The following is a 53,808-nucleotide window of genomic DNA, read 5'->3' as shown; positions in this document are numbered from 1 at the left end:
AATCGTCGAAGGAGGCGAACGCGAAGCCGGCGTTCTCGGCTGCCGCGACGCGGTCCGCCACCGTTCGCCCGGTCAGCAACCGGTCGGGTGTGTGCGCGGCTCGCCGCCAGGCTTCGGGATGCGCACCCTCGCCGTCGAGTTCGATGCCCAATACCAGGCTCATGCGACTTCCTCCTCGGTGCCGGCCGCGAGGTGGCGGCTCGGAATGGTCTCGCGCAGCGCGGGCGCCACCTCGGCCTGGAACAGTTCGAGGCTTTCGCGGTGCTGCTTGTCGCTGCCGACACGGTCGACGCTCAGGTGGATCGCCTCGTGGCCGAACTGCTCGTGATAGCGCTGCACCTTGTCGATCACCTGCTGCGCGCTGCCGATCAGTGCGGAGCTGCGTTCGACAAAGTCCTCGACGGTCTCGAACACCACCGGAAGTCCTGCCCTGCGGGCGAAGTCGAGGCGAGCGGCGTGAATCGGACGCCACACGTCGAGCGCATCCTGCGAGTTCGGCGTCACGTAGAACCCGGCGGTTCCGGCGCCGACGAGGGCGTCGGCGGGATCGTGACCGTAGTGTGCCCACCGTTCGCGGTAGTGCCGGACGAGTTCGGCATACGAGTCGATGGGATACGTGACGTTCGCCGAGAAGATCGGATCACCGTAGCGGGCCGCGAGATCCACCGATTCCTTGCTCGTCGCGCTGCCGTGCCAGATCCGGATCCGCCGCTGCAGCGGGCGCGGCAGGGCGACAGCATGCTCGAGAGACGGCCGGAATGCGCCTTCCCAGGTGACGTCCTCGCTCTCCCACAACTGCCGGAACAGTTCGTAGCCCTCGCGGTTGCGGTCCCACTGGTCGTCCGGGGTGACGTGGAACAGGTCCGCCTGCGCGGTGCCGTTGCCCTTCCCGATGATGAGCTGCAGCCGGCCGCCCGACAGGTTGTCCAGCGTCGAGTAGTCCTCGAACGCGCGGACCGGGTCGAGCAGGCTCAGCGTGGTCACCGCGGTCCACAACTGCAGCGTCCTGGTGCGCGCCGCGATGGCGCTGAGCACCACGGGCGGGGACGAGGACAGGAAGGGATGTTCGTGGCGCTCGCCCACCGCGAACCCGTCGTACCCGAGTTGCTCGGCGAGGACGGCGGACTCCACGACCTCCTGCAGCCTGGCCGCAGTGCCGATCTTCTCCCCGGTGACAGGATCCGGTTGGTGAGTGATCAGGCTCATCAGCAGAAACTTCATACGGATTCGTACTCCTTTGCGGCCCAGGCGGAAGGCAGAGCGGTAGGGGCATGCAGGATCTTCTCGAATCCGTGGATTCCGACGTCCTGCGGTGGGAGGGAGCGGTCGAACAGCGCCGTGTAGCCCGCGGCCAGGTACAGTGCCACCGCCTCGGGCTGCCTCGGCCCCGTGGTGAGGAAGATGCGGGAATAGCCGGCCCTCGTGATCGCGGCCTCGAGCTCCCGCAGCACGATTCGTCCGAGGCCGCGGCGGCGGTGCGCCGACGAGGTCCAGATCCGTTTGAGTTCGGCCGTCGTGTCGTCATAGTGGCGGAAGGCCCCGCCCGCCACGGACGTCCCGTCCTCGACCAGAACGAGCAACGCGCCACCCGGTGCGGCGAACTCCTCCGCCGGATACGTGCTGAGATCGTCGTAGATCTCGTCGCGGGTGCGCCCGTACCGCGTGCTGTATTCGATTGCCAGTTCTTCGAGCAGCGGTGCGGCCAGTGGGTCCGCCTGGTCGACGAACACGGTCTTCACGGATTCGGTCCTCTCGGTCACTGGTCCTCCTGTCAGCTGGTCTTCGGGAGTCCGGGCGGGTTGACGACCGACGTGTCCACGGCCTCGCTCGCGATGTTCCAGCGGTCGAGAACCTGTGCGTACGTGCCGTTCTCGATGACGTGGTTGATGGCCTCGTTGACGGCGGTCACCAGTCCGTTGTCCTTCTTGGTGAGCACGGCGATCTCACCCTGCAGGGCATCGCCCGCACCCGAGAAGGTTCCGGCGATCTCGGTCTCCCCCGCCTGCGCCACGTGGAACGACGAGGACGGGTTGGGCCCGAAGTAGGCGTCGATCCGGCCCGATGCGAGGGGCAGGTAGTAGTCGGTGGCGTTCTGGTAGTAGGTGATGTCGGCGGGTTCGAACCCCGCCGCGACGTTCTGCTCGTTCCACTTCACCAGCAGCGCTTCCTGATTGGTGCCGGAGGAGACCGCGATCTTCAGGCCCGCGACGTCCTTGGGCTCCTTGATCTGGATTCCGCTGTCCTTCTTCGTCTCGAACGCGACCGTGTCGAGGCGGTACGTCGAGAAGTCGTACTTCTCCTTCCGTTCCTCGGTCACCGTGACGTTGGAGATGAACGCGTCGGCCTCACCCGAATCGATGCGGACGAAGTTCTGCGCCCAGTCCGCGGCCTGGAGATCGACCTTCAACCCGAGGACGTCGCCGATCAGGTACGCGAAGTCGGTCTCCGAGCCGATGAGCGTCTGGTCGTCGTCGGCGTAGAAGCGCAGCGGCGGGGCGGAACCGGCGCTGCCCGTCACGAGGAGCGTGCCGCGGTCGCGGATCTGCTGGGGAACCTTCGCGGCGATCGACTCGACCTCGTCGGTGGTGATGCGATTCTGGTCGGCGGTGAGGTTGTATCCGGCAGCCGAGGTCGGCCCCGATCCCTCGTCCTCGACGTCGCCGCCCCCGCACGCGGCGGCGAGCAGCGCGACGGTGGTGAGGGCCGAGGCCAGAATCTTCGTACGGAACCGTGCGGTGGACATGTGTGCCTTTCGGGGATCCACACCGAGGTGTGGAGAATCAGAGAACTCGGGAGAGGAATGCTGTGGTCCGGTCGTGCTGCGGGTTGTCGATGACCTGCGAGGGCGGGCCCTGTTCCACGACGACGCCGGCGTCCATGAAGACCGCCGTGTCGGCGACCTCCCGCGCGAAGCCCACCTCGTGGGTGACGATCACGAGGGTCGCGCCGTCCCGTGCCAGTTGCTTGATCACGGCGAGGACCTCGCCGACCAGTTCGGGGTCGAGGGCCGACGTGGGCTCGTCGAACAGGATCACCGCCGGGCGCAGTGCGAGGGCCCGGGCGATCGCGACCCGCTGCTGCTGGCCACCGGACAGTTGTCGCGGGTACTGGTGGGCCTTGTCGCCCACGCCGACCCGTTCCAGGAGCGCGATCGCCTCGGCCTCGACCTCGGCGCGGTCGCGGCCCTGCGCCGACACCGGCGCCTCGATCACGTTCTCCAGCACCGTGAGGTGGGGGAACAGATTGAAGTTCTGGAACACGAATCCGATCCGGGAACGCTGCTTCAGGATCTCGCGTTCACGCAGTTCGTGCAGTTTGTTGCCCTTGCGCCGGTAACCGATGAGGTCGCCGTCGATGCGGATGGTGCCCCGGTCCACCTTCTCGAGGTGGTTGAGGGTGCGCAGCAGCGTGGACTTGCCGGAACCCGAAGGACCCAGGATCACCGTCACCTCGCCCTTGCGGACCAGCAGGTCCACGCCCTGCAGGACTTCGAGCGTGCCGAAGGACTTGTGGACGCCGCGGACTTCCACCGCGAACTCCGCCGGATGGGCTTCGGTTGTCACTTCGTGGCACCTCTCGGTACGGAGACACCGGCGTCACGGATCTCGGCGAACTTCCGGGTGAGCTTCTGCCACGGAGTCGGCGGCAGTGCCCGAGCCGATCCGCGGGCGTAGTGCCGCTCGACGTAGTACTGGCCGATCGACAACAGCGTGGTGAGGATGATGTACCAGATCGTCGCGACCATGAGCAGTGGCACGACGCGGCCGTTGCGGCCGAAGATCACCTGAACCTGGTAGAACAGTTCGGCGATCGCCATCGTCGACACGATCGAGGTGCCCTTGAACAGGCTGATCACCTCGTTCGCGGCGTTCGGCAGGATGCCGCGCATCGCCTGGGGCAGAACGATCTTGAAGAACTGGCGGCGGCGCGGGATGCCCAGCGACTGCGCCGCCTCGATCTGCCCGTGGTCCACCGAGATGATGCCGGAGCGGATGATCTCGGCGGAGTACGCGGCCTGGTGCAGGGCCAGACCGATGACGGCGGCGGTGAAGCCGCTGATGACGCCGTTTACCTCGAACGGAAGGAAGCCCGGACCGAACGGAATGCCCAGCGACAGAGTCTGATACAGGTACGTGATGTTGAACCAGAACAGGAGCTGCACGATCAGCGGAATCGACCGGAACGCCCAGATGTACACCCAGGCGATCACCTGCAGCACCGGGTTGTGCGACAAGCGGCTGACCGCGAGCACCACACCGAGTGCGAATCCCAGGATCGTCCCCCACAATGTCAACTTCACCGTCATCCACAGGGCCTGCAGCACGGAGCCGGCGGTGAAGTACTTGGCGAACGTCGCCCAGTCCCATCCCGGGTTGGTCGCGAGGCCGTGGACGAACTGGGCGAGCAGTACCAGCACTGCGGCGCTGACGACCCACCGCCACGGATGCCACCTCCGCGCCACTTCCAGCGCAGCGTCCCCGTCGCCGGAGGCTCCTGAATCGAGGGGCGCGACCGAACGCGCCCGGACGGGGGCGCTCACGCTCGCTCACCACTTAGGACAGACATCACTGAGGCGGCCTTTCACCTGGAATCGGGACTGGAGGAGGGCGCGTCTTCCGCGGGGTGCGGGCGCGCATCAGGCGCTCACCGGGCGAAATGCCCGGTGAGCGTGCTGTGAGACCTCGTCAACAGTGGCAGGAGGTGGTCCGGCACAGGTCGATGTGCCGTCTGCGCCACGCAGGGCGCGCGAGGTAGTTCATGTGCTGCCTTCCATCGATCCCGGCGGTAGCACCCGCACCCGAAGAATTCGGAAGGGTTGCTGCGACGTCAACGAGCCAGGTCTCTCGGTCGCTCTGGATGGTTGAAGCGAACACTAGCTGCATTCCCGAACCCCGTCAACATGAGGTATTTCCCTGCAACACAGGGGAAATGGCGCCGAGCGGATTCAAGAATCACGGCGCGCAGAAGTGCTGACAGGTGGCGATCCATGCGGTTGGATAGAGCGCGCAGCTCTGCATCTCCGCGGTCGTGCGACCCGGCTGCCGGGCCTTCCGAGGCCCTTGTAACGTCGCCTCGGTGACACCACTCGAAGTCATCGCGATCCTGGTAGCCGGTGTAGGCGCGGGCGCGATCAACGCCATCGTCGGCAGCGGCACGCTCATCACTTTCCCCACCCTGGTGGCTTTCGGGTTCCCTCCGGTGACCGCCACGATGTCGAACGCGATCGGCCTGGTCGCCGGTGGCGTATCCGGCACGTGGGGGTACCGGCGGGAACTGGCCGGACAGGGACCGCGGCTCCGGTGGCAGATCCCGGCGTCACTGTGCGGTGCGCTTCTCGGCTCGTGGCTACTGCTGCACCTGCCCGAAACTGTGTTCGAACTCGTCGTCCCGGTGCTGCTCATCCTCGCCCTGATCCTGGTGGTGCTGCAGCCGAAGATCCAGGCCTGGGCGAAGCAGCGCGGCAGCCACGAGGCGGGCCTGAGTCCGGCGCGCCTCACCCTGCTGACCGTCGGGACGTTCGCCGTTGGCGTGTACGGCGGATACTTCACCGCCGCGCAGGGCATTCTGCTGATGGGTGTGATGGGCGCGATCCTGCCGGAGAGCCTTCAACGGATGAACGGCGCGAAGAACCTGCTCTCGCTCATCGTCAACATCGTCGCCGCGACCGCCTACACGCTCGTGGCCTTCGACCGGATCAGCTGGGCGGCGGCCGGCCTCATCGCGGTGGGCTCGTTGTTCGGGGGCGTCCTCGGCGCCCGCTACGGCCGCCGTCTGTCGCCCACCGCGTTGCGGGGAACCATCGTCGTCGTCGGCCTCATCGGTCTGTTCCGGCTGCTCGCATAGTCGCGCATGCACCCTTCCGCTCCCTCATACTGAGTCGGTGAGCAACGATGTAGAGCACCCGGGCTGGACCTATCTCATGGACATGGACGGCGTTCTCGTCCACGAAGAACATCTGGTCCCCGGGGCCGACCTGTTCCTGGCGGAACTCCGGGAATCCGGTACCCCGTTCATCGTCCTGACCAACAATTCGATCAGGACTCCGCGCGACCTTCGCGCCCGCCTGCTCCGCACCGGCCTGGACATTCCCGAGGAATCGATCTGGACGTCCGCCCTCGCCACCGCGACGTTCCTGGCGAACCAGCGACCGGGCGGCAGCGCGTACGTCGTCGGCGAATCCGGGCTCACCACCGCACTGCACGACATCGGGTACGTCCTCACCGAGAACGATCCCGACTACGTGGTCCTCGGCGAGACCCGCACCTACTCCTTCGAGGCCATCACCACCGCAATTCGTTTGGTGGAGAGAGGATCTCGCTTCATCGCGACCAACCCCGACCCCACCGGCCCGTCCCGGGAAGGTTCCCTTCCGGCAACGGGATCCGTTGCGGCACTGATCAGTAGAGCCACCGGACGCGACCCGTACTACGTGGGCAAGCCGAACGCGCTGATGATGCGCTCGGCGCTGCGGGCCATCGGCGCGCACTCCGCGAACACACTGATGATCGGCGACCGCATGGACACCGACATCGTCTGCGGGCTCGAGGCCGGGCTGCAGACCATCCTCGTCCTCACCGGAATTTCGACGCGGGATTCGGTGGAACTGTTCCCCTACCGTCCCACGACGGTGCTCAAATCGGTCGCCGATCTCGTCGGCCGTACGTCTGATCCGTTCGGCGATGCGGCTCCGCCGCCCGTGAGTACTTCTTAACCGCGGGACGTTAACAAGTACTCACGGGTGGCGGCAGCCGGTGACGCCCCTGATGGTCGCTGCCTTGTAGGTCCCGAACGTAATCCGGTTCCCGTCCCCACCGGCGAACGTCATTTCGTGGCGTCCGGGTCGGTCGGCCAGCACGTCGAGCCGGTCCATTCCGGCGTCGGTGGCGATCGCACGGGCCACGGCCAGCACGGCCGGCCAGTCCGCGTCGCCGATCGGGGTGTCGGACAGCAATACCTGCGTGGTGACGGAAAGCCCCGCCGTATACGCATACGGTCCCGGGCATCCGCCGCCCTGGCTGCGTTCGCGATGCCACCGCCACCCGACATCGGGTGCAATCGCAGCGACGGCCTCGCTGATCCGCACCAGCGCATCGGTGACCTGCCGCTCGGTGACCGCGAGTGTCGGCCGGTCGCTCAGGCTCGCTGCCGCCGCCGCAATTTCTTCGTCGCTGAAGTTGTAAGGGTTGTCCGTCACGTCACCACATCCGCTCGTCAGGATCGCCGCGCCGATCACAGCGACCGCCTTCATTGCCCACCCGCCGCGGACTGTCACCGGATCGCGAGTTCCGGCATTCCCGCGACGATCACCGCCATGTTGTAGCCGGATGTCCGCAGCTCGCCGTTGCCGCTCGGCCTTGGATACTCGCTGTGCCCGTTGGCATCTTCCCGCTGCACACCGTCGGGGGTCGTCGCTTCGCGCACCGACAGTTGTTCGAGGTCCGTCCGCACCGGATCGGGGCCGAGCCTGCCGAACCCGTCGGCCACGGTGATGGGGTCGTCGTACGCGCGCATCACGAACCCGTGCCGGGGCGCCAACCCGAGATCCGATTCGTCGTTCGCGTCGAACCCCGGCGACCCGTAGAACACGGCGTCGTCGACCGGTTGTCGCGGACCCGCGTCCTGAAGGGCCAGACCCTGGGTGTACGAACCATACGAATGGCCGAGCGCCGTGATGTGCGGATCGGGCCTCTGCGAGGCGACGTCGAGGCCCTCGTAGAACGACGCAAGCTTCGGGGCACCCGCGGTCGCGCGGTCGGACTGCCAGGAATCGAGGAGCCATCCGCGCCCGAGGTCCTGGTCGATGAAGGGCACGTCGTAATTGCCCGGACCGGTGGTGGTCGGCGGCTGATACCCCAGCCACGCGATCGTCGACACCGTGTCGCTCGTACGGCCGGCCAGGTCCAATTGACGTTCGGTCTCGGCCTTCAGCGCCGCCGCCTCGTCGGTCATCCCGCGCAGCGAAGCGACGGCCGTGTCGATGCCCGGTGTGGTGACGGAGATGTGGTTGGCGGTGTCCGGATCGCCGAGCGCGAATGCGGCCATCGCCCGTTCGCCCGACTGCAGGTCCAGCAGCATCAGCCTGCCGTCCGGGTGATCGCGCACGAGCTTCTCGAGGTCGTCGACGTCCCGCAACTTCTGCTCGGCATACCACAGCTCGGCGTCGTCGTCGGTGAACGCTCCACCGAACATGTTGTGGCCCAGCCTTTCCCGGAGGCGCTCTTGTTCCGTCTCCCACCGCGACCGCTCGTCGGCGAACCGGCTCACGTTCGCCTCGTGCCGTACCGCGGACGGGATGCCGTCGCGATTGCCAACCAACTCGGGATGCTGCTCGATGACCTCGCGGCGCTGGGCTGCCGGCAGGGCGTCCCAGTACTTGCGGTTGTCGAGCGGGGAGCCGTCCGGCGGGGGCGCCGGGGCGGACAGTCCGGTGCCCGGGCGATCCGCCTCACCGGGTTCGGCCTCGCCATCCGCGGCCCGCGTCAGGACGGCGGCCGCGTCGGCGACGAGATCTTCCGCCTGCAGAATCAGCGCCCGGGCCGCGGCCCGGAGTTCGTCACGCCGCGCTGCCGCCGAGGAGTCGACAGGCGCATCGGCGATGTCCCCGTTGTCCGACAGGGCCATTCCGTGGACGGCAGCCGCTTCCCGGAGGCCGTCGAGCTCGGACTTCAGGTGCGTGACCGCGTCGACCAGCTCGCGGGCCAACTTCTCGACGACGGCGATCGCTGCGGCCTCGCCGCTCAGATCATCCGCGGCGATCCGGAACCGCCGCCGTGCGGCGTCCGCGGCGTCGTCCTGCCACGCCGGCAACCGGCCGATGTCGGCGAGCCTTTCCTGCACGAAGCCGATCGTGGCCAGTCGGGCGGACAGCGACCGTTGCACGGCCTGCAGCGCACTGGTGTCCCACCGGGCAATGTCCCTCAGATTCACGATCCCCCCCCAGGATGCATAATGCCCGTACCCTAACGGATCGATCGCGTCCGCGGGAGTCCGATCTCGTCTCGACCGACACGAAGGATCGAAAATGAGCGGTTCCATCCACGTCGACACAGCGTCCCTACGCGCGGCGGCCGGTCAGCTCGACGTCCTGTTCGACGAGGCGTCCTCACAGCTGAACACCACCGACGCGGCCCTCGCCGACTCGGGTGCGGCGTGGCCGGAGGCGGCCCGCGACGCGTTCGGCCGGTTCACGTCCTATCTGGACGATCGGCGGGAGTTGTTGCAGCGGACTGTGGCCGAGATGTCGACGAACCTCGCCGAGTGCGCGCGGCTGTACGACACCCAGGACGGGGCCACCGCCGAGCGCCTCGACGCAGTCGCGCCGGCCACGAGCCTCGACCTGTAGGCGCTTCGCGCCCGTGCGCCTTTGTGGTTGCGGGAACAACCAGAAAGGCGCACGAGCGGCGGAGCCGCCTATGCCAGCGCCTGCTCCAGGTCCGTCAGCAGGTCGGCGGTGTCTTCGAGACCCACGGACAGCCGGACGACGCCGTCGGTGATGCCCACGGCTGCACGACCTTCCGGGCCCATCGCCCGGTGGGTGGTGGTGGCCGGGTGGGTGATGAGCGACTTGGAGTCGCCGAGGTTGTTGGAGATGTTGACCAGCCGCAGGGCGTCGAGGAGTTCGAATGCCCGCTTCTTCGCTTCGCCCTCGGATGCGTTCAGCGCGAAGGTGACGACGGTGCCGCCGCCGCTCATCTGCTTCTTCGCGAGTTCGTATTGGGGGTGCGATTCGAGGTACGGGTACTTGACCCAGTCGACCGCGGAGTGGCCTTCGAGGAACTGTGCGATCTCAAGTGCCGAGCCGACGGAGTGGCGCACCCGGATCGGCATCGTCTCGAGCCCCTTGAGGAGCGTCCAGGCGTTGAACGGGCTCAGCGCCGGACCGGTGTGGCGCATGAGGTTCTGAACGGGACCCTCGATGTAGTCCTTCGGACCGAGGATCGCTCCGCCGAGCACGCGGCCCTGGCCGTCGATGTGCTTGGTGCCGGAGTAGACGACGATGTCGGCACCCAGTTCCAGGCTGCGCTGCAGCAGCGGTGTCGCGAACACGTTGTCCAGCACGACCTTTGCGCCGGCGGCGTGCGCGAGCTCCGCCACCCGGGGCACGTCGACGAGCGTCTGCATCGGGTTCGACGGCGTCTCGAAGAATACGGCGGTGGTCGGCTCGGACAAAGCCTTCTCCCACTGGTCGAGGTCTTCACCGTCGACGAACACCGTCTCCACACCCCAGCGGGGCAGGATCTCGTTGCACACCACGAAGCAGGAGCCGAACAGGCTGCGTGCCGCGACCAGCCGGTCGCCGGCCTTCAGCAACGCGCCGAGTGCGGTGAACACCGCGGACATGCCGCTGGCGGTGCCGAAGCACGCCTCCGCGCCCTCGATCAGGCGCAGCCGCTCCTCGAACATCTTCACGGTCGGGTTGCCGTACCGGGAGTAGACGAAGTGGTCGATATCGCCGGTGAACGACGCCTCGGCCGCGCCCGCGCTCTCGAACACGAAACCGGAATTCAGGAAGATCGCTTCGGACGTCTCCTCGAACCCGGAACGGAGGGTTCCTCCGCGCACGCTGATCGTGCCCTGACCGATGCCGTCCGGCAGCGCCTTCTGAAACGCACCGCCTTGAGGAATTGCACTCACCACTGCCTCCACGGCAGGCCCAGAGCCCGCCAGCCGACCGCCCCACGATGACCTTCGGCGTCCAGGCCGCCTTCGAAACCGTCGAGCACGTTGTACGACGGGCCGATGCCCGCCGCTGTCGCGGCCTCCGCCGCACCGATGGACCGCTGGCCGGAGCGACACAGGAAGATCACCGGGGCGTTCTCGCCACCCGCGATCCCGGCCTCCTTCAGCTGGTCCACGAAGTTGTCGTTACGAGTGCCCGTCGGGTAGCTGACCCATTCGATCAGCACGGTCTTACGCCCGAGCGAGGTGGTGTCGGGAACTCCGACGTACTTCCACTCGGCGTCCGTCCGCACATCCACGAGCACAGCGTCGGGATTCTCGCGGAGCAGCTCCCAGGCATGCTCCGGCGTTATGTCGCCTGCGTAACTCACCATGTCAGCTTTTCACAACCCTGTTCGGTATGCCCTTCCGGGCGACGGTCAGTTGCAGACGACCCATGTCTCGCCGTCCCGCGTCAATTGCCACGTATCCGTCGTCTCGCCCTTGCCGTCGTCGGCGCTGACCCGGACCTCCGCCCGGGCACGGTCTCCGTTGACCTCGGACGACTCGACGCCCTTCAGTGTGACCTCACCTTCCCGGTCCCGAATCACCGACCGGTCGTCGGACCACGACGAGCAGACCAGCGTTTTCTGCAGATCGGCGTCGTCGTGGTTGTGGGCCTGGATGAAGTCGGCGACCGAGCGGTTGATGCGGTCCGCTTCCGTGACGTTCTCGTCGGCGGGCGAGAGCCGGCTGGACACGACGATGGCCACCAGGATGACGACGATGACGGTGACGGCGGCGATGAACGGCACCGCCGTGGTGCGCCGGGGATCCACCGGATCTTCGGTGCCTCCCGCGTCGCGCTGGGGCGATTCGCTCGAACCGGACATGACTTCCCTTCGATCTCGGCGTGGCCACGAGTGTATCGAGCAGCCCCTACAAATCGTGTTTGTGACCCCCCAACACGAAGGCGACTACCCTCTACAGGCGTGAGTCCCGAGAATGGGCTTTGCCCTGTCTGCTGCACCTCGGCCACCCGTTTAGGCTGGGCTTAATTTAAGCTAAGGTTTCGTTGTCCGCCCATCAGAAGGTAGTTCGCTCCAGATGACTGATCAGACACGTCCGTTGCGCGTTGCGATCGTGGGTGCCGGCCCCGCCGGTATCTACGCAGCCGACGCTCTCATGAAATCCGATGCCGCGTCTGACGGCGGGATCAGCATCGACCTCTTCGAGCGGATGCCTGCCCCCTTCGGTCTGATCCGGTACGGCGTCGCACCCGACCACCCGCGCATCAAGGGCATCATCACCGCCCTGCACAAGGTGCTCGACAAGCCGTCGGTGCGCCTGCTGGGCAACATCGACTACGGCAGCGACATCACCCTCGAAGACCTGCACAACTTCTACGACGCGGTGATCTTCTCCACCGGCGCCAACGCCGACCGCGCCCTCAAGATCCCAGGCATCGAACTCGACGGCAGCTACGGCGCCGCCGACTTCGTCTCCTGGTACGACGGCCACCCCGACGTCCCGCGCACCTGGCCGCTCGAGGCCGAGAAGGTCGCCGTCCTCGGTGTCGGCAACGTCGCCCTCGACATCGCCCGGGTCCTCGCCAAGACCGGTGACGAGCTGCTGCCGACCGAGATCCCCGCCAACGTCTACGAGGGACTCAAGGGCAACAAGGCCGTCGAGGTCCACGTGTTCGGTCGCCGCGGACCGGCGCAGGCCAAGTTCACCCCCCTCGAGCTGCGTGAACTCGACCACTCGCCGACGATCGAGGTCATCGTCGATCCCGAGGACATCGACTACGACGAGGGCTCCGAGCAGGCGCGCCGCAACTCCAAGCAGGTCGACATGGTCGCCAACACCCTGCAGGACTGGGCCATCCGCGACGTGGGCAACCGCCCGCACAAGCTGTTCCTGCACTTCTTCGAATCGCCCACCGAGGTGCTCGGCGAGGACGGCAAGGTCGTCGGTCTGCGCACCGAGCGCACCCAGCTCGACGGCACCGGCAACGTCAAGGGCACCGGCAAGTTCAACGACTGGGACGTGCAGGCCGTGTACCGGGCCGTGGGCTACCTGTCGCAGAACATCGCGAAGCTCCCGTTCGACGAGCAGGCAGGCACCGTCCCGAACGAGGCCGGACGCGTCATCGCCGACGACTCCGCCGAGGGCAACGACCGGTTCATGCCCGCCACCTACGTCACCGGCTGGATCAAGCGCGGCCCGGTCGGTCTGATCGGCCACACCAAGGGTGACGCGAACGAGACCGTCGCGAACCTGCTCGAGGACCGGACCGGCTTCGCCGAGCCCGCCAACCCGGGCGAGGACGCGATCATCGACTTCCTCGAGGGCAAGCAGGTCCCGTACACCACCTGGCAGGGCTGGTACCGCCTCGACGCGCACGAGCGCAGCCTGGGCGAGCCCGAGGGCCGCGAGCGGATCAAGGTCGTCGAGCGCGAAGACATGCTCAAGGCCAGCGAGCCCGACAAGGCCTGATCTTCCGAAACTGGTGCGAAGGGAACCTCCTGCGGGAGGTTCCCTTCCGTCGTCTCAGACCAGGTGTGACGACAGCGCCCGCAACGCCGTGAGCAGTTCCTCGGCCGACATCGCGTGGTCGGGATCCACCAGGTACTGCTCCGCGACGCCGAGCAGCAGCGCCTGGTAGAGAGCGCCCAGCGTGTGTGCCCGGCCCGGTTCGATGCCCGCGTCACCGAAGAGTTCGACCAGCCCCTCGCGGGCATCGGCGGTCGACGCCACCAGGTTCTTTCTCAATTCCGGCAGGGAGTCCAGGTGCCCGAGCAGTTCGAACTGCAGCATCCACAACCGACGATGGGCGGTGAACGACTCGATGACACCGGTCCAGATGGCCTCGAACCGTTCCGTCGGATTCATACCGGGTTCGATCTTCTTCGCGGCGGCCGTCGCGAGGTCGTCGCCCCAGCGCTCCATTTCCCGATACAGGGCGGCGTGGAGCAGCGCCTCCTTGGTGCCGAAGTGATAGCCGATCGCCGCGAGGCTCACCCCGGAGGCCGAGGCGATGTCCCGGGCCGTCGTCCGCGAGTATCCCTTTTCGTACAGGCTGCGCGTGGCGCCGTCGATCAGGTCTTCGCGATTTCCCATGACCTCACCCTAAGGAGTCTGAGACGTATGTGTAGGACGCTTGTACCAGCACTCGCGGACGGCTCCGCCACGCAGCGTGTCCCCCGCACAAGGCAGGATATAAGTCGTGTTTGACGCCCATGTTCACATCATCGACCCCCGGTTCCCGGTGGTCGAGAACCACGGCTACCTCCCGGAGCCGTTCACCATCGCCGATTACCGGGCACGCACGGAGGGCTTCGGTGTGGACGGTGGCGCCGTCGTCACGGCCTCGTATCAGGGCACCGATCAGAACTACCTCAAGGCGGCGCTCGAGGAGCTCGGCCCCAGCTGGGTGGGCGTCACCCAGATGGAGCCCGACGCCACCGACGAGAGCATCCTCGAACTCGACCGTGCCGGTGTCCGGGCCGTCCGATTCAACCTCCGGCGCAGCGCGACCGACGTGAAGCTCCTCACCAAGCAGGCGCTCCGGGCGTACGAGCTGGCCGGCTGGCACGCCGAGTTCTATGTGGACGCCACGCTGCTGCTGTCACTCGAGCCGGTGTTCGCCAAGCTGCCCGCCGTGTGCATCGACCACCTGGGGATGTCGACACGGGGCCTGCCGTACCTGCTGGATCTGGTCGATCGAGGAGTTCGGGTGAAGGCCACCGGGTTCGGGCGGACGACCATCGAGAACGTCGGCGACGTGCTGCGCAAGATCCACGCCGTCAACCCGGAGGCGCTGATGTTCGGCACCGACCTTCCGGGCAGCCGTTCCCGAAGAGTGTTCCAGGACAGCGACATCGACATCGTCGCGGAGGCGGTGGGTGACGACTTCGACGCCGTCATGGGCGGCAACGCCCGCGCCTGGTATCGCTGCGACACTCCCGCAGGACCCTGCTAGCACGCAGGACCGTCAGCAGCCTTCCATCTGTACGCCGTTCATCGACACCATCTCGGCCACCGGCGGCGTCTGCGGCTGCGCCACCAGCCACATGTTGTAGTTGTTCATCTGATCGCAGTCCAGCTGTTCGCGTCGTTCAGCCCGCCGCTCGCGCTGCCGATCGTCCATCTGGTCTTCATTCCGGTCGACGGCGATGTTACCGGTGGTCGACCCGTTGGCCTGCCGTTCGAGCCCCCGGACACCGTCGCTGGTCATGATCCAGCCAAGGGTGTAGTCGGCACCGTCACGGTTGGTGGTTGCCCGGAACATGCCCTCGTCGGCGGCGGCCGGGTGGGCCACGAACGCCTTGTCGGGCATGCCCGGCGCGCTGACCTGCCCCGTCACGGTGCCGTCACTCATCGACGCGGTGAGTGTCGCTCCGTCCGGCGAAGACAACGTCGCCTTGTCGCCGTCCATCGTCCCGGTCATCCACGTCCACATCTGGTCTCCGTCGCACAGGAAGGCGATCATGTCGTTCCCGGACCTGGCCAGCGCGATGTACGCGTCGGAACCGTCGACCGAACCGACGTAGGTCGGCTCCATCTGTGGGGTCATCACGAAGGGTGACGGAATCTTCTCCATCATGTTCGACGCGGGCGCCGCTTCGCCGCTGCTCGTGGCGGCGGCGCTGGTCGTGCTCGGCGCGGCCGAGTCGGACGAGTCGTCGCCGCAGCCGCTCAGCGAGAGGGCCACGGCAGCGAGGGGCGCCAGGATCCAGGTCGTCTTCTTGTTCACGGCGAATTCCTCCGCTAGCCGGGAAGATCAACATCCGCATTTCATCATCGCAGGTGGAGGACGCTTCTGGATACCCCTCGGCGACGATTTCGAACGCCCTACGTCGCGACCACCGCAGCCAGCCACACACCCGAGGCGATCAGGGCGCCGAGCAGTTCGATCAGCATCGACAGTCCGACGGCCTTGCAGGCGTGCCACGTCGACGCCCACGCCCGGTTGTGCGCACGCAACCGGTAGAGCTCGGCCACATACGTTCCCGCGATGAAACCGAGGAACAACCCCACCACGGGAACGACGAAGAATCCCACGATCCCGGCCAGTCCGCCGACGATCAGCGACATGTTGGGAACCCCGGCCGTGCGCATCCGCCTGCCGGGCCAGGTGTATTTGACGACGCCGCTGATCACGAGGAACAGCGTTGCGACCGCGAACACCGTCCACGCCGTCGCTCCGCCGGTCATGATGGCCCACACCAGGATTGCCGCGAAGATGAGGATCGTGCCGGGCAGGATCGGGATGACGATTCCGACGAGCCCGATGACGACGGCCAGGCCGACGAGGAGTTCCGCGACCGGACTCACGCGACGGGCTCGACGCGGGACGCCGCCTCACGCGCGCGGCTCCGCGCGGTCTCGACGTCCGGTCCCGTGGACACGGCGACACCCATCCGCCTGCGCACGAAGCTCTCGGGCTTGCCGAACAGCCGCATGTCCGTCTCGGGGACCGCCATCGCGTCGGCGACGCCCTCGAAGCCGATACCGGTGGCGTCGACACCGCCGTAGATCACCGCGGACGCACCGGGGGTCGTGAGGGTGGTGTCGACGGGCAGGCCGAGGATGGCGCGGGCATGCAGTTCGAATTCCGAGAGTCGTTGTGTCCGAAGGGTGACCAGCCCCGTGTCGTGCGGGCGCGGGCTGACCTCCGAGAAGTAGACGTCGTCGCCCCACACGAACAGTTCCACACCGAAGATCCCGCGGCCGCCGAGCGCCGTGGTCACCCTCTCGGCCACCTCCCGCGACCGGGCGAGTGCCGTGTCGCTCATCGGTTGCGGCTGCCACGACTCCACGTAATCGCCCGAGTCCTGCAGGTGCCCGATGGGCTCGCAGAAGAAGGTGCCCACCTCGCCGTCGGCACCGATCGCCCGGACAGTGAGCTGGGTGATCTCGTAGTCGAAGTCGACGAACCCTTCCACGATGACACGGCCGTGATTGATGCGGCCGCCCGCGAGCGCGTAGTCCCAGGCCGTCTCGACGTCGCCGGCGTCGCGCACCGTGGACTGTCCCTTGCCGGACGACGACATCACCGGCTTGATCACGCAGGGAAAGCCGATGCGTTCGGTGGCCGCCCGGACCTCCTCGAGCGATTCGGCGAACTCGTACGGCGACGTCGGCAGCCCCAGTTCCTCCGCCGCGAGGCGCCGGATCCCCTCGCGGTTCATGGTCAGCTGCGTCGCCCGCGCGGTGGGGATGACCACCGCGGTGCCGCGCTCCTCGACCGTGGCCAGCGCATCGGTGGCGATCGCCTCGATCTCGGGGACCACGAAGTGGGGTCGTTCCTCCTCGACGAGACGCAGCAGCGCCTCCGGGTCGCTCATGTCGATCGTGTGCGTGCGGTGCGCCACCTGGTGGCCCGGCGCGTTGTCGTAGCGGTCGACGGCGATCACCTCGACCCCCAGCCGTTGGAGGGCGATGATCACTTCCTTGCCCAGCTCACCCGACCCGAGCAGCATCACGCGTGTCGCGCCTGCCGTCAGAGGTGTACCGAACCGTACGGGTGCCTGTTCACGCATGGTCACAACTATATGCGGGCACGGTTTCGCGCCGGCGGCTACTTCAGCAGCCGCGACATCCGACGGTCGGCGAGCACCTTGCCTCCGGTCTGACACGTCGCGCAGTACTGAAAAGACTTCTCCGCGAACGACACTTCCCGGACGGTGTCGCCGCAGACGGGACAGGGGAGGCCGGTCCGGGCGTGCACTCGCATCCCGGATCGCTTCTCCCCCTTCAGCCGCGCCGCATCCTGGCCGAGAGACCTCTGGACGGCGTCGCTGAGCACGGACCGCATCGCGTCGTACAGCACGTGCACCTGGTCTTCCGGCAGGGTGCGCGACGTGGCGAACGGGGAAACCTTTGCGGTGTGCAGGATTTCGTCGGAATAGGCGTTGCCGACGCCGGCGAGCAGCGACTGGTCGACGAGCGCATTCTTGATGCGCGCCGACGTGGTGGACAGCAGCGCGGCGAACTCGGGTTCCGTGACGGCGAGGGCGTCGGGCCCGAGCCGGGCAACCCCCTCCACCTCCTGAGGGTCGTGCACCACCCACACCGCGAGCCGCTTCTTGGTGCCCGCCTCGGTGAGGTCGAACGCCGGCGTCGCGCCCTCGGGGGTGAAGAAGTGCACCCGCAACGCCAGCGGGCCCTTCCCCGGTTTCGGCGGCGCCGCCGACGGGTTGTCGGTCCAGCGCAACCAGCCCCCACGCGAGAGGTGGGTGACGAGCCACAACCCGGAGCAGTCGAGTGCGAGGTGCTTGCCGAACCGGGCCGCACCCGTCACGTCGCGACCCTGCAGGTCGGTGATCGGGGGGTCGAACGTCTTCAGCACGCTCAGGGCCGCCACGTCCACTCGGCCGACGACCGCTCCCACGGCGTGTTTCCGCAGGAACTCGGCTAACGCCTCCACCTCGGGCAGCTCGGGCATGGTCCCAGGCTAACGGTACGTGAGCGCCGAAGTGTGCTCCTCCACGCTTTCTCACTCACCTGCGGAGGAGATAGGTGTCCATGATCCAGCCCTTGCGTTCGCGCAATTCGGCGCGCACCCGCTGGATCTCGTCCTCGACGTCGCGCAGACGACCGGAGATCAGCACCTCGTCGGGTGTGCCGAGGTAGGCGCCCCACCAGATCTGGACGTCGTCGCCGACGATCTGGGTGAACGTGCAATGGGCGTCGAGCATGACCACCGCGTTGTCGACGCCGTCCGGCAGACCCTCGGCCAGTCGCCTGCCGGTGGTGATGTGCACCGGTTCGCCGATCCGATTGAGCACGATCCGGTGCTGCGCGGCCAGCGACTGCACGCTGGTGACGCCCGGGATCACCGAGTAGTCGAACGACACGTTGCCCCGGGCAAGCACCCGCTCGACGATCCGCAGCGTGCTGTCGTAGAGGGACGGGTCACCCCACACGAGGATCGCCCCGACCCCCGGCTCGGACGCGAACTCGGCCTCGAACAGTGCCGCCCGGCGCTCGTGCCAGTCGTCCACCACGCCCTCGTAGTCGGACGGCGTGCGGTCGCGGGGCGGATCGACGATGTCCACGACGCGGTACGGGCAGGCGACGTGCTCCTCGAGGATCGTGGTGCGGAGATCGACGAGGTCCTGCTTCTCGTCGCCCTTGCCGATGACGAAGAACACATCTGCCTTGTTCATCGCCTTGATCGCCTGGACCGTCACCTGGTCGGGGTCGCCGGCGCCGATGCCGATCACGAAGAGTTCACGCATGGCGGCAGGCTATCGCTCGTGCGCCTTTCTGGTTGCTCCAGCTACCAGAAAGGCGCACGGGCGGCGGAGCCGCCTAAACTGGACGCCGTGACTGTGCCGACCCCGTACGAAGACCTGCTCCGACTCGTCATGGACACGGGCACCCCGAAGGCAGACCGCACCGGGACGGGCACGAAGAGCGTCTTCGGTCACCAGATGCGCTGGAACCTCGCGGACGGGTTTCCGCTGATCACCACGAAGAAGGTGCACCTCAAGTCGATCGTCTACGAACTGCTGTGGTTCCTGCGCGGCGATTCCAACGTGAAGTGGCTCCAGGACAACGGCGTCACCATCTGGGACGAGTGGGCGGACGCGGACGGCGAACTGGGCCCGGTGTACGGCGTGCAGTGGCGCAGCTGGCCGACCCCGTCGGGCGAGCACATCGACCAGATCACCCAGACCATCGAGACGCTGAAGTCGAATCCGGACTCGCGTCGCATCATCGTGTCGGCGTGGAACGTCGGTGACATCCCGCAGATGGCGCTGGCACCGTGCCACGCGTTCTTCCAGTTCTACGTCGCGGACGGCAAGCTGTCGTGCCAGCTGTACCAGCGCAGCGCCGACCTGTTCCTGGGCGTGCCGTTCAACATCGCGAGCTACGCGCTCCTCACGCATATGGTGGCGCAGCAGGCCGGGCTCGAACCGGGCGACTTCATCTGGACGGGCGGCGACTGCCACATCTATGACAATCACGTCGACCAGGTCACCGAGCAGTTGAGCCGGGAGCCGTTGCCGTACCCCACGCTGAAACTGAACAAGCGGGAGTCGATCTTCGACTACACCTTCGAGGACGTGGAGATCGTCGACTACCGGCACCATCCCGCCATCAAGGCGCCGGTGGCCGTCTAGTGGTGGCGCGGCAGGTCAAACTGGTCTGGGCCCAGGGCGTGGGCGGCGTCATCGGCCTCGACAACACGATCCCGTGGCACGTCCCCGAGGACATGGCGTACTTCAAGAAGGTGACGCAGGGCCACCCGGTGATCATGGGCCGCAGGACGTGGGACTCGCTGCCCCCGAGGTTCCGGCCCCTGCCCGGGCGGCGCAACATCGTGATCAGCCGTCAGCCCGACTGGACTGCGGAGGGCGCCGACTCCGCCGACGGGCTCGACTCCGCGCTCGCGCTCACCGACGAGGACGTCTGTGTCATCGGCGGCGCCCAGATCTACACGGCGGCAATGCCGTTCGCCACACACCTGCTGGTCTCCGAGATCGACGTCACGATCGACGGCGACGCCTGGGCACCCCCGATCGACGACTCCTGGCACGCGCAGGACACCAGTGAGTGGCTCACGTCGGCGAAGAACGGCACCCGGTATCGGTGGATCACCTACACGCGGGCATTACCTGCGAGGTAATTGAGAGCATTCGGCTTCGGCGCGAGTCTGAGTGACGTACCCGTTCACTCGTCTCACGTGAGGACCGCCGACATGATCGCCGCACTCGAAACCCGCACCGCTCTCTCCCCACTGCGCCTCGCGCTCCGCATCGACGCCGCTGTCACCGGCGCCAACGGCGTCGCCTACCTCGCCGCCGCCACCGTGCTCGACGACGTCTTCGGCCCGACAGCCGGCTTCCTTCGTGCCATCGGAGTCTTCCTGCTCGTCTTCACCGCCGGGGTGTGGGCGGTGAGCGTGCCGGACCGTCCCGCACCGGCCGCGGTGGACGGCGTCGTCCTCGCGAACGTCGTCTGGGTGGGCGCGAGCGTGGCCCTGGTTCTGACGGAGTGGCAGCACCTCACCACCGTCGGGGTCGTCTGGGTGCTGCTGCAGGCCGTGGTGGTCGGCGCGTTCGCCGCAGCCCAGGGTTGGGCCCTCACCCGGCGCTGATCGCGACCCCCTTTGCCGCCGCACCGTTACCCCATTCGACGGGTGACGGTGCGCGCAGTGGTTCATACTCACCTCATGGACAAGAAGTCACTGACCGCCCTTGCCCGTCAGCAACTGAAGTTGGCAGGCGGGACGTCCAGCGGCCGCAGTTCGCAGACCGTGTACGGCGGGCATCGGCGCAGCCTCCGACAGACCGTCATCGCCTTGGCCGCGGGTCAGAAGATGGCCGAACACGAGAGCCCCGGCGAGGCCACCCTGTTCATTCTCAGCGGCAAACTGAACCTCGTGTCCGGCGAGGACTGCTGGAAGGGTTCCACCGGCGATCTGCTGGTCCTCCCGACCCATCGGCACAGCGTCGAGGCGATCGAGGACGTCGCGTTCCTGCTCACCGTCGCTATGTGACGGTGGTGCTCGATCGTGTCGAAGCTTCCGTTCGGAGCCTGAACCCGGGCTATTTCGCGATCGTCATCCGCGGTTCATCTGGGTGGTCGCCGCCCAGTCGGTGGCCGTCGCCGCAGCGACCCTCGAACCCGTCTACGACAGCGCTCGCCGGTTGCTGGCCGTCGTCGAGATGGAGGATGCGCCGATGATGAATGCCACGCGCGGACTCATCGGCGGACTCGCGGTGGTCTTCTGGGCGTTCGCGACGTGGGTATCGTCGGTGGTGCCGAACTGTGGTGTGCATTCACCGTGTGGTGCGTGGCGTTCGTCGCCATGGTGGTGAATCTCTGGCGGTCGGTGGTGCATGTCGGACCGGCAACAGTGGAGACGCAGGAGAACGCATGACCGAATCCCAGCCCGTGATCGAGGTGTCCGTCGCTGCCGCGCCCTCGGTGGTGTGGTCGGCCCTGCGCGACCCGGAGCTGATCCGGCGCTGGCACGGCTGGGACTACGCCGGCCTGGCCGACGAGATCAGGGAAATCTACTTCGACGACGTGACCGAGGACGCCGCCGCCTTCACCCTCGCCCTGAACGGCGCCGATCGTTTCAGCCTTCACGAGCACGAGGGCACTACGCTGGTGCGGATCACCCGTCCGCCCCGCAGCGGCGACCCCGCAGCGGACGACTGGTACGACGACGTCACCGAGGGCTGGACCACGTTCCTGCAGTTCCTCAAGTTCGGCATCGAGCGGCACGCACTCGACGAGCGTCGCACTCTGTTCCTCGAAGGTCCGGTCGCGGACGGTGATTCGGCGCGGCACCTGCTCGGCCTCGACAAGCTCGAGGGCATGACGGTCGGCGATCATTTCACCGTCGTCGCCGAGACGGGCGATCTGTTGCACGGGGTGGTGTGTTTCGTCGGCGAGCACCAGACCGCGGTGAGCGTCGACGACCTCGGCCCGGGACTGTTGCAGTTCGGCGAGCAGCCCGTCAACGCGGCACGCCCGAACGGCGGTGCGCAGATCCTGCTGGCGGCCTACGACCTCGACGACGAGGAGTGGGCCGAACTCGAAGAGCGCTGGACACAGTGGTGGCAGGCCCGCCCGGGAGCCGAACCTGCCACCTGAGTTCTCGAACGGTCAGGCGAGCACGGTGCCCAGCGTGGGCCACCAGATCGTGCTCTTGACGACGTCCGGTCCCACCTGGTGGTTCAGCGAGCCGTACACGGCCGCCACGACCAGACCGCTGCCGAGCCCGGCGACCGGCGGCGTGGAGACGACCGTGGGAACCGCGACGTTGTTCTGATCGAGCTTCACGATGCCGCTGGCACCGGTGGCGAAGCTGTAGTAGACGACGTCCAGTTCGGCGCCGGTCTGGTCGGTCGCGATGACGCCCGGTCCGCCGAAGAATCCGAAGCGGAACTGATTGCTCATGTTGGTCGCCACGCCCGCTCCGTACAGTTGTCCGAGGACCGGACCGCCCTGCCCGGTGTCGGAGTACGCGGGGACCTGGAAGATCTGGCCCGGGAGGGCGATGTTCGTTGCCGCGGTGTCGGTCGGCGACGCTGCGAGTCGCTCGATGGCGGCCTCGGCCTCGGGGTTTCCGGCGGCGACGGTGCGCAGCTTCGCGATCGCGGTCGCGGGATCGACGACGGGAGCGGAATCTGCTGGCTGCGCCGACACGACACCGGTGAACATCATCGTCGCTGCCACTGCAGCGGTCAGACCTGCCGCGACCCGTCGTCCGAAGTGCCGTCGATTCATTCTTCTTCTCCCTCGTCACATCAAATGGGTAAGCATTAGTTTGAATGAGTAAACACTCGAGCCCTTATCGACGCCGCGGTTCACGGCGTTACGCCGCCCCCGGACCTATGCTGCAGACATGGGATCGAACGGTGGGCACGAATCGAGGATCAGCGAGTTTCGGGAGGGGCTCGCCGACGTGGTCCCCACCCGCCGAAGTCTGCAACGCCTGTTCGAGGCGGTCCTCGTGGTCGGGTCGGGGCTGGAGCTGGATTCCACCCTGCAGCGCATCGTCGCTTCGGCCACGTCCCTCCTCGGCGCCCGATACGGCGCACTCGGTGTCCACGCACCCGACGGGGGCCTGTCGGAGTTCGTCTACGAGGGCATCACGCCCGAAGAGCGTGCGCACATGGGCCATCTGCCCGAAGGCCTAGGGCTGCTGGGACTGCTGATCCACGACCCCCGCCCGGTCCGCCTCGCCAACCTGGCCGATCACCCGGGGTCGATCGGCTTCCCGCCCAATCATCCGCCGATGAAGAGCTTTCTGGGCATGCCGATCATGATGCGGGGCAAAGTTTTCGGAAGCATCTATCTCACCGAGAAACTCAGCGGACCCGAGTTCACCGACGAGGACGAGGTGATCCTGCGCGCGCTCGCGACGTCTGCAGGCGTGGCGGTGGAGAATTCCCGGTTGTTCGAGGAATCGCGGACGCGGGAGCGGTGGTTGACGGCCGTCGCGACGATCACGTCCCGGCTGATGGTCGGCGGATCACTCGACGAAACGCTCCACACGCTCGCCGCCGAGGTACGCGAACTGTCCAGCGGCGACGAGGTCTTCATCGTCGTCACGCTCGGCGAGGGCGCCGTGGTCGGGGCGGACAGCACGCTGCGGCCGCTGCGCAACACTTTCCGAGTCGCCACCCAGGCCGAGCCGTTCGCCGAAGTGCTGCGCTCCCGCACTCCCGCACTGCTGACGGGTCTCGACGGTCTCGCACCGTTCTCCGCCGAAGCAGGCCGGGCCGCGGTGCTGCCGTTGTCGACGGCGTCGGGGGTCGGCGGGGTCCTGGTGGTCACGGCGCGTGGCAACACTGCGTGGGATCCGGACGAGGTCGCCCGACTCGAATCGGTGGCCGACTTGGCTGCCGTCGCGGTGGAATTCTCCGATCAGCAGAGCAAGCAGCGTCTTCTGTCGGTGCTCGCCGACCGCGACCGGATCGCGCGCGACCTGCACGACAACGTCATTCAGCGATTGTTCGCCACCGGCATGAGCCTGCAGAGCACCCACGCGGTCGGGGACATTCCGGACGGCGTGCGCTCCATCGTGGCCACCGCGGTCGAACAACTCGATCGTACGGTGCGCGAGATCCGCACCACCATCTTCGATCTGCAGGCCACCGGCATCGCGTCCGCGACCAGTCTGCGCCGTCGCCTCCTCGACGTGATCGGCGACCTCACCTCCCAGTCACCGATCGCGCCGAACGTCCAGTTCTCCGGCGCCATCGACACTCTCGTGCCCACCCGCATCCACCAGCACGCGGAGGCGGTGCTGCGGGAAGCCCTGAGCAATGCGCTGCGGCACGCGCGGGCTACCACCATCGACATCTCGGTGGCCGCCGGGGACGACCTCACCGTGACGGTCGCGGACGACGGCATCGGGATCGCCGACGGCGCCCGGCGCAGCGGTCTGGACAACCTCGATCGGCGCGCCGAGCACTGTGGCGGCACCTGCAGCGTCGACGCCGCCGGCGGCGGCGGTGGAACCGTCGTCACCTGGCGGGTTCCGTTGACGTGAAGAAAAATTCAGCGCTGGTTGCGTAGTTCAGTGGCCAGCACGGCCGCTTGCGTGCGTCGCTGCATCCCGAGTTTGGACAACAGCCGCGACACGTAGTTCTTGATCGTCTTCTCGGCGAGGAAGAGCCGCTCGGCGATCTCCCGGTTGGTGAGCCCCTCGCCGATCAACTCGAACACGGCGCGTTCCTGCTCGGACAGTTCCGCCAGCGGGTCTTCCCGGCGCGCGGACCTGATCCGGTTCATCAGCGCCGACGTCGCCCTGCTGTCGAGCAGCGAACCGCCCTCCCCCACCGTCCTCACGGCCGCGACCAGGTCGGTGCCGAGGATTTGTTTGAGGACGAATCCGGACGCGCCGGCCATGATGGCGTCGAACAGCGCCTCGTCGTCGGAGTACGACGTGAGCATCAGGCACCGCAGTTCGGGCAGGGCCGCGCGCAGGTCCCGGCACAGTTCGACGCCGTTGCCGTCGGGCAACCGGACGTCGAGCACGGCGACGTCCGCGCCGCTGCCCGGTATCCGCGCCAGCGCCTCGCCGACAGACGAGGCCTCCCCAACCACCTCGAGGTCGGGAACGCTGCCGAGTAGATCGACCAGGCCTCGTCGCACGATCTCGTGGTCGTCGACCAGGAACACCCGCGTGGTCATGTCTGCACCTCCACCGTCTACTCCTCGCACCGTACCGCGCCGGCGAACTCTGCCCACCCCTCCGGGACCTCTCCCTCACGCATTCGGGACCTTCGACCCAAGCGCACCCGCCGCGGTGCGCGGAAAGCTGTGGTTGCGGGTGAACACCCGGACACCACAAGTGGAGGTCGCGATGAACAGCTGGTCGCTCAGTGACATCGAGGTGGTCTCCCGCGCCATCGTCTCGGCTCCGTCGGTCCACGACACGCAGCCGTGGGATCTGCAGCTCGACGGCATGTGCGCGGAGATCAGCGAGCGTCGCGGTTTCACGGACACGCCGCGCGCCGACCGCGTGATCTCGTGCGGTGCAGGTGTCGCGAACGTGGAGCTCGCGTTGCGGGCGCTCGGCAAGAAGATCGAGACCGACCTGTTGCCCGATCCGCGTCGACCCGACCTCGTCGCGACCGTTCGGGCCGTGGGCACCGCGCCCCCGTCGAGCACCGATCTGAGACTCTTCTCCGCCATGGCCCGCCGCCGGAGTCATCGAGAAGCGTTCGCCGACATACCGGTTCCCGCGGCAATGATCGCCGACATCGCCTCCGCGGCGGAGACGGAGGGCGTCCGTGCTCGGCTGCTCACCGCGGACGAGGCGCCTGCGCTCGCCGACGTGCTCCTCTATTCCGCCGACCGGGTCCGGCAGGATCCCGGCCACCAGTGCGACCTCTTCCCGTGGACGTCGCACTGGCTCCCGCAGGGCGGTCACGAGTCGCTCGACGCGATCCGTACCGTCGTCACCCGTGGCGTCCCCGATTCGGCACGACTCGCCGCGGCCATCGAGAGCGAGACCGTCCTCGTGTTCGTATCGGACACGGAGGAGTCGATCGACCTGGTCCGCACCGGAATCGCGGTCGAACGTGCGTGGCTGACCGCCGTCGACGCCCGGCTGGGCGCCTCCATCCTCTCCCACCCGCTTCGCGTCGACGATTCGGCGCGTCGGCTCGCATATCGACTCGACGTGCCGGGCCATCCACAGCTGATCCTGCGAATCGGTTACTGATAGAACAGAAACGGAGTGCTGTGAGCCGCGTACTCACGGACCGCGAACTGCTGCACTATCTGGTCCTGACGCGAGGGGTCGACCCGGTAGCGCTCGAGCACGCTCGGATGGACCGGCGCCGCATGCACAACTTCGGCCGCAACGCGGTCCTGATCGCGAAGGGCGGCATCTACGACCTGCGGCAGCACCTCGACGACGTCGTCCTGCCCGTACTCCGGAAGTGGAACATGTTCGAAGGTAACGATTTCGGACCGGACGGTGAACGCTGCCGCGAGGAACTGGCGGTGTTCCTGCAGAGCCTCGAAGTCAAGGCCGTCCGGTTCGAAGAGTCCCGGGATCGGGCGCTCGCCCGCGAAGCCCGCCGCGGCGAAACTGTCGCGGCCCGCTGACGCCGGCCGATCCCGTCGGGGCGTCTAGCTTTCCGGCCTGACGATCATCACCGGGCAGTCCGCGGTGTGGAGCAACGCATTGCTGGTGGAGCCCAGCAGCATTCCCTTGAAGCCACCCCGGCCGCGGCTGCCCACGACGATCAGCTGCGCCTTCTCGGCGAACTCGCTGAGCACCCGCACCGGACGGTCCCGCGCGACGACGCGTTCGACCGTCACGTCGGGATACCGCTCCTGGTATCCTGCCAGGCGCTCCGACAGCACCACTTCTTCACCCGTCTGGATGCTGCTCCACAGCGGGTCCTCCGGACTTGCGCCGAGCGACGGCTGCACACTGACATCGCTCCACACATTGACCGTGACCAGGCTCGCACCGCGGGCGGCGGCCTGCTCGAACGCCACTTCCACCGCCGCCTTGCTGCTTTCCGAACCGTCGACGCCGACCACGATCGGCCCCTCCGTCGGCGGCTGCCCGTCCATGGTCCGCCCCCGGACGACCACCAGCGGGCAATGGCCGTGCGCGGCGACCGCGGAGGTGGTGGAACCGACCAGCAGACCGGTGAACTCACCGTGCCCGCGCGAACCGAGCACCACCGTGTGCGCGTTCGCGGAGAGCTCGATGAGTGTCTGGCTCACCTTGCCCTCGTGCTGTTCGGTGGTGATGTCGAGCGACTCGTCCACCGTCTGCTTGGCGTGCACCCGCGCACTGCCCAGGCGGGCCTTCGCCGTGTCCTCGAGTTCTTCCTTGAAGCTCTCGGCCAGATAGGGCTCGGTGTAATAGAAGGCAGGAATGTGCACCACTGTCACGATGTGCAGCGGGAGCGACAGTGCGGCGGCGGCGCGAGCGGCCCACGCCACCGCGGCCGAGGCCGACTCGGATCCGTCCACACCCACGACGATCGGCTTGATTCCGGTCATGGTCACCTTCCTGATTCTTCCGGCTGGGCACTGCTTGGGTTTGCGGGGCTACCCGCAGATCTTGCGGAGCTTCTCGACCAACGCGACGCGTCCCGCACGATCCGCGGCGAGCGGAGTGACGGTGAGTGTGGTGACCCCGGACTCGGCGAAGGCGGCCACCCGCTCCGCGACGTAGCTCTCCGGACCGATCAGCGACACGGCCCGCACCAGCTCGTCCGGCACCGCGGCGGCGGCCTCGTCCTTCTTGCCCGACAGGTAGAGATCCTGGATGGTCTCGGCTTCCTTCTCGTAGCCGTACCGGACCGCGAGGTCGTTGTAGAAATTCTTGCCCTTCGCGCCCATGCCGCCGATGTACAGCGCCAGTCCGGGGCGGACCCAGTCGAGCATGTGCTCGACGTCGTCGCCGATGGCGAGGGCTGGCGACGCGAAGACCTGCAGTTCGCCGAGGCTCGGATCGCGCTTCGCCTTACCCTTGGCCAGGGGCTCGCCCCACACGCTCGCGGCCTTCTCCGGGTGGTAGAAGATGGGTTCCCAGCCTTCGGCGATCTCGGCGGTCAGCTCCACGTTCTTCGGCCCCAGCGAGGCGATGACGATCGGGATGCGATCACGCACAGGGTGGTTGATGATCTTCAGCGGCTTGCCCAGCCCGGTGCCCTTCTCGGCGGGCAGCGGAATCTGGTAGTACTTGCCCTGGAACTCGACCTTCTCGCGGCGCCACACCTTGCGGCAGATCTCGACGACCTCGCGGGTGCGCCCGAGCGGGGCGTCGTACTTGACGCCGTGAAAGCCCTCGATCACCTGCGGGCCGGAGGCGCCGAGACCCATCACGAAGCGTCCGTCGGACACGAAGTCGAGGCCGGCGGCCGTCATGGCGGTCAGGCTGGGCGTGCGGGTGTAGATCTGGAAGATGCCCGACGCGAGTTCGAGTGTCGTGGTCTTGGCGGCGAGGTAGCCGATCTGGCTCACCGCGTCGAACGAGTAGGCCTCGGGCACGAACGCGATGTCGAGCCCGGCTTTCTCCAGGTCGGCGACCTCGTCGACCGTCTCGGCGAAACCGCCGCTGTAGTTCAAGCCCATACCTATGCGCACGTCGTTCCCCAATCCTGGCGTTATCTGCAACCTGTTCCTGCTTCAACCCAGACACTACTGCGAGCAATCGCGTCACGGGCGTGCAGGCCTCACGACGACAACCGGGCAATGTGCACCACCGACCAGGCTGTTACTGGTAGATCCGAGCAGCATCCCCTTGAATCCTCCGCGCCCCCGGCTGCCGACCACCAGCAGTTGCGCCTTCTTCGACCACTCGAGCAATCGCGCCCGCGGATTGTCGATGTACACCTCCCGGGTGACCTGCACGTCGGGGTACTTCTCCTGCCAGCCGGCGAGGCTCTCGGCGAGAACGGCGTGTTCGTCCTCCTCGAGTCCCTGCGGCACCAGGGCCGCGGCCCGCGGGTCCTCGAACGCTTTCGGTCCGAGGTCGCTCCAGACGTGGACGGCCACCAACGGCGCGTTTCGCAGCGACGCCTCCTGGAAGGCCACCGAGATCGCCCGCTCACTGGTGGGGCTGCCGTCGACGCCGACCACGACGGGCCCGCCGGCGTGGGCGTCACCGCGAACCACGACGACCGGGCAGTGCGCGTGGCTGGTGACGTTGATCGCCGTGTTCCCGAGCAGTGCGGTGGCGGCCGCCCCGGATCCGGACGCGCCGACCACTACGATCCGGGCGTTCTCGGACAGGTCGACGAGCCACTGAGCGCTGCTGCCGATCGAGAGTTCGGTGTAGACGTCGATGATGGGATTGACGGCGAACGCCTGCTCCTGCGCCTCGTGGAGAATCGCCTTGCCGCTCGCTTCGACCCACTCGTACACGCCGCCCGAATCCATGTAGGGGCCGCCGAACCCGTACGGAGCGAAGTCGAGTGCGTGGATGATCTTCAGGTTCAGTCCACGTTCGGTGGCCAGTTCTGCAGCCACCCGAACAGCGGACTTCGAGGTGTCCGATCCGTCGACACCGACGACGACGCTGTTGCGGTCCCGTGTGCTCATGGCTTCACACTATCCCCGGCCTCCGCTTCGCGTCTGCCGCCCTTCGTCTTTCGACGAGGGACTTAAGTCCTCATGAACTCGGGCTCTCCGCCCGTAGCCGCGACGGCCGGTTTCGGCGATGATGAGAAGATGGGGTCGTGTGTCCAAATCGAATACAACTGGGACACTGCACTTTCCGCTCCAATTTCACCCGAGCGACGTCCGTCACAAATTTGGAATCCGAGATGAGAATTAAAGTACGTTCGGGTCATGCAACTCACACAGTTCACCGACCTCGGACTGCGGGTGGTCATGCGACTGGCCGTCGCCGGGGACGGCGAACGACCGGGGAGCCGGGCGATCGCCGAGGAACTGTCGGTGTCGTACACCCACGCCGCCAAGGTGATTACCCGGCTGGGTGAGCTCGGCATCGTCGACGCTCGCCGGGGACGCGCGGGCGGTCTGGCCATCACCGAACTCGGGCGCACCGCGTCCGTCGGCTGGCTCGCCCGCCGACTCGAAGGCGATTCGGAGGTCGTCGACTGCGACGGCGCCCAACCGTGCCCGCTGCGAACGGGTTGCCTGCTGCGGTCGGCGCTGCGACGCGCGCAGAATGCGTTCTTCGAGTCGCTGGACGCCCTCACCATCGAAGACCTCATTCGGTCCCCCACCGGAACCGTGCTGCTCGCCCTCCCACGGGTCGCCACCACAACTTCCCAGATTTCTCGAACGATCGGAGAATGACATGCTCTCGCCCACCTCGACGGACGTCATCCGCGCCACCCTGCCCGTGGTCGGCGCCGCGATCTCGGACATCACGACGCTGTTCTACCGCAGGATGTTCGACGCGCACCCCGAACTCGAACGAGACCTGTTCAACCGCGGAAATCAGAAGCAGGGCGAACAGCAGAAAGCGCTGGCCGGGGCCATCGCCGCGTTCGCCGCCCTCCAACTCGAGCCCGATCAGGCGCGCGTCGACCTCATCCTGTCGAGGATCGCGAACAAGCACGCCTCACTGGGGATCGAGCCCTCGCAGTACGCGATCGTGCACACGCACCTGTTCGCGGCCATCGTCGAGGTCCTCGGTGACGCCGTCACTCCCGACGTCGCTGCGGCCTGGGACGAGGTGTACTGGCTGATGGCGGAGACCCTGATCGCAATGGAGGCCGGCCTGTACGCCTCGGCGGGAGTGGCGGTCGGCGACGTGTGGCGGGACGTGCGGGTCCGCGAGCGCCGCCACGAGTCCGCCGACACGGTGTCGTTCGTGCTCACTTCACTCGACGGCTCGCCGCTTCCGGCGTTCGCTCCGGGGCAGTACCTGTCCGTGGCGGTTCACCTGCCGGACGGCGCGCGCCAGATCCGCCAGTACAGCCTGTCGTCGGCCCCGTCGCTCGGCGACTGGAGGATCTCGGTGAAACGAGCGGGCGAGGTGTCGAACTTTTTGTACCACAACACCTTCGAAGACGACGTCCTGACGGTGTCGACGCCGTTCGGCGATCTCGTCCTGCAGGACGACGACGCACCGCTGCTTCTCGTGTCCGCGGGCATCGGGTGCACGCCGATGATCGGGATGCTCAGCCATCTCGCCGACACCGAGGACAGCCGACCGGTCTCGGTGCTCCACGCCGACCGGTCCGCCAGCAGTCACGCGCACCGCGCGGAGCTGACCGAACTCGTGGAGCGCCTGCCGTTCGCCGTGATGCACCGTTGGTACGAAGACCTGGGCGCCCGGCGGCCCGAGAGCAGCCTGCAGGAGGGACGCGCCGACCTCGGCGAGGTCACGATCGCGCCCGGCACCCGCGCCTACCTGTGCGGTCCGTTGCCGTTCATGCTCGGAATGCGGGAGGCGCTCCTCGCGAAGGACGTGCCCGCCGAGAACATCCACTACGAGGTGTTCGGCCCCGACAGCTGGTCGGCCACGGTGTGAGAGCCGCCGCGGCGCCGTTCACACCGGCCAGGTGTGGACGGGGCTGCCCTCACGCATGTTCTCCACGTACTGACGCAACATGGCGGCGAGGGCTTCCGGGCGGCTCAGACCGGCGTTCTCGTGCCGGACCACCTGCGCGCGCTGCCACGACGCCCCCGTCTGCCGGGTGACGCACCGGCCCTCGATGACGCTGAGGTAGCGGTCGCGGGCCTTCGCGGACAGCCCGAACGCGGCGAGCCCCTCGTCGGCGATCGGCAGCAGCCGCCGCAGGACGAGCTCGTCGGCGCCCGCGAACCCGACACCGGGCCAGTACAACTCGGCGTCCATGCCGTACTTCGCGCCCGCGTGCAGGTTCTCCTCGGCCGCGTTGAACGACATCTGCGACCAGACCGGCCGATCGGATTCGACGAGCCCGCGCAGCCCGCCGTAATAGAACGCGGCGTTCGCCATCGTGTCGAGCACGGTCGGGCCCGCGGGCAGCACCCGGTTCTCGATCCGCAGGTGCGGCTTGCCGTCGTCGCTGTCGTACACCGGGCGGTTCCACCGGTAGATGGTGCCGTTGTGCATCTGCAGTTCGCTGAGGTCCGGCACCCGGCCCGCGTCGAGTTCGGCCGACGGGTCGACGTCGGACACCTCCGGCAGCAGCGCCGGGAAGTATCGGGAATTCTCCTCGAACAGGTCGAAGACCGACGTGATCCACCGCTCGCCGAACCACACGCGGGGCCGCACACCCTGGTTCTTCAGTTCCAGTGGACGCGTGTCGGTGGCCTGCTCGAAGATCGGGATGCGGGATTCGTGCCACAACGCCTTGCCGGCCATGAACGGCGCGTTCGCGGCGAGCGCCACCTGGGCACCGGCGAGGCACTGCGCGGCGTTCCAGTGTGCGGCGAATTCGTCCGGCGCGACGCGCAGGTGCAGCTGCAGCGACGTGCACGCAGCTTCCGGGAGCACCGAATTGGCGTCCACCTTCAGCTGTTCGGCGAGCCGACCCTCGAGCGGCACACCCTCGAGGTCGAGTTCGATGTCCTCCCCGCGCGCGGCGAAGATCTGATCGTTGAGCTGCTCGTAGCGGGGATTCGCGGTGATCCACTCCCGGCCGAGGTGCTCGAGTTGCAGCGTCGGCAGCATGCCCACCATCACCAGCTGGGCGTCGTGCCCGTGGATCCGCGCGTCGGCGACGTGCAGCGACGCCCGCAGGGTGCGTTCGAGCTCGAACGTCCCCTCACCGGTCAGGGGACCCGGCCGGACATTCATCTCGACGTTGAACTGACCGAGTTCGGTCTGGAACACGGCGTCGTCGTCGATCGACTCGAGGACGGCGAGATTGGACATCGCGGGCGTCATGTCGGCGTGGACGAGATTGAACTCGATCTCCATGCCCAGCATGGGACTCGGCGGGTCGACGTCGTCGGCGAACGCTCCCTCCCGCAGCATCCTCTCGAGCGCGTCGACGCACATGAGCACCTTCTGCCGGAACAGGCGCCGGTCTGCTCGGGTGAATGTCCGAGACGTCACTTCGCGACCCATACCACTCCCCAACTGCGCGTCGAACTGCGCTCACGGGGGAGCATATCCGTTCATCCCACGCGAATGCGGGATGGCGGGCTAACCTCGAACCAGACGCTGGTGAGCGGAAGGATCTGAGATGACGCCTGATACCGACTCCAAGAAGAAGCCAGAGTTCTCAGTGGGCACGCGCGTGAAAACGCGGCATTCGGCCGATCACGAACTGGCCGAGAAGAAGTGGCCCCTGGAGGCCGGCGTCATCGTCGACGATTTCGCCGGCGTCCAGGACATCAGCAACGATTCGTACGGCCGGGACTGGGCCGTCTCACGACGCTGGGCGATCGCCCTCGACAGCGGACCACTCGTGTTCCGCAACGACGACGATCTCGAGCCGGAATAGGCCCTTACGCGTTGGCGCCTGCGTTGCCCCAGGTGACGGCCACGCCGCGGTCCTGCAGCCAGCGTCCCGGATCGATCTTGTTTCCGCTCGCGTCGTGTACCTCGAAGTGCAGGTGCGGTCCGGTGGACTCGCCGCGGTTACCGACGTGGGCGATTTCCTGCCCGGCGGTGACGCGCTGCCCCACGCTCACGGTGTAGTCGTTGACGTGTCCGTAGACGGTGACGGTGCCGTCGTCGTGCAGCAGACGGACCCACAGTCCGAAACCGGACGCCGCGCCGGCGTCGATGACCTGGCCGTCGGCCGCCGCGAGCACCGAGGTGCCGATGGGCGCCGCGATGTCGATGCCGCCGTGGTGTGCTCCCCAGCGGGAACCGAAGTTCGAGGTCAGCTTGCCCGACACCGGCTGAACCGCGTGGGGCTTGACCGGGTTGACGGACGACAGCCACTGCTGCGCCTGAGCGCCGAGGTCCGGGCCGCCGAGGTTCTGGGCGGCGGCACCGAGGTCTGCGGGCAGTTCGAAGCCGGCGGGAAGGACACCGGCCGGGATCTCGAACGGCAGACCCGGCAGGGTCTGAGCGCCGCTCGTCTCGTGGGAGTCGACGGGGGCGGCAGCAGCGTTCCCGGCGCCCAGCTGGGCTGCACCGACCACGATGGCTCCGGTGGCGGCCGCAACAGTCGCGGCCTTGATGCCCACGCCCGCTCCGGCCTGCTGGTTGCGATGGCGTCCGCGCGCCGCGTCCGGATCGATCTCGAAGCGAATGGAAGACCCGTTCGCCCGGTGGTGGGAACCCACAGTAAATACCTCGTCAGTCGTCGGATTGCAGCTCTCCCCATCCGGGGTGGGCTCCTCTGTCTGGCGAAGAATGTAACAAAACGATATAGGTCCGCGCCACCGTTACCGAACGTTTATGTTCGGCGCTCCTCGAGCTCGGCCTTGAACGCGGCGTACCGAGCGCGGTGCGGGGCGCGCCGGCGAATCACCGCCCATGCGATCCCGAGCACGACGAACCATACCGGTGTGACGAGGAGAGCCTCGAGGGTGTCGGCCTCCTGGGTCAACGCCCAGATGAGGAACACGAAGAACGCCAGGACGACCCAGCACATCACCACACCACCGGGCATCTTGAACTTCGACGCCTCGTGCAATTCGGGCCGACGCTTCCGATACACGATGTAGCTGGCCAGGATCATCGTCCACACGAACATGAACAGCACCGATGAGATTGTCGTCACAGTCGTGAAGGCCTCGATGACGGAGTCACCGGAGAACAGCAGCGCGATCGCCGACAGCAGGAAGGCGCACGAGAACATCAGCGCGTTGGCCGGGACCTTGCGGGAGGAGAGCCTGCCGAGCCCGGCCGGTGCGTCACCCTCCTGCGCGAGGCCGTAGACCATCCGGGACGTCGAATAGATTCCCGAGTTCGCCGAGGACGCCGCCGACGTCAGCACCACGAACTGGATGACTCCCGCCGCGATCCCCAGACCGGCGAGGGTGAACATCGCCGTGAACGGGCTCTCGCCGGGAACGACCTCACGCCACGGCGTGACCGAGATGATCACGATCAGCGAGACCACGTAGAACAACAGGATGCGGATCGGGATGGAGTTGATGGCCTTGGGCAGGTTCTTCTCCGGGTCCTTCGCCTCGGCCGCCGTGGTGCCGACGAGCTCGATACCGACGAACGCGAAGACCGCGATCTGGAATCCGGCCACGAAGCCCATCGCCCCGGTCGGGAACATGCCGCCGTCGTTCCACAGGTTGTCGAAGCCGGCCTCCGACCCGTTGGGCGACGTGAAGTGGGCGAACACCATCACGAGTCCGACGACGATGAGGCTGACGATGGCGATGATCTTGATCAGCGCGAACCAGAACTCGGTCTCACCGAACGCCCGCACGGTCGGCAGGTTCAGCAGCAGCAGCGCCGCGATGGCGACCACCGCCGGGATCCACAACTGGAGGTCGGGCCACCAGTACTGCACGTAACCGGAGATCGCGATGATGTCGGCGATGCCGGTGACGATCCAGCAGAACCAGTACGTCCACCCCGTGAAGAACCCGGCCCAGGGGCCGAGCAGGTCGGCGGTGAAGTCGGAGAACGACTTGTAATGCAGGTTGGAGAGCAGCAGCTCACCCATCGCCCGCATCACGAAGAACAGCATGAAACCAATGATCATGTAGACGAAGATCACCGACGGTCCGGCCAGCGAGATCGTCTTCCCGGACCCCATGAAGAGGCCCGTGCCGATTGCTCCGCCGATCGCGATCAGCTGGATGTGCCGGTTGGCGAGCTGCCTGGAGAGATGCGGCTCGCCGACCGGTCCCGCCCCTGAGCCATCACCCGGTTCCGATCCGATCGAGCCCGTCGAGGAAGTGCGGTCAGCCATGGAACACCTGCAACCCTTCTCAGTCCTTGCTGTCACCGTCCGAAAGCGTGGGTCACGTTACGCCGGGACCGCTCGCGGACGGCGGTCGAGGACGGTATTCCGCGTCGCGGGACTTGACAGGAGCCGAGTAGCTAAGGCTAACCTCAGTTCGTTACTTCGAGGCGAGGAGCCTGCACATGATCGAGGACCTGATCGAGATCGCGTACGCCCAGGGCGCAGTCACCTGCGTGGCTCAGGCCGCCGACGGCGTCGACGAGTACGAGCTCGCCCGGGTCGATTCGGTCGCGTCCAGCGTCACGGTCACGGTGCGGGCCGACGGCAAATTCGCGAAAGCCACCAGCATCGAGGGCTACCTCAGTCTCGGGCAGGTCGTCCGGGCATGCGGACTCGACTACCGACGCGCCACCTCGAGCGCCCGCCAGTACATCCATTGATCAACGCAGGTGCTCCCCGAAGAAACCGTCGATCCGCTTCCACGCGTCGGCGGCGGCTTCCGGGTCGGGCACCATCCCCGTGACCTTCACCAGGGGGCGCAGCACCTTCGGTCCGGCCAGTTCGTCGTTCAAGAACGCGTGACCCGCGGTGGGGTACTCCTTCACATCGTGAGCCACGCCGGCCTTCGTCAGCGCCGCCTCCAACTTGGCCGCCGCGTTCCGCAGAGCGAAGTCCTTCCCGCCGTAACTGGCGACCACCGGGCACGCACCCGCCACCGCCGCCTCGAGGTCGCGCGGCAGGACCCCGTAGTTCGGGGCCGCCGCGTCGAACCCCGTGCGCAGGGCCATCAGCGCGAACCCGCCGCCCATGCAGAACCCGATGACACCGAGCTTCCCCGTGCAGTCCGACGAACCGGACAACCACTGACGGGCCGCCTCGATGTCGCCGTACGCCCGCCCCTTCCCCGAGAGCATCGCCCGCATCGTCGACACCAGACAGCGTCGCGCACCGCCCGCACTGAACAAATCCGGCGCCAGAGTCAGAAACCCTGCCGTCGCCAGCCTGTCGGCCTGCCGACGCATTACATCGTCCAAGCCGAACGCTTCGTGCACCATCACCACACCCGGCCACGGACCCTCACCGGACGGCCTCGCCAGATAACCGTGCAAGTTCAGCGAACCGTCGTGCCGCGCAGCGAGGTCGGTCAAGTCGATCTCGGACATGTGCGTCTCCCGTTCCGTCGTCGCTTCCAGAACATCTGCGACAACCATGCCCTCCCCATCGCGAGCGCACCACCATTCCCGCTACACTCACCTCGGTGTGCGCCCCGCGCGTGCACCGCGCCTTCGTAGCTCAGGGGATAGAGCAACCCTCTCCTAAAGGGTAGGTCGCAGGTTCGAATCCTGCCGAGGGCACACACGGCACGGGGCGCGATATGTCAAAGATGCCGATTACCAGCAAATTCCGGATTCGTTGCAAGTCCACTCGAACTGTTGTTCCCGATGATCTCCACGTGCGTACAGCGAAGTGGAGCCCGGACCGCCGCTACGGGCGACTGTCGCCCAGATGAAGGGACACGATCTCGGCGAGGTGTACGCCGACCTGGTCGAGCGGGCGCACCGACCGCGACGAGATGGCGAGGATGGCGGCGCCCTCGATCGCGCACACTGCGGTGGTAGCAAGCGACCTGGCGGCAGACTCACCAACCCCCGCGCGCTCGAGTTGCTCGGCGAGCAGATTCGCCCAGTTGTCGAATACCTGGGCAGCAACGGCGGGCGCCAACGGCGCCTCGGGGCCGCCGAGGGCCGCAGCGACGATCGGGCATCCGGCGGTGAAGTCGCTGGCCTCCAGCGTGTCTTTCCACATTTGGATGAAGGCAACGAGGCTGTCGGTGGGACTGTCGGACGCGGTGAACTCGGCGATGATCGAACTCATCAGCTGGCCGGCCACCCGGGTGGATTCCTCGATGAGTTCCGCCTTCCCGCGGGGGAAGTTCTGATAGATGGACCGCCGCGCCGTGTCGCTACGCGCCAGCAGATCGGTGATTCCGGTGCCGGCGACGCCGCGCTCCCGCACGAGCGCGATCGTGCCGGCGATGAGGCGTTCGCGTGGACTCGGCGTCATGGGCATCCATCCTTGCGTTGAGCGAACAATCCTTGCAGTAGCACGATCATTCTACTATGGTTACCTGAAACACGTAACTAGGATTCACACCTACTTCCCGACGGTGCACTCGCCCACCCGGCGCCGTGTCGTGAGGCGTCATGCAATCCGTAGGCAGTCATGAACTGGGCCGGATGAATTCTGGATGGCCCGACTGCTCCGAACTCACGGATCTCCCACAGGTCCGGCCAAGACATGCCCGACTCGGCAAAGCGAACAGAGAGAACAGGTTGTATCAATGAATAACCCAACGGTACAAGGACATTCGACTGGTTCGACGACGAGCGCGAATCTCAGACTATGGAACACGATGCGGCAGCTGCCTCTGGGCAAGCAGCTCTTCACCGCGGGTGTCTGCTTCAAGGCCCCCTACTTCGGGACGATTCATCCCGAAATCTCGATCCTCGAGCCGGCGCGCTGCGAAGTGCGGGCCCCGAATCGACGCGGCTCACGCAACCATCTCGGAACATTCCATGCCATCGCTTCGTGCAACATGGCAGAACTGGCGGCGGGCATGATGACTGACGTCACTGTTCCGGCGACGCACCGATGGATCCCTGTGGGCATGACCGTCGAGTATCTGGCGAAAGCGGCCACTGAGATGCGCGCCGTCGCGGTGATAGATGAGGTTCCCGCATTCGGTGACGATCCGGTCGACCTGGAAGTCCCGGTGGAGGTACTCACGACCGACGGCACCGTCGCAGTACGCACGTGCATCACCATGCGCGTCTCCCGCAAAAAACACGGCTGACTCCCGGAAACTTCGAGAGGAAGACACGATGACGCCACCCCCCGAGGAGCGGGCCCGCCGCAAGTTCCGTGTCGAGCGCCTGGTGGGACGCTACGTCGCCAACCCCACCGTGCGTGCGCTCAATCGCATCGGGATCGGCACCACGCTCGCCACCGAACTCGAAACGATCGGACGCAAGACCGGCCAATTCCGTCGTGTCCCGGTCGCCGCAGCCTTTGACGACACCGGTGCCTGGTTGATCTCGCAACACGGCACGCGATCCGGATGGGCGGCAAACATCACCGCCGACCCGAATGTGCGGATCCGGCACGGCGCCCGCTGGCGCACCGGTACCGCGCGATTGGAGCCCGGCGACGATATCGAAGCCCGCACACGCACCTTCGCGTCCCATCCCGCTTTCGCCGCGTTGACTGCCGCTACCTTCCGCGCGTTGCAGAGCGCACCGATTTCTGTCCGAATCACGTTCAATCGCAACCTCGCCGACGAACGACAAGGATCCCGATGACCGACACCGCGCAACCCGACACGATCACGCTCGAACGCGACGGACACGTCCTGCTGATCGGATTGGACCGGCCCAACAAACGCAACGCGTTCAACCGCGCCATGCTCGGCGATCTGTCCCGTGCGTATGCCCTGCTCGAATCCGACCCCGAACTGCGCTGCGGCGTCCTGTTCGCCCACGGTGAGCACTTCACCGGCGGGCTCGACCTCGTCGACGTCGCCCCTGCCATCGCGGCCGGTGAAACTCCGTACCCCGCCGATGGACGCGACCCCTGGCGACTGGACGGCGACTGGACGACACCGATCGTCGCTGCAGCCCACGGCTGGGTCATGACCCTGGGCATCGAACTACTGCTCGCCGCTGACATTCGCGTCGCTGCGGCCGGTACCCGGTTCAGTCAACTCGAGGTCCGCCGTGGCATCTACCCGTTCGGCGGCGCCACCCTGCGCTTCCCCCGCGAAACCGGCTGGGGCAACGCCATGCGCTGGATGCTCACCGGCGACGAATTCGACGCCGCCGAAGCCCACCGCATCGGCCTCATCCAAGAGATCGCCGACAACCCCGTCGACCGGGCACGCCAGATCGCGCACACCATCGCCGGCAAGGCCGCGCCTCTCGGAGTAGGCGCCGTCCTCGCCAGCGCGCACCGCGCCCGCCGGCTCGGCGACGACGCCGCTATCTCCCAACTCGGACCCGACGTCGCCCGCCTGTTCGGTTCCGCCGACGGTGCCGAAGGCATCCAATCGTTGATCGACCGACGCGACGCCGTCTTCACCGGCCGCTGACCACACGGACCGATGCTCACCCGGGTCCACCGCCGCCACATCCATGAAGGGCTTCGCATGACACCATTGAATCGGTCGTCTCATCGCGCCGTGCACCCTACGAAACCTCGGCTGTCGAGAGGAACACCCGCGGGTGACGGCGAGGGCGTCCTGACGACCCGGTTCGTCGACGCCTCGGACGGGGTGCAGCTGGCGGTACACGAGCGGGGGAACCCGGACGCGCCGACGGTGTTGTGCGTGCACGGGTTTCCCGATGATCACCGGGTCTGGGACGGGGTGGCGGGCGAACTCGCGTCGACGTTGCGCGTGGTGACATTCGACGTGCGGGGTTCGGGAGCGTCCGGGCGCCCGAGACGAATCAGCGACTATCGCCTCGACCAGCTGGCAGACGACATCGGCCGGGTCGTCGACGCGGTCTCGCCGGGGCGGCCGGTGCATCTTGCCGGGCACGATTGGGGCTCGGTGCAGGCCTGGCATGCCGCCACCGATCCGGCGCAGCGCCATCGCATCGCGTCGCTGACCTCGATCTCCGGGCCGTGTCTCGATCACGTGCCCTACTGGATTCGGTCCCGGCTTGCAGCGGGCCCCCGGGGCTGGAAAGACCTTTTGGGGCAGTGGAAGTCGCCGCTGTACATGGGGTTCTTCCAGATCCCCTGGGTCGCACCGCTGGCGTGCCGGCTGGGCTTGGTCGACAGCACGATTGCTCTGGCCTCGCACTTCGAAACCGGAGTCCGTCCCGCTGATGTCTCGGCACACCGCGCCCACGACAATCGCGGCGCGCTGAGGATTTACACCGCAAACTTGCTGCCGCGCCTGTTACGCCCGCAAGAGCGCACTACCGATGTGCCCGTTCAGGTTCTGGCTCCACGGCGGGACATCTTCATCACCCCGGCGAGCCAAGTCGACATCGGTCGCTGGGCAGTTGATTCACGAGTTCATTCAGTCGACGGCGGGCACTGGATACCCCTGTTCAACCCGACTGCGATCGCCGATCTCGTGCGGTCCTTCGTCGGCGAGCACGAACCGGAGACCACCAACTCGAACGGAGAACCACGATGACCGCACACACCGACTCCGACAAGGTCGCCATCGCCGCCCGAAACGTGTCCTGGGACTGGACCGGGCTGCCGATGCACTACCTCGACGCCGACCCCGTCGCCACGCACGTCGTGAACGGGATGAACATGCTCCTGCCCGAAGGCGAGGTGTTCTTCGTCGACGTCTTCCAGCAGGCACTGCCGCTGATCAAGGACGACGCCGTCCGTGCGGACGTGATCGGGTTCATCGGCCAGGAAGCCACTCACTCGTCGTCGCACCAGTCGCTGCTCGATCATCTGAATACCCAAGGACTGCACACAGATTCGTACGTAGCGCAGATCCAGTGGATGTTCCGCCGCCTCCTCAGCGACCGTGACCTTACCGGGCGCAAAGCCCATTCCTGGCTCCTCGAACGGGTTGCCATCGTCGCCGCCCTCGAACACTTCACCTCCTACCTCGGGGACTGGGGACTCAACGCCCATGCCTGGGACGATGCCCTCGACCCGCGGGTGCTCGACCTGCTCCGCTGGCACCTGGCCGAGGAGGTCGAACATCGCCATGTCGCGTTCGACCTCTTCACCCACCTCGACGGCGGCTACCTGCGCAGGGCACGTACGTGGCTGATCGCCGCGCCGACATTTGCGATCCTGTTGGGCCGGGGCCTCCGATTCCTGATGTCCGTTGATCCCGACCTCGACGAGGGCGACCGGCGTATCCGGTTTCGTGATGTTCGGCGGGCCTGGCGGAAGGGTCTGTTTCCGAGCCCTTGGAGCCTGGCACGGATGATCGTCGAGTACTTCCGACCCGGCTACCACCCGTCCCGGTACGGCTCGACCAGCCAGGCAGTCGCCTACCTCGCCTCCTCACCTGCGGCCCGTGCCGCAGCCTGATCAGCACCTCGCCCGATCTGGAGTCCGCTCATGACCCAATTCCGTCCCCCACCGGTCCCCCCGTCGCTGCGCCGACCGAACAAACCCGACCGGCTGATGTCCGGCCTACAGTTCGTGGTCCGTGGTTACGCCGCCGTGTCCAGCCGAGTGCGGATCATCGAACCCACTCCGGTCGATCGGGTGCTGCGCCTCGTCGTGGCTGACACGCGCCTCGAGGCCGACGGGGTGCTCAGCCTGCGTCTGGAATCCGCGGACGGGTCGGCACTTCCGCAGTGGCATCCGGGCGCACACATCGACCTGACACTGCCGTCGGGGAAGGTCCGTCAGTACTCGCTGTGCGGCGATCACATCGATCGGCGAAGCTACCGGATCGCGATCCGTCGCATCCCCGACGGTGGCGGCGCATCGATCGAGATCCACGACCGGCTCCCCATCAGCGCCCAGGTCACCGCGGGTGGTCCCCGTAACGCCTTCCCCTTCGCATACCCGCACCTGGCCCGAGCCGACATCTCCCGTGTGGTGTTCGTCGCCGCAGGCATTGGTATCACCGCGATTCTGCCGATGATGCGCGCGGCGGCGGCATCGGGTGTCGATTGGCACCTGACCTATCTCGGCCGTGACACCGCGACCATGGCATTTCTCGACGAGATCGGCGAACTCGACTCCGATCGGGTCCGGATCCTTACCGGTCCACGCCGCACGGTTGCCGAGCTGCTGGCACAGGCCGGTCCGCGCACGTCGGTCTATTTCTGCGGACCGCCCGGGCTCCTTGCCGATATTCGGACCGAGTTCGACCACACCGGTGCGGCCGGACTGCATTTCGAGAGGTTCAGCCCCGAACCGGTCGTCGGTGGTCAGCCGTTCGAGATTCGTCTGGCGCGCACCGCAGAATCTGTCCACGTCTCCGCGGACACATCGGCCCTCGCCGCCGTGCGAGATGCGATGCCCGATGTGCCGTACTCGTGCCGGCAAGGATTCTGCGGCACATGCCGAGTGCGGGTCGTCTCCGGTGACGTCGACCGCCCCGGACGATCGGCGTTCCTCGATGAACCAGACACAATGCTCATCTGCACCGACCGCGCGAACTCCGCCCAACTCACCATCGACCTGTGACCGTTCACTGTCGACTCATGCCCAGCGCGAGAGAAGGACCAAGGGGTCCGGGCTCTCGAGCGCAATCTGGCGGGAACTGTTGCGGAGCGCCATCGTGGAATCGGCGCCGCGCAGGCTGTACGCGGTCATGCGGACCGCCAATCCGCTCGTTTACGGCGCGTGGTCGGCGGGCGCGGGTGGACCCGGTAAGGCCTTTCCCTCGCCCACCTCCTCCGTGATCCCACACCGTGTCCTGCGCATCGCGACGGACACAGCGGGATATCTTGGCCAGCTCGATCGACTCGACCCGGCCACTCTGATCATCAAGAATGCCTACGAACACACGGAGAACGGGCTTCGGGCCGAACGGCCCACATCACATCAAGACTCCGTCGACGACTGGATGCGAGCCACCCTCGGTCCGAAAGACGCGATCGTGCTCGTCGTAACATTCGACCCGATCCCCATGCTGCTCAATGAGATAGTGCGAACGGTGCGAATCCGTCTGGGAATCGGAACGGTTGGCTCGTCGAGGAGCTCACGCAACGCCCATAACGCGTGAGCGGGAATCCGTAGGCGACGAAGCCGCAAGAGATCGTGGCACTACCGCCCGCTGTCCGTGCGGCACGACTGAGGTAACGCAAATCACGCCGCGGTCGATACGCCAGGCAGGTCGGGACGAACCGAGGAGACGTCTCATGAACTGGGTGGACATCGATATTCTCCCACCACCGATTGCCAACCTGCTGCACCTGTTGGCCGCCCTGACGAACAACGGGACGGGATCATGATCGGCATACTGCCCGACCTGCCGCACATGGGGTTGGACTGGGAGTTCTTCTTCCCGACCAATCTGTACATCGCGTTCATCAACTGGTGGAATCCTTTCTAGCGCAAGGTAGCTCGGTCAGCGGGGTCTGCGCCGACCGACATTCCGGGGCTACGGACATTGCGGACCGTGGCTGACCTCGATAGTTCGTATCGTCGCCCCATGACCGCTACAGAGAACCGCCCGGCCGGTGCTCCGGGGCGAGACCGTCGGGCACGGCACGTATCTCAGCGTCAGCACCGACAGCGAGGTCGACGAGGTCTACGCCGCAGCCGTCGAGGCCGGCGCGACCTCGGTCTGGGAGCCCTCGAGCACCGAATGGGGTAATTACCGCTGCCGGGTCCTCGACCTGGAGGGCTTCGAGTGGACGTTCGGCACCCTGCGTCCGGGCGAGAGCGGCGCCGACTGGTCGGCGGGCGAATGACGGTGACACGGAACCGGATCGACGCGACACCGTACCCGGTCGTCAGTCGATCGCGAAGAGCCGCGCCGCGTTGTCGTGGCACACCGCTCGCAGCCACGGCTCGCCCAGGTCGAATCGGGTGAGTCCCTCGAGTGCGTCGAGGTAGGGATACGGGATGTTGGGGAAGTCGCTGCCGAACACGATGCGTTCCTGCAGATCCGACAACCGGTGCACCTGGTCGCGCGGAAACGGTGTGGCCGCTTCGGTGTAGTCCGTGAACGTCATCGTGGTGTCGAGATACACGTTGCTGTACTGATCGGCCAAGTCCAGGAATTCCCGGTATTCCGGCAGACCCATGTGGGCGATGATCAGGTGCAGCCTCGGGTATCGCGACAGCAACTCGGCGATCGGGCCGGGGCCCGTGTAGGTGCCGGGCGCCGGCCCCGACCCGCAATGGATGACCACCGGGACACCGGACTCCTGCAGCACACCCCACACGGGGTCGAGGAGCGGATCGTTCGGCGAGTAATCGCCCACCTGAATGTGGGACTTGAAGACGCGCGTGCCCGACTCGACCGCCTCCGCGACATACGTGGCCGCGGACTCCTCCGGGTAGAACGTGGACGTCCGCAGACAGTCGGGGGTCTGTTCGGCGAACTCGACCGACCACTGGTTCAGCCACGCGGCCATCTCCGGCTTGTGCGGATAGATCATCGACGTGAACCGCCTGACACCGAACCCGCGGAGGTGTTCGACGCGGACATCCTCTTCGTGCCGGTAGTGGATGGGCCACTCACGTCCGGTGAGGGGACCGACTGCGTCGAAGTATCCCCACACCTTCTCCATCACGTTTGCGGGCATGAAGTGGGTGTGGACGTCGATGATGCCGGGCAGCCCCAGCGCACGCCAGAACTCCTGCACCCGCAGATCCTCGGACAACAGTCTTCTCCTCGACGCAGTGCCGGACGCAGAACCCCGGCTGATCAGAACAGGGGCCGCTCAGAACAGCGTGAACGCGTCCTCGGCCTCGGGGGTGGACGGCGCGACTGCTGCCGGTGCAGGCGCGGGGGCAGGGGCAGGGGCAGAGACCGGCGCCGGCGCGAGCGCACCGGAGGCGACGGCACGAGCCGCTTCGCCGGCGAGGACGTCGGCCATCTCGTTGTAGTGGTTGCCGACGTGGCCACGAACCCAGCGGAAACGCACGGGCCCGGGGCGTTCGCTGATGGCCCGGTCGATGGACTGCACCAGCGCGAGGTTCTTGACGGGAGCGCCACCCGCCGTCCTCCAGCCCTTGCGCTTCCAACCGGGCAGCCACTCCGACGCGCACTTGATGGCGTACTGGGAATCGGACTCGATCAGCAGCGGATCGGCCCCGGGATGCGCGGTGATCGCTTCGAGCAGGGCCCGCAGCTCAGCGATCTGATTTGTCCCGGAGGGTTCGCCACCCGATTGGCTGGGACCCTCGTGATTGACCCATGCCCAGCCGATCGCCCCACCGGGGTTGCGGAGGCAGGATCCGTCGGTGCTCACGATGATCATGGCTGGGACTTTACGTGCGCGCTCCGACAGCCGCCGGTAGCGGTCGCCTTCGGAGTGGATACGCTGCATTCGATGACGGTTTCGCTGGAGGTGGTCGAGACCACCGTGACCGCGCGGCGTCCCCTGGACGTCGCCATGTCGTTGCAGCCGCTGCAACGTGGTAAGGGCGACCCCTGCCACCGCCGGACGGCCGACGGCTCGATCTGGCGGACGTCGGTGCAGAGGTCGGGCCCGGTCACGTATCGCCTCACCCAGATCGACCGCCACTCGGTGCGCTGTCAGGCGTGGGGTGCGGGTGCCCACGAGCTTTCCGCCGGACTGGGCCGCCTCGTCGGCGACCACGACGACTGCGTGGACTTCGCTCCCGACCATCCGATCCTCGTCGAGGCCCACCGCCGATTCCCGCACCTGCGCCTCGGCCGCACCGACCGGGTGATGGAGGCCCTCGTTCCCGCGATCCTCGAGCAGCGTGTGCACGGCCTCGCCGCGTTCGCGTCGTGGCGGCGTCTCGTGTGGAAGTTCGGCGATCCCGCGCCCGGTCCCGCCCCGGACGGGATGCGGCTGCCCCCGACCGCGGACGTGTGGCGGCGAGTTCCGTCCTGGGAATTCCACCGGGCCAATGTCGACCCCAACCGGTCCCGCACGATCGTCCGCTGCGCGCAGGTCGCCGACCGGCTCGAGAAGATCGTCGACCTCCCCCGCGAGGACGCGAATCGACGGCTGATGTCCGTCCCCGGCGTCGGGATCTGGACGGCGGCCGAGGTATCGCAGCGTGCGCTCGGCGACCCCGACGCCCTGTCGGTCGGCGACTATCACCTGGCCGCGATGGTGGGGTGGTCGCTGCTCGGCAAGCCCCTCGACGACGCCGAGATGGTGGAGTACCTGGCCCCGCTCCAGCCACACCGCCATCGCGCCGTGCGACTGCTGGAGGTGAGCGGACAGGCGGTCAAACCCAAGTTCGGGCCCCGCACGGCGCTCGTCGACCACACCTGGCACTGACCCGGGATCCGCGGAGACCCTCCGCACGCTTTCCAGTACCCATGAACACCTGTTCAAGTGTTCATACGAGAAACTAGACTTCGAAGGATCAGCTGCCGGCCGGAGGAGACGCCGTGGAACCCGTGGCAATGCACATGAGCGACGGCCTGATCAATGCGCCGACCTCACTGCTGTTCGTCGGCGTCGCGGTGGTGGGACTGTCGATCGCCGCATGGCGCGCGCGCTCGGAACTCGACGAACGCACCGCCCCGATGGCCGGTCTCGTGGCGGCCTTCATCTTCGCGGTCCAGATGGCCAACTTCCCGATCCTTCCCGGGGTGAGCGGGCACCTCCTCGGTGGCGCGCTGGCCGCCATCCTCGTCGGCCCCTACACCGGCATGCTCTGCGTCTCGATCGTGCTGATCGTGCAGGCCCTGCTGTTCGCCGACGGTGGGCTGACAGCGCTGGGAGCGAACATCACCAACATGGCGATCATCGGGGTGGTGGTCGGCTACGGCGTCGCGGTGACCCTGCGTCCGCTCGTCGTGCGGCCCGAGCGACTGCGTTTTCACGGCCTCGGCGGGCTCGCGTTCACCGCGGCCCTGTGCGGAACGGTGGCGGCGTCGACGGGCTTCGTGCTCGAGTACGCGATCGGCGGTCATGCGACATCCGGAGACTCGACTTCGCTGGGCGCGGTGGCGGCCTACATGCTCGGGGCGCACGTGCTGATCGGCATCGGCGAGGGCCTCATCACCGCCGTCACCGTGACGGCCGTGGCAAAGGCGCGCCCCGACCTCGTGTACCTGCTGCGGACGGCACCCCGACGAGTCGAGGTGCGGGCATGAGCACCTCGTCGCCGGTCTCGCTTCGCCGATTCCTCCTCGGCTTCGCGCTGGTGGCTCTGCTCGTCGCCGGCGCGGTCTCCTACCTCGCCAGCTCGAGTCCGGACGGGCTGGATGCCGCGACGACGCGCGGGTGCGAGACCGTGGAAACCGATACCGGGGAGACGCTCGTGGGTGACTGCATCGCCCAGCACGCGTCCGCCCATCCGTTGTCGGACTCGCCGCTCGCCGACTACACGGTGGGCGGCCGGTCGCATCTCACCGGGGTCGCCGGCGTGATCGGCGCGACCGCGACATTCGTCGTCGCGGGTGGCCTGTTCTGGGTCCTCGCCCGCGCGCGGCGGAACCGAACGAGCCCCTGACCGTGGGAGCCGGTCACGCCCATCCGCTGTACCTCGACGGCACGTCCCCCCTGCACCGGCTGCCCGCCGAGGTCGAGATCGTCTGCGCCGTCGTCTTCGTCTTCGCGGTCGTCGCGACACCACGCGAGGCGTTCTGGGCGTTCGCCGGGTACCTCGCGATCCTGATCGTGATCTGGCGGATCGCCGGCATCGCACTCACGTGGATCGGACCGCGGATGCTGATCGAGTTGCCGTTCGTGACGCTCGCGCTTCTCCTGCCGTTCGCCGAAGGCGGCGCCCGTGTCACCGTCCTCGGACTGTCGCTGTCGGTCGCGGGCCTCTATGCGGCCTGGGGCATTCTCGTGAAGGGCACTCTCGGTGTCCTGGTCTCGCTGACGCTCGCCGCGACGACGCCGGCCCGGGACCTGCCGCTGGGTCTGGCGCGGCTGCGCGTGCCCGCGATGCTCACGACGATCGTGGTCCTGATGCTGCGCTACCTCGACCTGCTCACCGCCGAGGTCGAGCGGATGCGCACCGCCCGGCTCTCCCGCGGCGACGACCCCCGGACGTTCCGGCAGATCGGCGCCACCGCCAAGGGCGTCGGCGGATTGTTCGTGCGTTCCTACGAGCGCGGCGAGCGCGTCCACCTGGCCATGCTGTCGCGGGGATTCACGGGTTCGGTTCCCACGATCGGGGCGCCCCCGGCGACCGCTGCGATGTGGCGGGCGGGGCTCGTGCCCGCCGTATGCGCGGTGGGGATCTGTGTCACGGCGTGGGTGCTCCGATGACCGCGGCCGTGCATCTCGAGCGCGTCTCGTTCGCGTATCCGGACGGCAGGGCAGCGCTCCACCGCATCGACCTCACGGTGGAACCCGGCGAGCGGGTGGCCGTCCTCGGTCCGAACGGCGCCGGGAAGACCACACTGATGTTGCACCTCAACGGCATTCTGACGGCCACCGAGGGCAGTGTCACCGTGGGCGGGCTGACGCTGTCGCGGGGGGCGTCCCGGGACACGTTGCGCGACGTCCGGCGCCGCGTCGGCATCGTCTTCCAGGACCCCGACGACCAGTTGTTCATGCCCACCGTCGCGCAGGACGTCGCGTTCGGTCCGGTCAACTTCGGGGTCACCGGGACCGCGCTCGACGAGCGGGTGCACGACGCGCTGGCGGCCGTGGACATGACGGCACATTCCGATCGCAATCCCGCGCACCTCTCGGTGGGGCAGCGCCGGCGCGTGGCGCTGGCGACGGTCCTCGCGTGCGCGCCGGACGTCCTCGTGCTGGACGAGCCGTCGAGCAATCTCGACCCCGTCGCCCGACGCGAACTGGCCGACGTCCTCCTGGACATCGACACCACGCAACTGCTCGTCACGCACGACCTGCCGTACGCCGCCCAGTTGTGCACGCGCGCCGTGATCCTCGACGAGGGACACCTGGTGGCCGACGGTCCGATCCTGGAACTGCTCGGCGACCCCGCGCTGCTCGCCGAGCATCGCCTCGAGTTGCCCTGGGGCTTCCGGCTTCCCGCGACCGACCCTCATTCGCCCGGCGAACGATCCGTGACACCGCCGATCAGGTAGCTCACGATGGGGAGACGAAGCTTCGCCCCGCACTCCCACCGGAGGTCCGCGATGTCCATACCCGAAGCCGACGCCGGGGCCGTGTCGCAGCGCATTTTCGACGCATCGCTCGGGGCGATCGACCTCCTCGCCGTCCATCTGGGCGACCGCCTCGGCTGGTACCGCAGTCTCGCGTCGGACGGTCCGGCGACCGCGGACCAACTGGCGGAACGCACCTCGACCCACCCGCGATACGCGCGGGAGTGGCTCGAACAGCAGGCCGTGTCGGGACTTCTCACGGTCGACGATTCGGAGCCGCGGAAGTTCACGCTTCCGGCCGGCGCCGCCGAAGTGCTCACCGACGAGCAGAGTCTCAACTATCTTGCACCGATGGCGCGGATCTTCGTCGCCGCGACCACGCAGATGCCCGCGTTGCTGGAGGCGTACCGCACGGGCGGCGGTGTGGGATGGGCGCAGTACGGCGCGGATGCCCGTGAGTCGCAGGCCGATATGAATCGGCCGTGGTACGAGCAGGTTCTCCCCGGTGCGTTGGCGTCGGTTCCCGAAGTGGACGCACTGCTGCGGACGCCCGGTGCCGCCATCGCCGACGTCGGATGCGGCGGCGCCTGGTCCACGATCGCGCTCGCGCGCGCCTACCCGGACGCCAGGCTCCACGGCTACGACATCGACACCGCGACCGTCGAACTCGCGAGGTCCAATGTGCGGGAGCACCCGGATGTGGCCGATCGGATCACGATCACCGACTCGGATGCGGCAGGGATTCCCGAGGGCAGCTACACCGCGGCGTTCGCGTTCGAATGCATCCACGACATGCCCGCGCCCGTCGACGTGCTGTCCGCGGTTCGCAAGGCTCTGGTCCCCGGTGGCGCGATGATCGTGATGGACGAGGCGGTCGACGACGAGTTCTCCGCGCCGGGAAGCGACATCGAGCGTCTGATGTACGGATTCAGTCTCACCGTGTGCCTTCCCGACGGCATGAACCACACGCCCAGTGCGGGCACCGGAACGGTCATGCGCCCGAGCACATTGCGCGGCTACGCCGAGGCGGCCGGTTTCGGCACCATGGACGTCCTGCCCATCGAGGATTTCGGGTTCTTCCGGTTCTACCGGCTCACGGTGTAATCCCAGCACCGGCACCCCGATACGCACGTATTTTGCGGAAAGGCCGAAAACTGAGGCATCCGAAGGGGGAAGATGTCTGCAGTAGGCAGGTTACGGACGCTTTCGCCGGTCGGGGCAACTGTGAAGCGCCAGGTCGAACCAGATTTGTCGTTTGTCATCCGCTACTACGCATGGGAAACACCATGAAACTGCATAGAGTGACAGCACCGGCAGCGCTGCTGATCGCCACCCTGTGTGTCGGAATGGGTACCGCGTACGCCGCCCCCACTCCCGCCGACCAGGCCGTCATCTCACACACCAGCCTGAGCCCCGACGGCCGGTCGGTCGGCACCGCGCTCGACGCGGGACTCTTCACGCTGTCGAGGACGGCCGCCGCCGTGGACATCGTCAACGATTCGGGAACCCCGGTGGGCACGATCCCACTGCGCTACTCGATCGCCGGTGTGGTGTTCGCGATCGATCCGCTCATCACCGACGGCGGCCGGTTCCTGAACCTGACACCCACGACGACACCCGTCGCGGGAACACTCGCCCTCACCCCGGTCGACAGGGATTCGGCATACAACAACATGGTCGAACAGCTGCAGATCGGCTGGGACAACGGCGGCGGGACCGCGACCGCGATCGGCGCAGGTATCGGATTCGTCGCCGGCTGCATCTTCCTCATCCTCGGCGGGTGCCTCCCCGGTGCCGCGGTAGGCGCAGCGATCGGCGCCGTCACGGGTATCAGCAACGCGAACCCCGCTGCGCCACCAGCGGTTTACGAATTCCTCGGAACCCCGTAGCGGGGCTTTCCGTCCGACTCCGAAGACGATTTCGGGAGGGCTATGGGTTAGTTCGCACACGGGGAGCATCACCGCGCACCCACATATGCATGTAGCCGTTCCGGTTTTCCAGCGAATATGGTCCACGCACAACGATGTTCGGTGCACGCAGGTGGGGGCCGTGTTCGTCCTACGACATGGTGGGAATTTCCATGAAACTCTTGAAAACTCTGGCATTGTCCATATTCGTCGTCTCCGCGATGGCCGTCGGGGCGGGCACTGCGTATGCCGATCCCGCACCTCAGGGAATCGACTGGTCGCAGCCGCTGATGACGCCGGCAGCCGACGGCGGCAGCAGCCAGGTGGCCGAACAGTTCTTCCCGGAGAACGATGTGAAGCAGGACGCCTTCGACAAGATGACCAACGAGATCAATACCGGCTGGAACAACGCTGGCCTGCAGGGCATGGCGATCGGTTCCAACGTGGGCATGGCCATCGGGTGCGTGTCGATCTTCCCCAACTTCATCGCCGGCTGCATCGTCGGCGCAGTGGTCGGCACCATCGCCGGCGCAGTCATCGGCATCGGTGTGGGTAATCCCAACGCACAGCCGGCCGTAGAGCAGTTCTTCGCCACACCCTGAGCGAAGAGCGAGCTGTAGCCCCGGCCTCACTCGGGCCGGGGCTGCGGCGCGTCGTCAGCCGACGACGCCCTGGCTTCGCATCGTCGCGACATCTTCCGCCGACCAGCCCAGTTCACCGAGGATCCGATCGGTGTGCGCGCCGAGTGCGGGCACGTCGCCCATCCGCATCTCCACGTCGGAGAACGTCATCGGGGGCAGCATCGCCCTGATCGGCCCGGCCTCGGTTCCGATGTCACGCCAGCGGTCGCGCTGACTCAGCTGCGGATGCTCGATCAGCCCGCCCATGTCGTTGAGTTCCGCCGCCGGGATTCCGGAGTCCGCGAGCGCCTGGTCGAGAGCCGCGCTCGTGAAACGTTGAGTCTCCTCGGCGACGAGTGCGTCCACCTCGGCCCGGTGCTGCACGCGCAGCATGTTGGTCGCGAACCGGGGATGGTCGGCGAGTTCGGGTCGTTTGAACACGTCGGTCACCAGTTGCCGCCACCCGCGGTCGTTCTGGACACCGATGAGGATCTGCCCGTCGAGGGTGGGGTACGAATCGTACGGGACGATCGCCGCATGACCGAGCCCGACGCGCGGGATCTGCTTGTCGGCGTACATCTTCATGTACATCGGATGGCCCAGCCACTCCGCGGTCGCGTCGAACATCGACACGTCGATCCGCGCCCCCACCCCGGTTCGTGACCGCCGGAAGAGGGCCCCGAGGACGGACGTCATCGCGTACATTCCCGCCGCGATGTCGGAGACCGGGACACCCGTCTTGGTCGCGGTGTCGGGGGTGCCGGTCACCGAGATCATCCCCGTTTCGGCCTGGACCAGCATGTCGTACGCCTTGCGTTCGCGCCGTGGCCCCGCCGACCCGTAGCCGGACATGTTCACGACGATCAGTTCCTCGTGGTCGGCGCGCAACTCGTCGGCGCCGAACCCCAGGCGATCGGCGGCGTCGGGGGCGAGATTCTGGATGAAGACGTCGGCCTTCGCGATCAGCTTCGCGACGGTGTCCCGACCCACCTCGGACTTCAGGTCGACGCCGAGCGACTCCTTCGACCGGTTCAGCCACACGAAATGCGAGGCCTGCCCGAACACCGCGTCGTCGTAGTTGCGGGCGAAGTCGCCCTCGCCGACGCGCTCGATCTTGATTACCCGCGCACCCATGTCCGCCAGATGGCGGGTGGCGAGCGGAGCGGCCACGGCCTGCTCGAGTGCCACGACGGTGATGCCGTCGAGCGGCAGCAGTCCGGGGTCGTTCTCCATGTCGGGATTCACCTTTCTTCTTCGGCTCCCGTGTGATTGTGATAGTGAGTGGCCCCGATCGTGTGCAGCAATTCGTGCACGGTGTCGTCGGTGAGCCGGTACCGCATCGAGCGACCGTCCCGCGTCGCCGACACCCACCCCTGGTTGCGGAGCAGTCGCAGCGCGTGCGAGACGGCGGTGCCGGTCATGTCGAGTGCCGCCGCCAGGTCGCCGACGCAGATGTCGGGGGCATGATGCAGGCACAGCAGCAGGCGCAGGCGGTTACCGTCCGACAGCAGTTCGAACCGGTTGGCCCAGCCGTCGATGTCGGGGGTGTGCAGTGCCGCCGCAGCACGCTGAACGTCCTCGGGGTTCAGGGCGGGGGTGGCGGCCATCACGCCAGTCTACAAACGCCGCGAGGCCGCCCGGCCTGGCATCCATAGGCGATTCCTCACTGTCCGTTCGGC

General features: G+C 67.1%; 66 protein-coding genes, 1 tRNA gene and 1 riboswitch (1 of these 68 running past the window's edge). Of the genes, 35 read left to right on the top strand and 32 right to left on the bottom strand.

The window, feature by feature from the left end; all coding sequences use genetic code 11:
* The 7 genes from ACFWAY_RS08725 to ACFWAY_RS08695 form a co-directional block, all read right to left on the bottom strand.
* Window positions 1-163, bottom strand: the 5' portion of a protein-coding gene (locus ACFWAY_RS08725; protein WP_378510454.1) for an LLM class flavin-dependent oxidoreductase. The gene continues 896 nt to the left of window position 1, outside the view; only the first 163 of its 1,059 coding nucleotides appear in the window; the start codon lies at window positions 161-163; its stop codon lies beyond the left edge, outside the window.
* Window positions 160-1,221, bottom strand: a complete 1,062-nt coding sequence (locus ACFWAY_RS08720) for an LLM class flavin-dependent oxidoreductase (RefSeq protein WP_378510453.1) — start codon at window positions 1,219-1,221, stop codon at window positions 160-162. Before ACFWAY_RS08720 ends, ACFWAY_RS08725 begins: the two co-directional genes overlap by 4 nt.
* A complete protein-coding gene (locus ACFWAY_RS08715) occupies window positions 1,218-1,760 on the bottom strand; it encodes a GNAT family N-acetyltransferase (protein WP_378510452.1) in 543 nt (180 codons plus the stop codon). The genes ACFWAY_RS08720 and ACFWAY_RS08715 overlap by 4 nt, the downstream gene beginning before the upstream one ends.
* 11 nt (window positions 1,761-1,771) lie before the next feature.
* Window positions 1,772-2,743, bottom strand: coding sequence for an ABC transporter substrate-binding protein (locus ACFWAY_RS08710; RefSeq protein WP_378510451.1), 972 nt, complete (start codon window positions 2,741-2,743; stop codon window positions 1,772-1,774).
* A gap of 37 nt (window positions 2,744-2,780) precedes the next feature.
* Complete coding sequence (locus ACFWAY_RS08705; RefSeq protein WP_378510450.1) at window positions 2,781-3,563, bottom strand: amino acid ABC transporter ATP-binding protein; 783 nt, start codon at window positions 3,561-3,563, stop codon at window positions 2,781-2,783.
* Complete coding sequence (locus tag ACFWAY_RS08700; RefSeq protein WP_378510449.1) at window positions 3,560-4,540, bottom strand: amino acid ABC transporter permease; 981 nt, start codon at window positions 4,538-4,540, stop codon at window positions 3,560-3,562. Before ACFWAY_RS08700 ends, ACFWAY_RS08705 begins: the two co-directional genes overlap by 4 nt.
* Before the next feature lie 145 nt (window positions 4,541-4,685).
* On the bottom strand, window positions 4,686-4,760 hold the full coding sequence (locus tag ACFWAY_RS08695) for a putative leader peptide (RefSeq protein ID WP_368681154.1): 75 nt from the start codon (window positions 4,758-4,760) through the stop codon (window positions 4,686-4,688).
* A gap of 7 nt (window positions 4,761-4,767) precedes the next feature.
* Window positions 4,768-4,864: riboswitch (SAM riboswitch) on the bottom strand.
* A gap of 212 nt (window positions 4,865-5,076) precedes the next feature.
* On the opposite strand from ACFWAY_RS08695, the gene ACFWAY_RS08690 reads away from it, so the two are divergent.
* Window positions 5,077-5,844 (top strand): sulfite exporter TauE/SafE family protein, encoded by a 768-nt coding sequence (locus ACFWAY_RS08690; RefSeq protein WP_378451784.1) that lies wholly within the window; start codon window positions 5,077-5,079, stop codon window positions 5,842-5,844.
* 76 nt (window positions 5,845-5,920) lie between these two features.
* Window positions 5,921-6,712, top strand: a complete 792-nt coding sequence (locus ACFWAY_RS08685; protein WP_378451921.1) for an HAD-IIA family hydrolase — start codon at window positions 5,921-5,923, stop codon at window positions 6,710-6,712.
* A gap of 21 nt (window positions 6,713-6,733) precedes the next feature.
* On the opposite strand, the gene ACFWAY_RS08680 is transcribed toward ACFWAY_RS08685, so the two are convergent.
* A complete protein-coding gene (locus tag ACFWAY_RS08680) occupies window positions 6,734-7,273 on the bottom strand; it encodes an LppA family lipoprotein (RefSeq protein WP_378510448.1) in 540 nt (179 codons plus the stop codon).
* The gene (locus ACFWAY_RS08675) at window positions 7,270-8,928 is read right to left on the bottom strand and encodes an alpha/beta hydrolase (RefSeq protein WP_378510447.1); all 1,659 of its coding nucleotides are present in this window, start codon (window positions 8,926-8,928) and stop codon (window positions 7,270-7,272) included. The genes ACFWAY_RS08680 and ACFWAY_RS08675 overlap by 4 nt, the downstream gene beginning before the upstream one ends.
* A 94-nt stretch (window positions 8,929-9,022) precedes the next feature.
* On the opposite strand from ACFWAY_RS08675, the gene ACFWAY_RS08670 reads away from it, so the two are divergent.
* On the top strand, window positions 9,023-9,343 hold the full coding sequence (locus ACFWAY_RS08670) for a type VII secretion target (protein WP_378510446.1): 321 nt from the start codon (window positions 9,023-9,025) through the stop codon (window positions 9,341-9,343).
* Between the two features lie 68 nt (window positions 9,344-9,411).
* On the opposite strand, the gene ACFWAY_RS08665 is transcribed toward ACFWAY_RS08670, so the two are convergent.
* The 3 genes from ACFWAY_RS08665 to ACFWAY_RS08655 are packed head-to-tail and all read right to left on the bottom strand — an operon-like array spanning window position 9,412 to window position 11,552.
* Window positions 9,412-10,635 carry an O-succinylhomoserine sulfhydrylase gene (locus ACFWAY_RS08665; protein WP_378451780.1) on the bottom strand — a complete coding sequence of 408 codons (1,224 nt, stop codon included), beginning with the start codon at window positions 10,633-10,635 and terminating at the stop codon, window positions 9,412-9,414.
* Window positions 10,632-11,051 carry a rhodanese-like domain-containing protein gene (locus tag ACFWAY_RS08660; protein ID WP_005562410.1) on the bottom strand — a complete coding sequence of 140 codons (420 nt, stop codon included), beginning with the start codon at window positions 11,049-11,051 and terminating at the stop codon, window positions 10,632-10,634. The genes ACFWAY_RS08665 and ACFWAY_RS08660 overlap by 4 nt, the downstream gene beginning before the upstream one ends.
* Window positions 11,052-11,099: 48 nt before the next feature.
* Window positions 11,100-11,552 (bottom strand): hypothetical protein, encoded by a 453-nt coding sequence (locus ACFWAY_RS08655; protein WP_378471136.1) that lies wholly within the window; start codon window positions 11,550-11,552, stop codon window positions 11,100-11,102.
* Window positions 11,553-11,766: 214 nt separating this feature from the next.
* Here ACFWAY_RS08655 and ACFWAY_RS08650 point away from each other — a divergent pair, with 214 nt between their 5' ends.
* Window positions 11,767-13,158: an FAD-dependent oxidoreductase gene (locus ACFWAY_RS08650; protein ID WP_378451778.1), complete on the top strand. Its 1,392-nt coding sequence runs from the start codon at window positions 11,767-11,769 to the stop codon at window positions 13,156-13,158.
* Window positions 13,159-13,212: 54 nt separating this feature from the next.
* Here the strand turns inward: ACFWAY_RS08650 and ACFWAY_RS08645 are convergent, their stop codons facing one another.
* Window positions 13,213-13,782: a TetR/AcrR family transcriptional regulator gene (locus tag ACFWAY_RS08645; protein ID WP_378451777.1), complete on the bottom strand. Its 570-nt coding sequence runs from the start codon at window positions 13,780-13,782 to the stop codon at window positions 13,213-13,215.
* Window positions 13,783-13,888: 106 nt separating this feature from the next.
* Here ACFWAY_RS08645 and ACFWAY_RS08640 point away from each other — a divergent pair, with 106 nt between their 5' ends.
* Complete coding sequence (locus ACFWAY_RS08640; protein WP_378451776.1) at window positions 13,889-14,644, top strand: amidohydrolase family protein; 756 nt, start codon at window positions 13,889-13,891, stop codon at window positions 14,642-14,644.
* A gap of 12 nt (window positions 14,645-14,656) precedes the next feature.
* Here ACFWAY_RS08640 and ACFWAY_RS08635 read toward each other — a convergent pair whose 3' ends face one another.
* From ACFWAY_RS08635 to cobF, 5 genes are all read right to left on the bottom strand, one after another.
* Window positions 14,657-15,418, bottom strand: coding sequence for a hypothetical protein (locus ACFWAY_RS08635; protein ID WP_378451775.1), 762 nt, complete (start codon window positions 15,416-15,418; stop codon window positions 14,657-14,659).
* A gap of 98 nt (window positions 15,419-15,516) precedes the next feature.
* A complete protein-coding gene (locus tag ACFWAY_RS08630) occupies window positions 15,517-15,999 on the bottom strand; it encodes a DUF456 domain-containing protein (protein ID WP_378451774.1) in 483 nt (160 codons plus the stop codon).
* Complete coding sequence (purT, locus tag ACFWAY_RS08625) at window positions 15,996-17,207, bottom strand: formate-dependent phosphoribosylglycinamide formyltransferase (RefSeq protein WP_378510445.1); 1,212 nt, start codon at window positions 17,205-17,207, stop codon at window positions 15,996-15,998. The genes ACFWAY_RS08630 and purT overlap by 4 nt, the downstream gene beginning before the upstream one ends.
* Window positions 17,208-17,245: 38 nt before the next feature.
* Complete coding sequence (locus tag ACFWAY_RS08620) at window positions 17,246-18,112, bottom strand: Fpg/Nei family DNA glycosylase (RefSeq protein WP_378451772.1); 867 nt, start codon at window positions 18,110-18,112, stop codon at window positions 17,246-17,248.
* Between the two features lie 55 nt (window positions 18,113-18,167).
* Window positions 18,168-18,908, bottom strand: a complete 741-nt coding sequence (cobF, locus tag ACFWAY_RS08615) for a precorrin-6A synthase (deacetylating) (protein ID WP_378510444.1) — start codon at window positions 18,906-18,908, stop codon at window positions 18,168-18,170.
* An 87-nt stretch (window positions 18,909-18,995) separates the two neighbouring features.
* On the opposite strand from cobF, the gene ACFWAY_RS08610 reads away from it, so the two are divergent.
* The 6 genes from ACFWAY_RS08610 to ACFWAY_RS08585 all read left to right on the top strand — a co-directional run bounded on the left by ACFWAY_RS08610 (window position 18,996) and on the right by ACFWAY_RS08585 (window position 22,281).
* Window positions 18,996-19,796 (top strand): thymidylate synthase, encoded by an 801-nt coding sequence (locus ACFWAY_RS08610; RefSeq protein ID WP_011595038.1) that lies wholly within the window; start codon window positions 18,996-18,998, stop codon window positions 19,794-19,796.
* Window positions 19,796-20,302 (top strand): dihydrofolate reductase, encoded by a 507-nt coding sequence (locus ACFWAY_RS08605; protein ID WP_378451769.1) that lies wholly within the window; start codon window positions 19,796-19,798, stop codon window positions 20,300-20,302. Before ACFWAY_RS08610 ends, ACFWAY_RS08605 begins: the two co-directional genes overlap by 1 nt.
* A 72-nt stretch (window positions 20,303-20,374) precedes the next feature.
* Entirely contained in the window at window positions 20,375-20,773 is a 399-nt protein-coding gene (locus ACFWAY_RS08600) for a hypothetical protein (RefSeq protein ID WP_378510443.1), read from the top strand.
* Window positions 20,774-20,848: 75 nt separating this feature from the next.
* Complete coding sequence (locus ACFWAY_RS08595; RefSeq protein WP_378510442.1) at window positions 20,849-21,175, top strand: cupin domain-containing protein; 327 nt, start codon at window positions 20,849-20,851, stop codon at window positions 21,173-21,175.
* A gap of 82 nt (window positions 21,176-21,257) precedes the next feature.
* The gene (locus ACFWAY_RS08590) at window positions 21,258-21,497 is read left to right on the top strand and encodes a hypothetical protein (protein ID WP_378451766.1); all 240 of its coding nucleotides are present in this window, start codon (window positions 21,258-21,260) and stop codon (window positions 21,495-21,497) included.
* Between the two features lie 58 nt (window positions 21,498-21,555).
* Complete coding sequence (locus ACFWAY_RS08585; RefSeq protein ID WP_378451765.1) at window positions 21,556-22,281, top strand: SRPBCC domain-containing protein; 726 nt, start codon at window positions 21,556-21,558, stop codon at window positions 22,279-22,281.
* Window positions 22,282-22,293: 12 nt separating this feature from the next.
* On the opposite strand, the gene ACFWAY_RS08580 is transcribed toward ACFWAY_RS08585, so the two are convergent.
* A complete protein-coding gene (locus ACFWAY_RS08580) occupies window positions 22,294-22,917 on the bottom strand; it encodes a Tat pathway signal protein (RefSeq protein WP_378451764.1) in 624 nt (207 codons plus the stop codon).
* Between the two features lie 118 nt (window positions 22,918-23,035).
* On the opposite strand from ACFWAY_RS08580, the gene ACFWAY_RS08575 reads away from it, so the two are divergent.
* A complete protein-coding gene (locus tag ACFWAY_RS08575; RefSeq protein WP_378510441.1) occupies window positions 23,036-24,688 on the top strand; it encodes a GAF domain-containing sensor histidine kinase in 1,653 nt (550 codons plus the stop codon).
* An 8-nt stretch (window positions 24,689-24,696) separates the two neighbouring features.
* Here the strand turns inward: ACFWAY_RS08575 and ACFWAY_RS08570 are convergent, their stop codons facing one another.
* Complete coding sequence (locus ACFWAY_RS08570; protein ID WP_378451762.1) at window positions 24,697-25,332, bottom strand: response regulator; 636 nt, start codon at window positions 25,330-25,332, stop codon at window positions 24,697-24,699.
* A gap of 172 nt (window positions 25,333-25,504) precedes the next feature.
* Between ACFWAY_RS08570 and ACFWAY_RS08565 the strand changes: the two genes are divergently transcribed.
* Complete coding sequence (locus ACFWAY_RS08565) at window positions 25,505-26,368, top strand: nitroreductase family protein (RefSeq protein WP_378510440.1); 864 nt, start codon at window positions 25,505-25,507, stop codon at window positions 26,366-26,368.
* 20 nt (window positions 26,369-26,388) lie between these two features.
* Entirely contained in the window at window positions 26,389-26,757 is a 369-nt protein-coding gene (locus ACFWAY_RS08560; RefSeq protein ID WP_378510439.1) for an acyl-ACP desaturase, read from the top strand.
* A gap of 24 nt (window positions 26,758-26,781) precedes the next feature.
* Here ACFWAY_RS08560 and ACFWAY_RS08555 read toward each other — a convergent pair whose 3' ends face one another.
* From ACFWAY_RS08555 to ACFWAY_RS08545, 3 genes are all read right to left on the bottom strand, one after another.
* Complete coding sequence (locus ACFWAY_RS08555; RefSeq protein ID WP_378451759.1) at window positions 26,782-27,672, bottom strand: universal stress protein; 891 nt, start codon at window positions 27,670-27,672, stop codon at window positions 26,782-26,784.
* 48 nt (window positions 27,673-27,720) lie between these two features.
* Complete coding sequence (locus tag ACFWAY_RS08550; RefSeq protein WP_268789637.1) at window positions 27,721-28,761, bottom strand: LLM class F420-dependent oxidoreductase; 1,041 nt, start codon at window positions 28,759-28,761, stop codon at window positions 27,721-27,723.
* A 72-nt stretch (window positions 28,762-28,833) separates the two neighbouring features.
* On the bottom strand, window positions 28,834-29,718 hold the full coding sequence (locus ACFWAY_RS08545; RefSeq protein ID WP_378451758.1) for a universal stress protein: 885 nt from the start codon (window positions 29,716-29,718) through the stop codon (window positions 28,834-28,836).
* A 249-nt stretch (window positions 29,719-29,967) separates the two neighbouring features.
* Here ACFWAY_RS08545 and ACFWAY_RS08540 point away from each other — a divergent pair, with 249 nt between their 5' ends.
* Complete coding sequence (locus ACFWAY_RS08540) at window positions 29,968-30,441, top strand: RrF2 family transcriptional regulator (RefSeq protein WP_378510438.1); 474 nt, start codon at window positions 29,968-29,970, stop codon at window positions 30,439-30,441.
* 1 nt (window position 30,442) lies between these two features.
* Entirely contained in the window at window positions 30,443-31,624 is a 1,182-nt protein-coding gene (locus ACFWAY_RS08535) for a globin domain-containing protein (RefSeq protein ID WP_378451756.1), read from the top strand.
* 18 nt (window positions 31,625-31,642) lie between these two features.
* Here the strand turns inward: ACFWAY_RS08535 and ACFWAY_RS08530 are convergent, their stop codons facing one another.
* The gene (locus ACFWAY_RS08530) at window positions 31,643-33,151 is read right to left on the bottom strand and encodes a glutamate--cysteine ligase (protein WP_378451755.1); all 1,509 of its coding nucleotides are present in this window, start codon (window positions 33,149-33,151) and stop codon (window positions 31,643-31,645) included.
* Window positions 33,152-33,269: 118 nt separating this feature from the next.
* Here ACFWAY_RS08530 and ACFWAY_RS08525 point away from each other — a divergent pair, with 118 nt between their 5' ends.
* Window positions 33,270-33,530, top strand: a complete 261-nt coding sequence (locus ACFWAY_RS08525) for a hypothetical protein (RefSeq protein ID WP_005251602.1) — start codon at window positions 33,270-33,272, stop codon at window positions 33,528-33,530.
* A 4-nt stretch (window positions 33,531-33,534) separates the two neighbouring features.
* Here ACFWAY_RS08525 and ACFWAY_RS08520 read toward each other — a convergent pair whose 3' ends face one another.
* Entirely contained in the window at window positions 33,535-34,323 is a 789-nt protein-coding gene (locus ACFWAY_RS08520) for a M23 family metallopeptidase (RefSeq protein WP_378510437.1), read from the bottom strand.
* Between the two features lie 113 nt (window positions 34,324-34,436).
* Window positions 34,437-35,915, bottom strand: a complete 1,479-nt coding sequence (gene cycA / locus ACFWAY_RS08515; protein ID WP_378510436.1) for a D-serine/D-alanine/glycine transporter — start codon at window positions 35,913-35,915, stop codon at window positions 34,437-34,439.
* 176 nt (window positions 35,916-36,091) lie between these two features.
* On the opposite strand from cycA, the gene ACFWAY_RS08510 reads away from it, so the two are divergent.
* Complete coding sequence (locus ACFWAY_RS08510) at window positions 36,092-36,349, top strand: hypothetical protein (RefSeq protein WP_378510435.1); 258 nt, start codon at window positions 36,092-36,094, stop codon at window positions 36,347-36,349.
* Here ACFWAY_RS08510 and ACFWAY_RS08505 read toward each other — a convergent pair whose 3' ends face one another.
* Window positions 36,350-37,120, bottom strand: a complete 771-nt coding sequence (locus ACFWAY_RS08505) for a dienelactone hydrolase family protein (protein ID WP_378510434.1) — start codon at window positions 37,118-37,120, stop codon at window positions 36,350-36,352.
* A 71-nt stretch (window positions 37,121-37,191) separates the two neighbouring features.
* On the opposite strand from ACFWAY_RS08505, the gene ACFWAY_RS08500 reads away from it, so the two are divergent.
* A tRNA-Arg gene (locus ACFWAY_RS08500) sits at window positions 37,192-37,264 on the top strand.
* Between the two features lie 130 nt (window positions 37,265-37,394).
* Here ACFWAY_RS08500 and ACFWAY_RS08495 read toward each other — a convergent pair.
* Window positions 37,395-37,973 (bottom strand): TetR/AcrR family transcriptional regulator, encoded by a 579-nt coding sequence (locus ACFWAY_RS08495; protein WP_378510433.1) that lies wholly within the window; start codon window positions 37,971-37,973, stop codon window positions 37,395-37,397.
* A 349-nt stretch (window positions 37,974-38,322) separates the two neighbouring features.
* Here ACFWAY_RS08495 and ACFWAY_RS08490 point away from each other — a divergent pair, with 349 nt between their 5' ends.
* The 8 genes from ACFWAY_RS08490 to ACFWAY_RS08455 all read left to right on the top strand — a co-directional run bounded on the left by ACFWAY_RS08490 (window position 38,323) and on the right by ACFWAY_RS08455 (window position 44,326).
* A complete protein-coding gene (locus tag ACFWAY_RS08490) occupies window positions 38,323-38,763 on the top strand; it encodes a hotdog fold domain-containing protein (protein WP_378510432.1) in 441 nt (146 codons plus the stop codon).
* A 28-nt stretch (window positions 38,764-38,791) separates the two neighbouring features.
* The gene (locus ACFWAY_RS08485) at window positions 38,792-39,268 is read left to right on the top strand and encodes a nitroreductase family deazaflavin-dependent oxidoreductase (RefSeq protein WP_378510431.1); all 477 of its coding nucleotides are present in this window, start codon (window positions 38,792-38,794) and stop codon (window positions 39,266-39,268) included.
* Complete coding sequence (locus tag ACFWAY_RS08480) at window positions 39,265-40,053, top strand: crotonase/enoyl-CoA hydratase family protein (protein ID WP_378451747.1); 789 nt, start codon at window positions 39,265-39,267, stop codon at window positions 40,051-40,053. Before ACFWAY_RS08485 ends, ACFWAY_RS08480 begins: the two co-directional genes overlap by 4 nt.
* A gap of 90 nt (window positions 40,054-40,143) precedes the next feature.
* Window positions 40,144-41,112 (top strand): alpha/beta fold hydrolase, encoded by a 969-nt coding sequence (locus ACFWAY_RS08475; protein ID WP_378451746.1) that lies wholly within the window; start codon window positions 40,144-40,146, stop codon window positions 41,110-41,112.
* Entirely contained in the window at window positions 41,109-41,981 is an 873-nt protein-coding gene (locus ACFWAY_RS08470) for a metal-dependent hydrolase (protein ID WP_378510430.1), read from the top strand. The genes ACFWAY_RS08475 and ACFWAY_RS08470 overlap by 4 nt, the downstream gene beginning before the upstream one ends.
* A gap of 30 nt (window positions 41,982-42,011) precedes the next feature.
* Window positions 42,012-43,094, top strand: coding sequence for a PDR/VanB family oxidoreductase (locus ACFWAY_RS08465; RefSeq protein ID WP_378510429.1), 1,083 nt, complete (start codon window positions 42,012-42,014; stop codon window positions 43,092-43,094).
* A 94-nt stretch (window positions 43,095-43,188) separates the two neighbouring features.
* Entirely contained in the window at window positions 43,189-43,635 is a 447-nt protein-coding gene (locus ACFWAY_RS08460; RefSeq protein ID WP_378510428.1) for a hypothetical protein, read from the top strand.
* A gap of 457 nt (window positions 43,636-44,092) precedes the next feature.
* The gene (locus ACFWAY_RS08455) at window positions 44,093-44,326 is read left to right on the top strand and encodes a hypothetical protein (RefSeq protein WP_378451742.1); all 234 of its coding nucleotides are present in this window, start codon (window positions 44,093-44,095) and stop codon (window positions 44,324-44,326) included.
* A gap of 42 nt (window positions 44,327-44,368) precedes the next feature.
* Here ACFWAY_RS08455 and ACFWAY_RS08450 read toward each other — a convergent pair whose 3' ends face one another.
* Both ACFWAY_RS08450 and ACFWAY_RS08445 read right to left on the bottom strand, forming a co-directional pair.
* Window positions 44,369-45,244, bottom strand: a complete 876-nt coding sequence (locus ACFWAY_RS08450) for an amidohydrolase family protein (RefSeq protein ID WP_378451741.1) — start codon at window positions 45,242-45,244, stop codon at window positions 44,369-44,371.
* A 60-nt stretch (window positions 45,245-45,304) separates the two neighbouring features.
* Window positions 45,305-45,844, bottom strand: a complete 540-nt coding sequence (locus ACFWAY_RS08445; protein WP_378510427.1) for a ribonuclease H — start codon at window positions 45,842-45,844, stop codon at window positions 45,305-45,307.
* Window positions 45,845-45,916: 72 nt separating this feature from the next.
* Between ACFWAY_RS08445 and ACFWAY_RS08440 the strand changes: the two genes are divergently transcribed.
* From ACFWAY_RS08440 to ACFWAY_RS08405, 8 genes are all read left to right on the top strand, one after another.
* Window positions 45,917-46,843 carry a DNA-3-methyladenine glycosylase family protein gene (locus tag ACFWAY_RS08440; RefSeq protein WP_378510426.1) on the top strand — a complete coding sequence of 309 codons (927 nt, stop codon included), beginning with the start codon at window positions 45,917-45,919 and terminating at the stop codon, window positions 46,841-46,843.
* A 128-nt stretch (window positions 46,844-46,971) separates the two neighbouring features.
* Window positions 46,972-47,667, top strand: coding sequence for an energy-coupling factor ABC transporter permease (locus tag ACFWAY_RS08435; protein WP_378510490.1), 696 nt, complete (start codon window positions 46,972-46,974; stop codon window positions 47,665-47,667).
* On the top strand, window positions 47,664-48,026 hold the full coding sequence (locus ACFWAY_RS08430) for a PDGLE domain-containing protein (protein ID WP_378510425.1): 363 nt from the start codon (window positions 47,664-47,666) through the stop codon (window positions 48,024-48,026). The genes ACFWAY_RS08435 and ACFWAY_RS08430 overlap by 4 nt, the downstream gene beginning before the upstream one ends.
* A 2-nt stretch (window positions 48,027-48,028) precedes the next feature.
* Window positions 48,029-48,793, top strand: a complete 765-nt coding sequence (gene cbiQ, locus ACFWAY_RS08425; protein ID WP_378510424.1) for a cobalt ECF transporter T component CbiQ — start codon at window positions 48,029-48,031, stop codon at window positions 48,791-48,793.
* Window positions 48,790-49,584: an energy-coupling factor ABC transporter ATP-binding protein gene (locus tag ACFWAY_RS08420; protein ID WP_378457131.1), complete on the top strand. Its 795-nt coding sequence runs from the start codon at window positions 48,790-48,792 to the stop codon at window positions 49,582-49,584. The genes cbiQ and ACFWAY_RS08420 overlap by 4 nt, the downstream gene beginning before the upstream one ends.
* Window positions 49,585-49,635: 51 nt before the next feature.
* On the top strand, window positions 49,636-50,706 hold the full coding sequence (locus ACFWAY_RS08415) for a class I SAM-dependent methyltransferase (RefSeq protein WP_378457132.1): 1,071 nt from the start codon (window positions 49,636-49,638) through the stop codon (window positions 50,704-50,706).
* 182 nt (window positions 50,707-50,888) lie between these two features.
* A complete protein-coding gene (locus ACFWAY_RS08410; protein WP_378457133.1) occupies window positions 50,889-51,491 on the top strand; it encodes a hypothetical protein in 603 nt (200 codons plus the stop codon).
* Window positions 51,492-51,682: 191 nt separating this feature from the next.
* On the top strand, window positions 51,683-52,111 hold the full coding sequence (locus ACFWAY_RS08405) for a hypothetical protein (protein WP_378457134.1): 429 nt from the start codon (window positions 51,683-51,685) through the stop codon (window positions 52,109-52,111).
* Between the two features lie 54 nt (window positions 52,112-52,165).
* Here the strand turns inward: ACFWAY_RS08405 and ACFWAY_RS08400 are convergent, their stop codons facing one another.
* Both ACFWAY_RS08400 and ACFWAY_RS08395 read right to left on the bottom strand, forming a co-directional pair.
* The gene (locus tag ACFWAY_RS08400) at window positions 52,166-53,374 is read right to left on the bottom strand and encodes a CaiB/BaiF CoA transferase family protein (protein ID WP_378457135.1); all 1,209 of its coding nucleotides are present in this window, start codon (window positions 53,372-53,374) and stop codon (window positions 52,166-52,168) included.
* Window positions 53,371-53,736, bottom strand: coding sequence for a helix-turn-helix transcriptional regulator (locus ACFWAY_RS08395; protein WP_005251569.1), 366 nt, complete (start codon window positions 53,734-53,736; stop codon window positions 53,371-53,373). The genes ACFWAY_RS08400 and ACFWAY_RS08395 overlap by 4 nt, the downstream gene beginning before the upstream one ends.
* Between the last annotated feature and the right edge of the window lie 72 nt (window positions 53,737-53,808).

This window comes from Rhodococcus sp. NPDC059968 (assembly GCF_042738615.1).
Taxonomy (GTDB): domain Bacteria; phylum Actinomycetota; class Actinomycetes; order Mycobacteriales; family Mycobacteriaceae; genus Rhodococcus_F.
Note: the sequence above shows the minus strand (reverse complement) of the source record. Positions and strands in the feature narration are given on the sequence as shown.

Excerpts from the sequence above, each read along its gene's own strand:
- ACFWAY_RS08435 (WP_378510490.1), top strand. The coding sequence starts at position 46,972 with ATGCACATGAGCGACGGCCTGATCAATGCGCCGACCTCACTGCTGTTC.
- ACFWAY_RS08565 (WP_378510440.1), top strand. The coding sequence starts at position 25,505 with ATGAACAGCTGGTCGCTCAGTGACATCGAGGTGGTCTCCCGCGCCATC.
- ACFWAY_RS08620 (WP_378451772.1), bottom strand. The coding sequence starts at position 18,112 with ATGCCCGAGCTGCCCGAGGTGGAGGCGTTAGCCGAGTTCCTGCGGAAA.
- ACFWAY_RS08405 (WP_378457134.1), top strand. The coding sequence starts at position 51,683 with ATGAAACTCTTGAAAACTCTGGCATTGTCCATATTCGTCGTCTCCGCG.
- ACFWAY_RS08410 (WP_378457133.1), top strand. The coding sequence starts at position 50,889 with ATGAAACTGCATAGAGTGACAGCACCGGCAGCGCTGCTGATCGCCACC.
- ACFWAY_RS08465 (WP_378510429.1), top strand. The coding sequence starts at position 42,012 with ATGACCCAATTCCGTCCCCCACCGGTCCCCCCGTCGCTGCGCCGACCG.
- ACFWAY_RS08490 (WP_378510432.1), top strand. The coding sequence starts at position 38,323 with ATGCGGCAGCTGCCTCTGGGCAAGCAGCTCTTCACCGCGGGTGTCTGC.
- ACFWAY_RS08720 (WP_378510453.1), bottom strand. The coding sequence starts at position 1,221 with ATGAAGTTTCTGCTGATGAGCCTGATCACTCACCAACCGGATCCTGTC.
- ACFWAY_RS08440 (WP_378510426.1), top strand. The coding sequence starts at position 45,917 with ATGACGGTTTCGCTGGAGGTGGTCGAGACCACCGTGACCGCGCGGCGT.
- ACFWAY_RS08495 (WP_378510433.1), bottom strand. The coding sequence starts at position 37,973 with ATGACGCCGAGTCCACGCGAACGCCTCATCGCCGGCACGATCGCGCTC.
- ACFWAY_RS08595 (WP_378510442.1), top strand. The coding sequence starts at position 20,849 with ATGGACAAGAAGTCACTGACCGCCCTTGCCCGTCAGCAACTGAAGTTG.
- ACFWAY_RS08420 (WP_378457131.1), top strand. The coding sequence starts at position 48,790 with ATGACCGCGGCCGTGCATCTCGAGCGCGTCTCGTTCGCGTATCCGGAC.
- ACFWAY_RS08530 (WP_378451755.1), bottom strand. The coding sequence starts at position 33,151 with ATGGGTCGCGAAGTGACGTCTCGGACATTCACCCGAGCAGACCGGCGC.
- ACFWAY_RS08445 (WP_378510427.1), bottom strand. The coding sequence starts at position 45,844 with ATGATCATCGTGAGCACCGACGGATCCTGCCTCCGCAACCCCGGTGGG.
- ACFWAY_RS08470 (WP_378510430.1), top strand. The coding sequence starts at position 41,109 with ATGACCGCACACACCGACTCCGACAAGGTCGCCATCGCCGCCCGAAAC.
- ACFWAY_RS08505 (WP_378510434.1), bottom strand. The coding sequence starts at position 37,120 with ATGGTTGTCGCAGATGTTCTGGAAGCGACGACGGAACGGGAGACGCAC.
- ACFWAY_RS08480 (WP_378451747.1), top strand. The coding sequence starts at position 39,265 with ATGACCGACACCGCGCAACCCGACACGATCACGCTCGAACGCGACGGA.
- ACFWAY_RS08585 (WP_378451765.1), top strand. The coding sequence starts at position 21,556 with ATGACCGAATCCCAGCCCGTGATCGAGGTGTCCGTCGCTGCCGCGCCC.
- ACFWAY_RS08575 (WP_378510441.1), top strand. The coding sequence starts at position 23,036 with ATGGGATCGAACGGTGGGCACGAATCGAGGATCAGCGAGTTTCGGGAG.
- ACFWAY_RS08580 (WP_378451764.1), bottom strand. The coding sequence starts at position 22,917 with ATGAATCGACGGCACTTCGGACGACGGGTCGCGGCAGGTCTGACCGCT.
- ACFWAY_RS08670 (WP_378510446.1), top strand. The coding sequence starts at position 9,023 with ATGAGCGGTTCCATCCACGTCGACACAGCGTCCCTACGCGCGGCGGCC.
- ACFWAY_RS08600 (WP_378510443.1), top strand. The coding sequence starts at position 20,375 with ATGATCGCCGCACTCGAAACCCGCACCGCTCTCTCCCCACTGCGCCTC.
- cycA (WP_378510436.1), bottom strand. The coding sequence starts at position 35,915 with ATGGCTGACCGCACTTCCTCGACGGGCTCGATCGGATCGGAACCGGGT.
- ACFWAY_RS08510 (WP_378510435.1), top strand. The coding sequence starts at position 36,092 with ATGATCGAGGACCTGATCGAGATCGCGTACGCCCAGGGCGCAGTCACC.
- ACFWAY_RS08710 (WP_378510451.1), bottom strand. The coding sequence starts at position 2,743 with ATGTCCACCGCACGGTTCCGTACGAAGATTCTGGCCTCGGCCCTCACC.
- ACFWAY_RS08525 (WP_005251602.1), top strand. The coding sequence starts at position 33,270 with ATGACGCCTGATACCGACTCCAAGAAGAAGCCAGAGTTCTCAGTGGGC.
- ACFWAY_RS08395 (WP_005251569.1), bottom strand. The coding sequence starts at position 53,736 with ATGGCCGCCACCCCCGCCCTGAACCCCGAGGACGTTCAGCGTGCTGCG.
- ACFWAY_RS08645 (WP_378451777.1), bottom strand. The coding sequence starts at position 13,782 with ATGGGAAATCGCGAAGACCTGATCGACGGCGCCACGCGCAGCCTGTAC.
- ACFWAY_RS08535 (WP_378451756.1), top strand. The coding sequence starts at position 30,443 with ATGCTCTCGCCCACCTCGACGGACGTCATCCGCGCCACCCTGCCCGTG.
- ACFWAY_RS08545 (WP_378451758.1), bottom strand. The coding sequence starts at position 29,718 with ATGAGCACACGGGACCGCAACAGCGTCGTCGTCGGTGTCGACGGATCG.
- ACFWAY_RS08650 (WP_378451778.1), top strand. The coding sequence starts at position 11,767 with ATGACTGATCAGACACGTCCGTTGCGCGTTGCGATCGTGGGTGCCGGC.
- ACFWAY_RS08415 (WP_378457132.1), top strand. The coding sequence starts at position 49,636 with ATGTCCATACCCGAAGCCGACGCCGGGGCCGTGTCGCAGCGCATTTTC.
- purT (WP_378510445.1), bottom strand. The coding sequence starts at position 17,207 with ATGCGTGAACAGGCACCCGTACGGTTCGGTACACCTCTGACGGCAGGC.
- ACFWAY_RS08430 (WP_378510425.1), top strand. The coding sequence starts at position 47,664 with ATGAGCACCTCGTCGCCGGTCTCGCTTCGCCGATTCCTCCTCGGCTTC.
- ACFWAY_RS08570 (WP_378451762.1), bottom strand. The coding sequence starts at position 25,332 with ATGACCACGCGGGTGTTCCTGGTCGACGACCACGAGATCGTGCGACGA.
- cobF (WP_378510444.1), bottom strand. The coding sequence starts at position 18,908 with ATGCGTGAACTCTTCGTGATCGGCATCGGCGCCGGCGACCCCGACCAG.
- ACFWAY_RS08555 (WP_378451759.1), bottom strand. The coding sequence starts at position 27,672 with ATGACCGGAATCAAGCCGATCGTCGTGGGTGTGGACGGATCCGAGTCG.
- ACFWAY_RS08685 (WP_378451921.1), top strand. The coding sequence starts at position 5,921 with ATGGACATGGACGGCGTTCTCGTCCACGAAGAACATCTGGTCCCCGGG.
- ACFWAY_RS08655 (WP_378471136.1), bottom strand. The coding sequence starts at position 11,552 with ATGTCCGGTTCGAGCGAATCGCCCCAGCGCGACGCGGGAGGCACCGAA.
- ACFWAY_RS08540 (WP_378510438.1), top strand. The coding sequence starts at position 29,968 with ATGCAACTCACACAGTTCACCGACCTCGGACTGCGGGTGGTCATGCGA.
- ACFWAY_RS08485 (WP_378510431.1), top strand. The coding sequence starts at position 38,792 with ATGACGCCACCCCCCGAGGAGCGGGCCCGCCGCAAGTTCCGTGTCGAG.